Origin of the sequence: Microcystis sp. BLCC-F210 (genome assembly GCF_042134685.1) — a bacterium.
GTDB classification, from domain to species: domain Bacteria; phylum Cyanobacteriota; class Cyanobacteriia; order Cyanobacteriales; family Microcystaceae; genus Microcystis; species Microcystis aeruginosa_D.
On record NZ_CP169647.1, the window covers coordinates 1,432,672 to 1,489,615 of the forward strand.

The following is a 56,944-nucleotide window of genomic DNA, read 5'->3' on the forward strand; positions in this document are numbered from 1 at the left end:
CTTTACACTGGTCGTTTTATCCTCCTGAATGCCTATCAATATTTTCCCCAAGGCACTATTCATCTGGCAGTTATAGATCCGGGAGTGGGAAGCAAAAGACGCGGGGTAGGGATTCGTTTTGCTGGTGGTTATTTAGTTGGACCAGATAATGGTTTATTTAGTGGCATTTTAAGCCAATCTCCTGCTATATCTGCCGTTAATCTCGATAATCCTTCCTATTGGCGCACCCCTAACCCTAGCACTACTTTTCACGGTCGTGATATTTTTGCTGCTGTGGCCGCTTATTTGGCCCGGGGAGTACCCCTAGAAATGTTAGGTGAGATTATTGATCCCGATAGCTTGCAACAATTAGCGATCGCTGTTCCGCAAGTCGAGGAAGATAAAATCAGGGGTCAAATCCAATATATCGACATTTTTGGCAATTTAATCAGTAATATTCCCGATTATCTCCTAGAGGGAAAAATTTGGTCAGTGCAGTTGGGTCGAAAAATTATCCCCGCGAAAAACACCTACAGTGATGTTCCTTGGGGGGAAATAGTCGCTTTTATCGGTAGTCACGGGGGGTTAGAAATTGCCGTCAATAGTGGTAGCGCCCAAAAGCAATTACACCTAAATATTGGCGATGCGATCGAGGTTAGAATAGATAGGAGTCAGTGATCAGTGATCAGTTATCAGATTTGAGTTTTAAGGGTTCTTAGTTACTTGATATAGTTTGATCGGGTGGCATAAATCCACTAAATCCTTATCTGGCAAGAGACTTAATTGATTAGTTCGTTCTAGATCAAAAACAATTGACAAAAATTGCCTAAGATGTTTCTCTATAAGGGTTTCATCCCTTATAACCCCCGTCTATTGCATAACACAAACCGAAGAACCGTTTTAAGTTCACTGATAACTGATAACTGATAACTGATAACTGATATGGCCTTTTAATCAATTCTCATACTAATATCTAACCAAGTAGAACGAGTAATCGGGGCGCTAGTAGAAATATAATCTACTCCTGTTTCGGCAACGTTGCGAATGCGATCGAGGGTAATATTTCCCGATGCTTCTATTTTGGTTTTACTATTAAAATTGCGGATCATCTCCACAGCAGTTTGCATCATCTCTAAATCCATATTATCTAACATAATGATCTCTACCTGCTGCTGCAGAGCTTGATTCACTTCTTCTAATTGACTGGTTTCCACCTCAATTGTGAGAGGATAGGGCATATTTTGCCGTACACGAAGCACTGCTTCCTCAATGCTGCCGGCTGCTTGAATATGATTATCTTTAATCATAATTGCATCATCTAACCCCAAACGATGGTTAATAGCGCCACCGATACCGGAGGCATATTTTTCTAAAATTCGCAATCCGGGGGTAGTTTTGCGAGTATCCACCAATCTTGTCGATAAATCGGCAATTTTCTCCACATACTGACGAGTGGCACTAGCGATTCCACTCAAGCGCATGGCAAGATTTAAAGCGACTCTTTCCCCGATTAACAGTGCATCGAAGGAACCTTCTATTTCGGCAATAACTTTAGACTTGGGGCAGAATTCCCCCTCGGCAACGGTGGGGGTAAAGTGAATAGTGGGGTTAAGTAGTTGAAAAACGCGTTCAGCTACGGGTAAACCAGCAATAACTCCCGCTTCTTTGGCAATCCAACTAGCCTGACCAATTTTAGCATGACCGAAGAAAATTGCTTGGGTGGTGCGATCGCCTCTACCGAGATCTTCTCGTAACCAGTTTTCTAACAAGGGATCAAGAACTAATAGGGGCGGTAACATAGAATTTATCGAAACAATCGGGACGTATTTATTTTAAGTCTAGGAATGTTTGACCGGTTTGTAAACTTTCTTTAATCGAAACTTATCCCTTCATAGATTAACTCGATCGCACAGTGAAAATCGAGACTAGATAGAATAATTTCTTCCCCTTGACTATAAGCGCAGTAAAACCAAATTTTATCTTCACCGCGACGATAAACCTCAACACTGATCGATTCAGGATCAACTAAAACGTATTCTTGTAAACTAGGAATCTGACGATAATATTGTAACTTTTTAGTGCGATCATAGTTTCCTGTGCTAGGGGAAAGCACTTCAATAATCACTTGTGGATGTTGAATAAAATTACGAGATTCTCTATCCCTAAAATCGCAACTAATCACCAAATCGGGATAAAAATAACGACTATTACTAGCTTGTACTTTCGCATCAGATACATTGACTCGACAGCCTCGCGGACGGAGATGAGAATATAAAGTTCTGTAAAAATTTAAGGTAATATCATTATGGGCCAGACTACCCCCAGTCATGGCGATAATTTCCCCATCAATATATTCATGGCGACATTCCTGAGTAGCTTCCCATTCTAGATACTCTTCCGGGGTCATTCTTTCTGGGTATTGAGGTTGAGCGATCATTTTTCTTTCTCCTTGTCAACTAACTAAATTAATATCCCATTTCCTTTTTATGTTATACCATTTTCTCAGCCGAAGATTGAAGAATAGTCATAATTAAGCGGCGACTGATTACCCTAATGATAAGATAGAGAGAGAAAGCATTATTATCGCGAGTCCCTAAGATGACGAAAACAGTTGCCGATATCATGACTCCCAATCCGATCACCGTCACCGCTAACACTTCTCTGTCGGAAGCAGTGAAGATTTTGGCGGAAAAGCGGTTTAGTGGTTTACCCGTGGTGGATGACAATATACGACTGATTGGCGTTATCTCCGAAACTGACCTTATGTGGCAAGAAACGGGAGTAGAAGCTCCTCCTTACATTATGCTCCTCGATAGCGTCATTTATCTACAAAATCCTAGCCGTCACGAGAAATTACTCCATAAAGCTCTCGGTCAAACCGTGGGGGAAGTAATGACCGATAAACCTATTAGTATCACAGGCGATCGCCCTTTGAAAGAAGCGGCCTCGTTAATGTATGGTCGTCATGTGCGACGTTTACCGGTGATTGAGGAAGAAACCCACAAAGTAATCGGTATTATCACTCGCGGCGATATCATTCGCGACATGGCAAAATCGGAAGCATAATGGCTTTTTTAGGGCAAGAATTAACTAAAAGGTCTTGAACAAATTAATCAATCTCAGGAAACGGTTACTTGTTCCCTAGAAACTATCTTGACGCGGATTGAGGGAAAAATCGATTCGTTACAAAAAGATGTGATGGATTTAAAGGTAGGACAAGCGGTGTTAACAGGAAAAGTTGAGGGAATAGAAAATCGACTAAACTTATTAGAAGGAACCCAAAAATATCAGGTTTGGGCATTAATTGTCTTCTTAGCTGGGGCAATTGTGAAAACTTTTTTTCCCTCGATCCCCCCTTAATCCCCCCTTAATAAGGGGGTATCCTGACAATTTTTAACACCTATCCACTTAATCCCTAAAATTTTATTTCCCTTGCAATTTCTCTAAAAACTATCAGAATGAAGCGCCGTCAATTTTTCATTAATTCCGCTCTAACTGCTGTTAGTTTTTCCCTAATTCCCAGAAAAGTTGTTAGCAATAATTTTCCTCTAATTAAACCACCACATCTACAACCAGGGGACGGAGTGGGTATTATTAGTCCGGCGGGGGCAACTTTTAAAGAAGATGATTTAAATATAGTTATCGAAGCAGTTAAAGCTTTAAAATTAGTCCCAAAAGTTGGTGAATACGCTTTAAATCGTTATGGTTATCTAGCTGGTAAAGATAGGGAGCGAGCGTCGGATATAAATCAATTTTTTGCTGATGATAATATTGCCCTAATTTTACCAATTCGCGGCGGTTGGGGAAGCGCTCGTTTATTACCTTATCTCGACTACGATTTAATTCGTCGTCATCCGAAAATTATCTGTGGTTTTAGTGATATAACTTCTTTATTATTGGCTATTTATGCCAAAACTGGTTTAGTTACTTTCCATGCTCCCAATGGCTTTTCTAGTTGGCGCACTGCTCAAACTGAAAGCTTTCGACAGGTTTTATTTTCTGGGGAAAAGTTAACTTTTAGAAATCTTCCCGATCCCGATGATGCTAATCGTTTAATGCAGGTAAAAAACCGCATTCAAACTATTACTAATGGTCAAGCCAAAGGTAAATTAATCGGCGGTAATTTAACCACTTTAGCCTCGATCGCTGGTTCTCCCTATTTACCTAATTTCAACGGAGCTATCCTATTTTTAGAAGACATTGGTGAAGATGTTTATGAAATTGATCGCCTGTTAAATCAATTAAAATTAGCGGGAATTTTCGATAATTTAGCTGGATTTATCTTCGGTCAGTGCAGCAATTGTAGTGCCGATAGTGACTATGGTTCCTTGACTTTAGAAGAAGTGATCCGAGAATATATTCAACCCTTAAAAATTCCCGCTTGTTTAGGTTTAATGATCGGACATTTAGAGATTATCGAGACTATTCCTATTGGTATTGCAGTAGAATTTGATGCTAATCGGGGAACGATTACTATGTTAGAATCGGCGGTAAGTAAGTAAGTGTTAAAAACTGTTACTCGATTCTACCACTCCAAAGTTTGTACTTTTTAGTTACTTACTTGGCTAGAACTTAACCTGACTAGCCAACCAATTAGTAATTAATTTGGGGCTATTTTTCTTCACCCAATAGAGAGCATAAATTCTGAATATAGGCTTAGAAAAACGAGCTATCGATTTCATGATAAAATTTAAGTGACGATGATGAAACTTTTTATTAATTAAATTTAACGAACCCACATCATAAAGACAGTCGATGATAATCCTAAAAGTGGTTTCCTCTCTTTGGAATAAACTATCTATTAACAATAGCACCTCCTGAATCCGTTGCTGTTTAAGCTGTTCTTCTTCGGAAACAGCTGAGAGAATTTGCTGCTGCTTAGATAATTTACTGTCAGATGAGGTTAACATGATGTGGTCGCCGAAAAATTAACTTGTTTTGATTTTATCCCTATTTGCCAATTTTGCAAGACCAAACTTCCCATCGGGACAGTGATAAGTTTTCCATACCTATTATTGATGGTCATTAACCTGCATCCGTCCACTAGGGTTCAGCAAGAAATTTTTGCAAAAGCAGAGTAGGCTTGTTTCTGGCTAAAATCATGGGGGCATGATCTGGAAGGGTGAGGCGAACCACTTGTTCGGTAGGATAGCCATGGGAGGGTAAAGTCACACGATGTGCAACTAATACCAAATCCGTTGAGTAACGCACAGAAAACGGGTTTCTCCGAGAAACCCGTTTTCTACTCATGCAGAGCTTAAGGGATTAAAGGTAGCAAAAAAAAAGAATTAGATTCGGAGAATGAATCAACCCTATCCTTAATAAGGGGAGTATAGATAGTTCAGTTAATCTCCTCGCAAACCATGATCGAAAAACCATTGACTTTATAGCTATCGGCAATTACTGCACCTTGATCCACAGACCAACAATTATAATTGGTTTCTGCCCATGCTGCCGTCTCAATAATTCTTACCCAACGATGATTATTGGGTGACTGGGGAAGGCGAAAATTCACCGGCAGATGATACATATTAATTAACACCAAAAAATCGTGATCACCGACGGCACTACCATCAATTAAAAACCAAATACAGCGATCATGGGCAGTTAAATCGCTAATACCATCGGGTTTTTTAAATAAGTAGGTGACACTATTGCCTGCATCGAGAACCATATCACCGTAGCGGCGCTGTTTAAGGGCGATATGATTCTGTCTTAAGTGAGCAATATAAGCGGCAAAAATAAATAAAGGATTGCGTTCTTCTTGATTAGTTCCCGTGCCAAAATTATTATGATAAGCTTCCCGATAACCAGTGGGCAGTAGATGGGGTGAACGGGTGGCAATCATATCATAATTATTCCAAGTGGCGACACTATCAATATTGTAGGGATTATTATTACCATTTTGGGTGCGGCCAAATTCATCACCCCAGACAGTCATGGGAACACCGCGAGATAAAAACTGAATCGTCCAAAAGTTGCGTAATCTTTGGCGACGTAAGGCTGGATTACCGCCAGAATCCCAAGAATCGTTATTATTATTGCCGCCATCGGAAGGACCAAAAGGCCAGGGATTGAGGTTATTTTTATTGTTATAACTGACTACATCCATCAGGGTAAAACCATCGTGGGCAACAATAAAACTGATCGATTTGTGTGGTCCGCCTTGGTCATTAAAATTGTGATAATCTCCGTTCACCTGTTCGATGAATTTAAAAGTATTACCATTTCCCTTGCAAAAACGCCGGATTGCATCGCGATAACGGCCATTCCACTCGCCCCAACCTGCTGGGAAATTTCCCACTTCGTAACCCCAGATATCCCAAGCTTCGGCGATCATTTCAGCATCGTATTTCTTGCCTAATTGCTCGATCTTTTCTAACAAAGGATGTTTAGGAAAGAATTGTTTTTGTTTGCCCCAATCTTCTCGTTCATGACTAGAAGGGATTCGACCGAGGACGGGGGCCAGATCAAAACGAAAACCATCAACTCCCATTTCTTCTAACCAATAGGTGAGGGAATCAAGAACCAGATTACAGGTGACAATATGGGAAAAGTTTAATTGATTTCCGCAGCCTGTGGCCCCATCGACTAGATAATGTTCGTCGGTGAGTTGATAGTATTCCACCACATCAAAACCACCAAAACTAACAAATCCGGTGACATCGTTGCTGCCCCAATTGCCCCCTTCTCCGGTGTGGTTATAGACCACATCGAGATAAACTTCCATACCTTGGTCGTGGAAAGCTTTGACCATGGCCTTAAATTCTCTGGTCGGTCCCCCGGGGGAGCGATCATAAGCATAACGGCGATCGGGGGCGAAATAACCAAAGGTCATATAACCCCAATAGTTACCACCAGGGCGATCGTCGGGGTTATTATCGTTAGCGGTTTCTTGGACCGGTAAGAGTTCGATCGTGGTAAATCCTAGCGCTTTCAGGTATTTGGCCATATAGCCGGCTCCCGCATAAGTTCCTCTGTACTGGTCGGGAACGTTAGCCACTTCCTCAAAACCTGTAATTCCCTTGAGAATATCTTCTAAACGACTAGCGGAGGGGTGATTGCTGAAACCGCGCACATGGGCCTCGTAAATAATCGCTTTTTCGGCCCCCAGACGGGGACGAGTACCGGTAGAAGTCCCATCCGGCGCGATCACAATGCCTTTGGGCGACCATTTGCCCGTATCGTATTGCCGCCGGATTACTCCTTTGTAGTCCCCCTCTCCCGTGGCATACATTCCAGCATTTTCTTCGGCCGCAATCATGGCCGGGTTTTCAAGGTCGTGGGAAAGTTCTCGCGCGTAGGGATCGAAGAGGACTTTATTCGGGTTAAAACGATGGCCAAAATCGTCCACATCTGCCTGAAAACCGGCGTTACTGTGGCCTCTTTGCCATTTTTGATCAAATTGCCAATTGGAACCCCAACAGCGAAAAGCGTAGTAGCTGCCCTGGGCAATACCGGCGATTTTTGCCCGCCATATATCATCATTTGGGTTTTTTGTCAACCAGTAATCATACTTAGCGTTTTCTCCCGTCGGGCGATCGTAGATTTCCAGAAGAATCTGACGGGCATTTTTAGAATAGACGGCAAAGGTGACATTATCGCCTTGATAATGCGCCCCGAGGGGATAAGAAGCATCAGCCCAAAGATGGCTATCTAGGGGGGCATAATTACCAGATTGAGGATGATTTTGACCGATCGCTGGTAACATAAATTGGCGGGGTAATATCGCCTTTGATGATAGACATTTTTCCCTCAAAGAAATAAGAAAAAAATCTAAAGCTTGATTCCCGATTAAAAACAAGCTCTGCAATTCCTAGTAACTCCTTTGGGTGTGCTGAAAATTACTGGAAGCCTTACTGGAAAACGGTTTTGAGATTTTTTTAGCTCAAAAAGTGCAAGAGGCAAACGTTGAAAAATCGCTCCGAGGGACTCAAAACCCTTGCCCTTTCTGACGGCGAACGCAAATGGACATCGGTTGATATAAGTACCTAAGCAAAATTAATTACACACATCTAACCACCTCTTGCCTCTTGCCTTTCTTCACTAGGAAATTAATTTTGCATGACTACTTATACTAAATCCGTTGAGTACAGGCTAGTTATGAGGAGAGGCAAAAGGCAAGAGGCAAAAGGCAAAGGGGAATAAATAATCAGTTTTTAATAACCAGATTTAGTATTACATCAATTTAGAATGCCTACTAACCACGGTCCTGAATATACCGTAACTTATAATTTATTTGGTTCTTGGGTTTCTGTTATGCAATGGACAGGGGTTATAAGGGATGGAACCCTTATATAGAAAGGCATTTAGTGATTTTTGTCAATTATTTTTGATCTAGAGCGAACTAATCAATTAAGTCTCTTGCCAGATAAGGATTTAGTCGATTTATGCTCCCATATCGAACCATACCAAGTCCCGAAGAGCCATTTATTTTTAGGCTAGTCAGTGCTTTATCTCCACAAAAAAATAACAGGAAATTGCTCAGGATAAGCCAGACGTAACAATTGATAAATAATTCCAGAAATCCCTTGAAAGAAACTAGGATGATAAGCCATCGATGAAACATTTCCAAAAAGTTGGTATCCTTCTATTTTTGCGCCCTTAATAACTCATCTAGGAAAACCAGTTCTTGCTAAAATAACTCCAATTTTAAGCGCAATCATCCCCCCAAAAACACTGCCGAGCCAATAAATTAAACCGAAAGTTAAGTTTCCCTGCTCTAAAAACTTGTTAGACTCCAAACTATAGGTGGAAAAAGTTGTATAGGAACCACAAAAACCCGTGGCAAGCATCAATCCTAATTCTGGAGCAATTATGCGAATATTTTCCCTAACCATAGTAAAGATATAGGCAATAATTAAACAGCCAGAAACATTGACAAAAAATGTCCCAAAAAATCCCCATTCTTTACCGAAGATGCTGTCAATCAATTCCGCAACATAAAAACGACTTAAAGCTCCAAAAATAGCCCCAATTGCTACGAATAAACCATAACGACCCCTGAAAAAATTCATGCTGTCTGTCCTGCCCTTCAATAGTCAATAAATTGGAGAATTAACCTAGAAAAACTTGAGCAATAGCTGCCCCAATTTTAACGGCAATTAATCCGAAAATGATACTAGCAACGGCAAAAAAAAGACTGAGAAAATTTTGCTGATTGCGCCAGAGGATCAAGATATCTAAACTATAGGTAGAAAAGGTGGTATAAGCTCCTAAAAATCCCGTTCTAACCATTAAATCTAGTGAGTGGGAATAAAAGGTAAAGCTGGGTAAAATAGCCCCAAAAAAGCCGATAGCTAGACAGCCAGTTAAATTAATAATAAAGGTTCCATAGGGAAAGCGCAAGCCGAATTTCGCTTTTGTCCATTCGGTAATATGATAACGAGATAACGCCCCCGGAACTGCTCCTGCTACAATTGCGAAAACATCGTTCAAATCTGACATTGTTTCTGATTTTTTTGCTATCTTTGCCTAGACTCTATGATAATTGATGCGTTTATCGATCGCATGATCGATATTTTCAGGGGTGTTATTGTCGAGGACAACCCTCTGATTTTAAAATAGAGGTATGAAAATTCAACCGCGTAAACGTTTTGGACAACATTGGTTAAAAGATGAATCGATACTCGATCGCATCATCGGCGCTGCTGATTTACAATCCGAGGATCGGGTATTAGAAATCGGCCCTGGTACAGGCATTTTAACCCGTCGTCTTCTCGATGGCGCTCAATTGGTTGTCGCTGTGGAAATCGATCGAGATCTATGGACAATTTTAAATAAAAAATTTGGCCAACAAGATAACTTTCATCTCATCCCAGGGGACTTTCTTACCCTTAAACCGGAGCAACTGCCGCCGGTTAATAAAGTAGTGGCCAATATTCCCTATAATATCACCGGTCCGATTCTCGAAAAGCTGCTCGGTTCGATCGCCCATCCCTTCACCCCCCCTTACCAGAGTATTACCCTCTTGCTCCAGAAAGAAGTCGCCGAAAGATTAGTCGCTGTCCCCTCCACCAAAGCTTACAGCGCTCTCAGCGTCCGCATTCAATACCTTGCCGATTGTCGATGGATTTGTGATGTACCCCGGCGGGCCTTTTCCCCACCTCCCCGGGTGGATTCGGCGGTAATTCAGCTTTTACCCCGTGTTTTCCCGAAAAATGTCAGCAATACCGCTTTTTTGTCCACTTTAATTAGCTGGGGTTTTGCCAACCGGCGCAAAATGTTACGCAATAATCTAAAAAATTGTCTAGATAGCGATCGATTAAGCCAAATCCTGACACAATTAGAGATTAATCCCCTCGCTCGCGCCGAAGATCTCAGTTTATCGCAATGGATTGACTTGGCGGAAAAATTAGATCAATTGCCAAAATTTTAGAATTTTTTTCTTGACAAATGCACAGTTATACCCTTCTAGCCCCCGCTAAAATTAATTTATATCTAGAAATCGTTGGCGATCGCCCTGATGGTTTCCACGAGTTAGTCATGGTGATGCAGACGGTGGCATTATGCGATCGCATCACTCTCCGGCCGAACGGATTACAGGAATTCCGTCTCTTTTGCTCTCATCCCCTCGTCCCCCAAGATAGCAGTAATCTCGCCCATCGCGCCGCCACTTTGATGGCGAAGGAATTCCCCCGCCTCTTTGCCAATTACGGCGGCATCGATATCACCATCGAGAAATATATTCCCGTGGCTGCCGGTTTAGCGGGGGGATCCACCAACGCGGCGGCGGTGTTAGTCGGCATCGATTTAATCTGGGAATTAGGCTTAACCCGTCCGGAATTAGAAACTTTAGCGGCAAAATTGGGATCGGATACTTCCTTTTGTGTGACAGGAGGAACGGTTATCTGTACGGGAAGGGGAGAAATTCTCGATCCTATCGCTCCTCTGACTGGATTATGGGTGATTTTAGCCAAATACGATCATTTATCCGTTTCTACACCCTGGGCCTACCAAAGCTATCGGCAAAAATTTCAGGATACCTATCTGTCTTCTCCAGAGGAATTTCATCACCGTCGTCAGCAGGTAAGTTCTGGGGCTTTGGTACAAGCGATCGCCCAGAAAAAACCAGCCGCTATCGGCAAATTTATCCATAATGACCTCGAAAAGGTGGTTTTACCCGAATTTCCTCTCGTAGCCGAGTTAAAACAGGTTCTAGGGGATTTAGGCGGTTTGGGAACGATGATGTCAGGCTCCGGCCCGACGGTTTTTACTCTCTGTTCATCTCAGGAAGTGGCGGAAACTATCGTTAAAGAGGCCCGGGAAATTCTCGTCGCTCCCGATCTACAATTTTGGATAGCTCCAATCACCGATACAGGCATTCAAGTGACTTGAGAAAATGACAATTAACCCCCTTTACCAAGACAACCAAACTCGCGGAATAATTGCCTCTCGATCGCTCATTTCTCGCCTTAAAATTTGCCAAACCTGCTGAAACCATTGTCGCACTTCACCGCTAGAATTGCCCCGATAACGACATAAAAGACCATCTCCTAAAGTGCTAGTAACTCCCATCTCTCCTTCTAGGGAAAAATCTCTCACTTTTTCGATTAAATCTCTGCCCACCGGTTGACCGATATAAACTAAAGTACCGATCAGGGTGCTATTATTTAAACCAGAAAATCCCTCGATCATTTTACCACCCAACAGGAAGGCTCGATCCAGCCATAAAGGTTGTCCCGATCGCCAAATTTCCCAATTAGAATGCCATTCTCCCGCTAAAAATTTCTCGCCTCGCGCACTGCGACCAAAACGGGTAATTTCCCATCCCAACCAACTGCTATTTTCCCCTAAATCCACTCGTAAATGTTGGCGAAATACCGCACCATTAAAGATAATTGTTTCTTGGGGTAGCCATTCTAAACCGGCATTGTCATCGATTTTAATCTCGATTAATTGTTGAGCCATCTGACCGTTACTCTGGTAAACTTTCCCAGCAGAAGCAGTGGTAATCAGAGCATTAGTAGCGGCTTGGAGATGAATTTTTTGTTGAAGAACATCACCGCCAACTATTCCCCCTGCCGTGTGTAAAATCACCGTATGACAAAGGTTTTTTCCTTCGGGATAAAAGGGTCTTTGTACTTTTAAAGGAGCGGTAGCATAGACGTGATTAATTTGGGTTGCGAGATTTTTTTGCGTGTAAATTAGTTCTAGGTTTCCCTGCCACATTATTTATTGATCCTCAGTCATGGTTTCTAGAAATTGCCGATAATTTTTAGGACTGAGATTAATTTTAACTTCTATTTGCTGTTCTTTATCCCTAAACAGTAAAATATATTCACTTTCCGCTTTTTTGCCAACTAGGAGAGGATTTTTTAGCTCGAATTTTTGATAAACCAGATGGGGTTTCGTCACCCGAATAACTAAACTAGGTTGAGATTGGGGATAAATATATAACTGCTCCCGTTCCCGATCTAAAATTAATTGTTTGGGTGTCATGCTTCTTTCGTCAGCAAAAGTAGATTTATGCCAATAGAGGGTAATCCCGCGAATTTGGGGCATTTGGATGCTAAACTTTTCATCAAAACCTTGCCGCTCCCAATTAATATCTTCCCGAGAGCCAGTATCGGGAATTAAACGCTGTTGCCAGAAGACTTCCTTAAGATTTAAATCTTGCCACCATTGGCTAATAATTTGGAAATTTTCCAGATTATCGGGGTTGGGATTGGCAGTTTGCCAGAGGAGAGGATTAAGCATTTTGGGGGAATTTTTGTGCTGGGAAAATCAGGATAATAGTCTTCGCTAGAGTTAAGGGATCATTAATCTCAATCATCATCGATTCTTGAGCTGCCGATAGGTCCATGATATTAACTCTCGATCGCATTTTTATTTTATCCTAAATTATCGGGGGAAAAACTGCTAAAAGTGGTCTTCACTGGTGATCGCCAGCCACCAGCCTAGAAAACTGAGGGAAGATCAGATAGATTGGGATATAATTAACTAATAAAGCTCTGTATGATCCCAAAAACTAGAATTGTTTTAATATGAACCAGCCTAGACTATTATCTTTTACCCTCGATGGTTGGGGTGTGCTAGGTGGTCCAGTTTCCCTATCCCTAGTTAACCAAGTTGGGGTATTAGTGGGGAGAAACGGTGCGGGGAAATCCGCTATCCTAGAAGGATTTGAAGCCATCTCATCCTGTGCTATGGGTAGATCGATCGTATCTCGGATGATTGACAGTGATAGCATTCCCTCAATTTTGCAGGTTGAAATTCTAACACCGACTAACCGGCGCTTAGGATACAGGTATGAGCTAATCATCCCCTTTTCTATGGACGATCTAGATACAGACATAGACGATACCACTAACGATAATTCCTTGGAAAATTCCTTTTCTTGGAATGATTCTTGTCATTATATTGATGGAGATCAAGAACTTCTCTGGAAAACCGAATTTGGACTAACAAGCTTTAATAATAATGGTGAGCCAATATTTGCTATTCTTGGCAATACTACCTCGCTGCGACAGTCAAATGTACCTGGAAATTCATCGCTAAATTTACCTCCAGAAATGAAGTGGGTTTATGCTATTTTAAAAGGGATTCGTCTTCTTGGCAAAGCTCCTATCCGTCGCACATCAAGGCGACAGCCTTCCTTACTAAAGGTGGCAAGTAAGAAGGTTTCTACCAGTCGATTTGATCTAGCAGATACTCTAGCTCGGAGAATATTTTCTTGGGTAGGTACGGATTATTTTGATGAACTAGAAAATGTTTGTCAACGAATAGGACTTGCCAAGAAAATCACTGTGCAGAAGTTTGTTTTGAGTGAGCATTCTGGACAGACAGACCAAGGTAAAGACGAAGAGTACATTGCTTCAGTATTATTAGATGGAGTCAATATTGGATTACTCTCCGATGGCACCTTGCGAGTTTTATCAATTCTTATCGAAATAATTGCTCACTCTCCTAATGCAACAACCATAATTGAGGAGCCAGAAACACAAATACATCCCGCAATGTTAGCAAAATTATTAAATGAAATTAAATCCTATACTTGGGATGAAAATTTAATTATATCAACTCATTCACCACAAGTAGTAGCTTGGACAAAGCCAGAAAATATTAGCTTAGTTTATCGTAACCAGGGACGGACAAGTGTTAGGAAACTAGAAGAAGGAGAGATTGAAAAAGTTGTCGAGTACCTCTGTGAAGAAGGAGATTTAGGAGACTGGATTTACAGTGGTATTCTCGATGAGTAGTAACTTGATCGCCATAATTGCCGAAGATGAGACGGACTGCGATGTGTTTCGTCAAATTATCCATCGCGTGCTGGGGACAAATACTAGGACAAAATCTTGGGCATCTAAATCCTCTAGTACATTAAAGAGAAAACTGTCAGCAAAACTTAAAGTGATGACAAGGGAAGGATGTGATGCTTTTATCATTGTTCATGATTTAGATCGTAATCCCAAGAATAACTCTCTTAACGATGAAAAACAATTGCGAGATCACTTAGAATTAAGCTGTTCTAATATTAATGGTATCAGGAAATATATCTGCATCCCAATAGAAGAATTAGAGGCTTGGTTTTGGTCTGATCCAGAGGTGGTTAAATATGTGGGACGAGGCAAGGGAAAAGATCACCCAAACCCTCACCTAATTATCAAACCGAAAGAAAAATTGATCCAATTGTCAATCGGTGAAAATAGAAAACCCCGTTATAGTACCAACATGAATGTTGAACTGGCCGAAAAGCTAAATTTAGAACTTTGTGCCACTCGTTGTCCTTCTTTTAAAGATCTTCTCGACTTTCTGCAATCTCTGTCAAGAGGATAGCAAACCATTAACCCCCCCATCCCAGCCAAGAAACCTGCGAGCGCCGCCTCAAACCCCAAAAAAGAGGGATTTTATGGTAAAATAGTCCTACAAATGGGCATATTCTGCACATCAAAAGGGTAAAAACCCGATTTTTAGCGAATTTAATCACAAAAACGCTTTTTTTGCCTTGTTATTGGAGTTAACCCCCCTATGACCGCCGCCCAGGATCATGTCGTCCCCACAGACTTAAGCAATGAAATGTCCCGTTCCTATCTAGAATACGCCATGAGCGTCATCGTTGGGCGCGCCTTGCCCGACGCTAGGGACGGACTGAAACCCGTACACCGGCGCATTCTTTACGCAATGTACGAACTAGGATTAACCCCCGATCGCCCCTTCCGGAAATGCGCTAGAGTCGTCGGGGAAGTATTAGGAAAATACCACCCCCACGGGGATACTGCTGTTTACGATGCTCTTGTCCGCATGGCCCAGGATTTCTCCATGCGCGATCCCCTGATTAACGGTCATGGTAACTTCGGATCGATCGATAACGATCCCCCGGCAGCCATGCGTTATACCGAGTGTCGTCTGCACACCTTGGCCACCAACGCCCTACTACAGGATATCGAGTCAGAAACCGTCGATTTCGCCGATAACTTCGATGGTTCCCAACAGGAACCCGTGGTTTTACCCTCTAGAGTCCCGCAACTGCTAATTAATGGCTCATCGGGGATCGCCGTCGGTATGGCCACCAATATCCCCCCCCACAACCTGGCCGAGATTATCGATGGAACCGTTGCCCTCATCCATAACCCCGATCTCACCGATACCGAATTACAGCGTTATATCCCGGGTCCGGACTTTCCCACCGGGGGGCATATCCTTGGTAGAGACGGTATTCAGGAAGCTTACACCACCGGCCGCGGTTCCATTACCCTGCGGGGAGTCGCCTCCTTTGAAACCATCGAACAAAGGGGAAGACCCGATCGAGATGCTATTATTATCACCGAACTGCCCTATCAAACCAATAAAGCGGCATTAATCGAAAGAATCGCCGATTTGGTCAACGATCGCAAAATAGACGGTATTTCCGATGTGCGGGACGAAAGCGATCGCGACGGCATCCGAGTGGTGATCGAACTGAAACGAGATGCCTATCCTCGCGTCGTCCTCAACAATCTTTATAAACAAACGCCCCTCCAGTCGAATTTTGGGGCGAATATGTTGGCATTAGTCGATAATGAACCGAGATTACTGACCTTAAGGGAGTTTCTCCGCGTTTTCCTCGATTTTCGGGTAGAAGTGATCACCCGTCGTACCCGTTATGAACTCCGCAAGGCCGAGGAAAGGGATCATATCCTTCAGGGTTTACTAATTGCCCTCGCTAGTCTCGATGCAGTCATTGCCCTGATTCGCAGTGCTGCCGACACAGCTAGTGCAAAAGAGGGATTAGTGCAGAATTTTGGTCTTTCAGAGGTGCAAGCGGACGCAATCCTACAAATGCAGCTGCGACGATTAACCGCCCTAGAATCGGAGAAAATTCAGCAAGAACACGGGGAATTACTGACAAAAATCGGCGATCTTCAGGATATTTTAGCCAAAAAAGAACGGATCGACAGCATTATCGAGGAAGAACTGCAACAGATCAAAACGATTCACGCTACCCCCCGTCGCAGTCATATTGAACAACGGGAAGGAGAAATCGCCGAAACTGACTTGATTGCCAACGAACAGGCCTTAATTCTTGTCACCGAACAGGGTTACATCAAAAGAATGCCTGTTAATACCTTTGAGTCCCAAAATCGGGCGACAAGGGGCAAAGCTGGCGCGAAAATGAAAGAAGACGACGGCATCGATCACTTTATCACCTGCCGCGATCACGATAGCGTCCTCTTTTTCACCGATCGCGGGGTTGTCTATAGTCTCAACGCCTATCATATCCCCACCGGTTCCCGTACCGCTCGCGGGGTTCCGATCGTGCAACTGTTAGAGATTCCCAAAGGGGAGAAAATCACCTCGGTGGTGGCAGTCAGCGAGTTCAGCGAGGATAATTACCTGATTATGCTCACACAAAAGGGATTTATCAAGAAAACCGCCCTCGCTGCCTTTAGTAATATTCGATCAAACGGTTTAATCGCCATTTCTCTCGAAGACGGTGATCAACTACGTTGGGTTCGCTTGGCTAAAGAGGAAGATAGCGTCATTATCGGTTCTCGTCAGGGGATGGCAATTCATTTTAAGGCCGATGGTCAACAATTGCGCTCCCTGGGCAGGGCAACTAAGGGCGTAAAATCGATGAAATTGCGCTCAGGTGACGAATTAATCAGTATGGACATCCTGCCTAGCCAAATTGTCGCCCAAATCGCTGAATCTAACCAAGAAGAAACCGAGGACGAAAGCGAAGAAATTAACCCCGAAGTGGCTAATAATGGCCCCTGGGTGTTAGCAATTACCATGGCAGGACTAGGAAAACGGGTTCCCGTTACCCTCCTCCGGCTACAAAATCGGGCGGGATTAGGAGTCAGAGTGATTAAATTCCGCAAAAAGAACGATAAATTAGCGGCTCTGCACGTTGTTAACCCCAACGAGGAATTTATGATTATTACCGAACGGGGTATTATTATCCGTCAATCCGTCGATGCTATCACTCCCCAATCGCGATCGGCCGGAGGCATCCGGGTACAAAAACTCGATGAGGACGATGCGATCGCTGCTGTTGCCCTAGTTCCCCCTAGTGATGCGGAGGAATCTGAAGACAGTTAGATTTGCCCGGAAGTGGGGTGTCGGGTGATTAGGTGTGGGGAGAAGGGAGATAAGTTGATAAATAGGGCTTGCTGAATAAATCTAAAAACCTTGTTGGATAAGGTTTTTAGACTTTTTTTCCCTCAAAAAGTGCCGACCATTGGAGTGATTGGGGGGAAAATTCAGGAACTTTTTCCCTGAAAATTGGCTAATTGGCCACCTAAAAATCGACAAAACCCCACAACCCTACACCCCACGAAAAACTTTTTGCCGCAAACCCTAAATATTGCTGACTGTACCTGCTCTTGACTTAGCCTGGGAGTTTTATGAATAGTCTTTTGATTACGGCTACGGATACCGATGCGGGTAAAACCGTTGTCACCACTGCTTTGGTGGCTTATTGGCAAAAATACTATCCATCGAAGGCCTTGGGTCTGATGAAATTAATGCAAACCGGTCAAGGCGATCGAGAATGGTATGAGGGTTTATTTCAGGATCAATTAGAAATGATCACACCGCTGCAATATCAAGCACCCTTAGCGCCTCCTGTGGCTGCCGATTTGGAAGGTCGAGATATTCCTTTAGAGACGGTGTGGCAAGCTCTGCTAAACCTACAAAAAAGCCAAGATTTGGTTTTAATTGAGGGTTTAGGGGGTTTAGGTTGTCCTGTCACCCACGAGCTAACTGTGGCGGATTTAGCCGCTCAATGGCGGTTAAAAACCCTTTTAGTCGTGCCGGTGAAATTGGGAGCGATTTCCCAAACGGTGGCTAATATTGCCCTAGCAGAGCAGAAAAAGGTCAATTTAGGTGGAATTATCCTTAATTGTCTTGAACCGCGCACGGAGACGGAAATCGAGCAGTTAACACCGATCGATTTAATTCAATCCTTGACTAATTGTCCGGTTTTAGGTGTTTTTCCCTTTATCGAAGATCGTCGGGATTTGGATAAATTGGCCTCGGTGGTAGCTAGTTGGCCGGAAATTATCTAAAGTCAAATTCCTATGGTTTTTTACTGCTGCAATGCTTTTAAGAAGCGTCCCATAGTGGCAAATAAACCCGACTTTTTGGCTTTGTTAGCAGGATTAGAACCATCATTAGGATTATTACTAGAAGCTTTCAGAATCAGATTTTCTAAAGCTTCGCCCATGGGTTTAGTGGATTGTTCAGAAATTAACTCATAACCGTCTTCTTTTTCTAGCCAAACTTGCCACAAGGAGGGATAGGAACGATAAACGATCGCTGATTCCAAGGGACGAAAATAATAACAACTTTCTAGGGTACTTAAAAATCTTTCTCGCAATTGTCGGGCTGCGTAACCGATACCCACTACCGATACATCTTCTAATTGGGGAATGAGAAGAACCACGGGGCGATCTTCAGCTAAGTTACAAAGTTTTTCTACGGAATTAATCTCGACTGAGGAGGGACAAACAACTAAAAAAGCTTCATCTTCTGGCTTAATTTTGTTTTCGACGGGAATAAAACGACTACCTAAATCTCCCAGTTGAAAAACTGTTTCTCCCCAATCTCGTCGGGCTAACATGGCGGCCCCGGTATCGGGAAAAATTACCCTTAAATCAGAACCATAACTGTCAAAAATAGAGGTAAAATTAAGGGCTAAAGCTTGCGCCTGTAGAGCAATTTCTGGGATAACTAATTCCACTTGTATGCGTCTAGCTCCCGATTCTAGAGCCAGTTGGGTGGCAGCTTTCGCTTGCAGGATTGTTTCTTCTAGGGAATTGGGTAGGGTCATTTCAGTTATCAGTTAAGTAGGGTTTGCGGCAAAAAGTTTTTCCTGGGGGCAGGCTTCGGCCGTGAGCTCAGCCGAACGGGTGTGGGGTGTGGGAATTATGAATTATGAATTCGGGTGTGGGGTTTTGTCGATTTTTAGGTGGCCAATTACCTAATTTTCAGGGAAAAAGTGCCTAAATTTTCCCCCCGATCACTCCAATAGTTGACACTTTTTGAGAAAAAAAAGTCTAAAAGTCTTACCCAACAAGGTTTTTAGATTTATTCAGCCAGTCCTAAGTAGGGCTGGCTGAATAAAGGTGAAATGTAGGCAAGGTAAGGGTTTTGTGGCTTTTCTTGTGAAACAGGTGCCAGATTTTCAGAGAATCGTGCTTCAAAACCTTGCGTCTTCATCAGCCCGCGTCCTGTAGGGGCGAAGCATTCGGATAGAAAATCTCCGGTTTCACCGATAGGTTATTGCCCGAATGCTTCGCCCGTACTTTTTCAGCAAACCCTAAGTAGGTAGGCGTTAAAAATTATCAGATGTGAGGGTAAAAAGGGAAAAAAGAGAAAAAGGGTTACAAAGTCCCCCCAGCACCGCACACCACCCGAAAACCGCCGTCGAAGGCGATGAGGTCGTTGAAGTTGAAGTCGCGGGGGAAGTAGAAGCGGTAAGCGGAACGGCAGATATCTGGATTGTCGAACCAAGAACAGCCCCGCAGTACTTTGGTAGTAGATTTGTTCTTGCTAATCCAAGCACTCCCATCCGTGGGTGCGCCTTGATAATTAGGGTGATAATCGTCCTCGCACCATTCCCAAACGTTTCCGTGCATATCGTACAGACCAAAGGCATTAGCTACCTTAAAATAGCCTACTGGTGTCGTCTGTTTTCGATAAATGCCTTTTGGTCCCCTTCCATAATTCCCTGGATAAACTTTTTGGTCTTTTTCCCAATCAGTTCCTCTGTAATTAGCCAAATCTGTGGTAATCGTCTCCCCAAAATGAAAAGCGGTTGTTGTCCCCGCTCTACAGGCATATTCCCATTCTGCCTCACTCGGTAGCCGATACTCCCGTTTTGTTTCCCTTGATAGTCGTTTACAGAATTCTGTTGCTTGCTCCCAGTTTACTTGTTCTACGGGTCTTGTCCATCTATCCTGCTCTTGATATGGCTCTTTGAAGTAGGAAGGCTCTAGTTCTAGATCGATGTCTATTTTAGCAGTTGCGGCGATCGCTCGCCACTGTGCTTGGGTGATGGGATAGCGTCCCATGAAAAAAGCTGAAATATTAACGGTGTGTTGAGGACTTTCTCTTTGGAAATAGTCTAGATCGTATTCTTTACAGAGTCTTTCTATTTCTTGATCTGGGGTTCCCATCTGAAAGGAACCGCTAGGGATAAGCATCATGTCGAGATTAATCCCTTCCCCTAAATTCTCGCTGTAATATTGTGCTTCTCGTTGCTGTAGTCGAGTGATTAATTTAGTCATTTTTTAACAAGGATTGGGGCAGGTAATGCTCACCTATACAAATGTTTGGCTCTCTTAGGTTTGGTGGGTAAAATGTATTCTAAGATATAGTCTTGCTGGCGAGGGAGTGGAAGGAACCACAAAGACACAGAGGACACAAAGATCGATCATAATGTAAGTTAAACTTATTACACAAAGAATAAGAGAGCCACTATATTTCCAGAAAATTATCGGCTGCATCACCTATATGTGACTTTCCCTCACCTATAGGTGAGCAGCAGAAGTTATTCAAAGAGGGCGAATGCAATTCGCCCCTACAATAATATTATTGCGCCAGTGGTAGGGGCGCACCGTGGTCAGTGAGTTGATCGAATTGCGTGCGCCCAAATAACCCAAAAACCGCCCCCAAAAAACCCAAATAACCCGAAAACCCGTCGGGGCGCATCGCGTGCGCCCAAATAACCCAAAAACCGCCCCCAAAAAACCCAAATCCCCCAAAACCGCCCCCAAACCCGTAGGGGCGCATCGCGTGCGCTCAAATAACCCAAAAATCGTCCCAAATCCCCAAAAAACGGGCGGGCGAATTATTGCCGGTGGGCCGATTATTGCCGGTGGGCGAACGCAGTTCGATAAACTCACTGACCACAGTTCGCCCCTACAAAATCGACCGGCCTTTGGGCGGGAAAAAAAGAGAAAAAGGGTTACAGAGTCCTCCCAGCACCGCACACCACCCGAAAACCGAGGTAGTAGAGGTTGACGCGGCGGTGGCGGTAGTTGCGGTAAGCAGAACGGCAGTAATAGGGATTGAAGTACCAAGAACCGCCCCGCAATGGAGAACGATTATCATCCCCATTTTTTGTCCAAGCACTGCCATCCGTCGGTGCGCCATAATAGTTATTGTGCCAGGTATCGGCACACCATTCCCAGACATTGCCGTGCATATCGTACAACCCAAAGGCGTTAGCTACCTGAAAATAGCCCACTGGGGTTGTTTTACGTCGATATCTTCCTGTGGGTTCATCGGCATAGGTTTCAGTAGCTCGATAGTTAGCTAAATCTGCCGTTATCGTTTCCCCAAAGTGAAAGGCGGTTGTTGTCCCCGCTCTACAGGCATATTCCCATTCTGCCTCACTCGGTAGCCGATACTCCCGTTTTGTTTCCCTTGATAGTCGTTTACAGAATTCCTTTGCTTGATACCAGTTGACTCTTTCTACGGGTAGCTCATCCCCTTTAAAGTGAGAAGGGTTTGTCTCTAGGTCGATGTCTATTTTAGCGGTTGCGGCGATAGCTTGCCACTGAGCTTGGGTGATAGGATAACGCCCCATGTAGAAAGAGGAAACGGTTACTCGGTGTGGGGGTTTTTCTCGTCTAAATCCATCCCAACCAAATTTTTTCACCAGTCTTTCGATTTCCTCGTCTTCAGTTCCCATCATAAATGTGCCGCCGGGGATTTCCATCAATTCCAATTCGACTCCCTCGGCTAGTTTTTCGACAATGCCTTCTGTTCGCCTTTTTTCCTTTTTAATTACCCGTTTTTCTCCTTTAAAAGGATTTTGATACTGACGTTCTATGGTTGCCAGGGTAAATTCAAAGGTACGGGTTTCTAGAATTTCGATGGTGGCAACATCAAAGATATAGGTTTTTAAGGGAGGTTGCGAGGATTGAGGGATTGGAGGGGGATTGGAGATATTAACGGCGATTTCTTCGGCAAATTCTGCGTATTCTCCCCCCAGATTGCGTAAGACTTCGATGCTGACTTGAGCGAAGGGAAGAATTTTTTCTCTTTGTTCTGGGGGATAGGTGGGTAGTAGGGTTAATAAAGCGGCAAAACTGCGGATAGGACTTTTAATTTCCCCAGCAATATATTGGGAAATAGCATCGAGTACCTTGATAGTTTGTCGCCTACCGATAGCATCATTTAATACTTGACGTACCCCGGGTAAAAAGTCATAGACTCGATACTGTCCTTCTTCATTTTCTACAATCGGTTTTAATAAACCTCCCATATAAAATTCTGCCACATGAACGGGACGCACTTCGTTTAAAAGAGTTTTACGAATAAGATTGACCACCTGCATACTTACCGGGGCAGCTGCCATCATTTTTGCTAGTTTTTTGGCTGGTTCTGACGCGGTGGCAAAAAATCGCTCGACCATTGCCTCGGCCTTATTTTTAATGCTGTTTTTATCTTCGCTGTCTTGCTTATTTTCCTCTCTGGATATAGGGGGAATTTCGATAATTTGTTGTTTAATAAATTCTAAATCAAATAAAAAGGCAGAAATCTGAGCATTACCTGACCCGGCGACAACTTTTGCCCATTGTTTGAGGACTTCTGTTTCCAAAGTGATTACGGGAATAAGAAGGGTATTTTGCCAGTTAATCGGTAGCCATTGGGGATAATTTTTTAAGATTAATTTCGGATTGGGAACACCAGCAGTTAAAGCAGTGGTGAAGAGTTTACGTCCTCGTCCTAGTTGGGTACTATTCCATAATCTTTCGGGGAAAAGTTGCAGAATAGCGGTGGGTTGTTTTTCTGACCAATCTTTTAACCAAGGATGAATTAAGGCTTTTTGCCAGAGAGGAGAGACACAATCACTTACTAGCAAAACTAATCCCCGTCCCCTGGGATGAATAAGTTCTTTATGGGGGTGATAACGTTGTCCGGGTTTACCTTTTTTTCTGCGTCTTACTAACTGTAATTCTTGATTATTTGAGGTTGATAGTTGCCAAACTCTGACGGTTTTAAATGCTCCTTGATTTTCTAAGAGATTTTGTAACTCATTAATTAATTCTCGCCAAATGAAAGAGGATCTAGATTCTTCTACTACTAATTCGAGGGTTAACCAGCGTTCCGGTTGGGGTTTAGTCACGGGTAGCCAAATATCCCTTTCTGCAATAAAAGAAGCGGTTGCTTCTTCATCTAAAATCATTTTAGTTGCTGAGGGAACTTTTCCCATGAAAGGACGCAAAGCGCGACTAATAAAGAGTGCTGTCTGTAGTGCAGCGGCAGCAGGAATTTGAAAAGGAAAGCCTTGGATTGGGGTAGTTTTTTCTATTTCTTTGGGGAGAGATTCTTCGGTAATAACATCGACAATTGGCTGAGATTTTGATAGGGTATCTTCTGGAATATCATCTAAGTTTTCCTCTATTTGATTAGAAGTTGATGAATCTATTGGCTGTTTATTTTCTGGATTTTTTGGGGGTGGTTGGAAGTCTTCAACTCCCATTTGTAGGGCCAACCAGATACTATCAGCTACATCTTCATCACTGAGTTGTAACTGTTCAAGTAATCCTGTTTGCTCTAGATAATCTAATAGTTTTTTAACTGATGAATTGGATGGGGATTCACTCATCTTCTACCCTCCCCAAATCTTTCAAAAGTTGATTAATCAGGTCATCTTCAGTTGATATAGCTCCTTTTTTGACCATAAAAATAGCATTAAGTAATTGATCCGTGGCTAGGGTTTGTGAATTGCGCTTTTGAATGAAGTTATCAATAAGTTTATCGATGTCTGGATTATTAGCAATTGTTTCTTCTAAATGGGCCTCAATTATTTTAATTAAGTCGGGTTTTTCCGGTTCTTTCATAGTTAAACGGAGACAACGACGCAAAAAAGGTGCAGGAAAGTCTCGTTCTCCATTGCTAGTTAAAATCACAAAAGGAAAAGCCTTACAGATAACTAAACCATCTTTTATAGTTGTTTTTATATCTTTCTGGGTAACGTCGGTTGTATCGGTATAAGCAGTTCGTACTTCAACCCTTGGGACTTCTTCTTTTAGCCTAACTAATTCGGGAATTTCAAAGCGTCCTTCTTCAAATAAGGTGAGTAAATCATTGGGTAAATCGATATCACTCTTATCAATTTCATCAATTAACAGTACTCTTGGTTTTTCCGACTCTAATAGTGCGGTTCCCAAGGGTCCAAGGGTAATATATTTTTCAATCTGTTTTAATTGGTCTTTTCGTTCTTCTGGGGTTAATTCTTTTTGCTCTCGTTCCAGTAATTTAACCTCCTGTAACCGACCGATGGCATCATAGTTATAAAGTCCATCTTTTAGGGTAGTATGGGTGGTAATCGGCCAGTATAATACTTCTCCTAATTTTAATTCCTGGGCGACTTTATAGGCAAGGGATGACTTTCCTGTCCCTGGTTTGCCGGTTACTAATAAAGGTCGCCGTAAATACAAGGCTGCATTGACCATTTTAATTTCTTCTTCGCGCACTAGAAAGGTTTCTCCCCGATGCTTACGACGACTTTCTCCCGGTTGCTTTTCTTCGCCAAAAGGTCGCCAGCTGGGGGGTTTTGGTAATTTCCAATCGTCTGTGGGTTTTTGATTTCCTGTAAATTTTTTCCAGTCTGTCATAGTTCAATTTATGGCATCAAAAGTGGATAGTTGGGGGGAACAAGCTGGTAGTCATCCCAAAGTAATGATAGATGATTCCCAATATGATTATCTTCTAACCAAGCGGCGGAACGTCTATTTTTAATTATTTCTGGTAATTTTTCTAGTGGACATTGACAGATAGGGTCTAATTTTTCCTGACAGTTAAGTTCTGGGTTAGCATCGGGTCGTATCCACAGAGATAAAGGTATTCCAGTTTCGTATAAAATGGCTAGAATATTTTTTAACTCTAAGGAGTTTTCTTGACTGAGATTAGTTAACCTTGAACCGATAACATTGTTAAATTTATGATATTTGAGTATTTTATTCGGATGGTCATTATTTGCCAGAGGTTTTTTAAAAATAACTATTTGCTGATTGTTTGATTCGATCAGTTTTTGGATTTCTTCTTCACACTTTAAGATTTGGGTGAGATTTTGCTGCTGTATATTCCGAAAAAGTTGGCATTTTTTCATCCATAAATAGCTTTGTTGATTGTTGATATTTTCGGCTGTTATTCGTTCTGAAAATCTCATGATTATCTCATGATCGACTCCCCAATGATGAGGATCGCAGCCTGTAGCTGTTGCCACTTCATCAATTGAAAATAAATCAATCGGTTTAATCTCTTTTTCAATAAATCTATAGGGAAGAAAAAATTGAACTTTTTCTAGGGAAGATTGACAGATATGTTCTGATTCTCGTTTAAATTTTTTTAGGTGATTAATCAATTCATTTTCTTGGAGATGATTACCCAGACTTATTCCTTCATTGGGGGTTAAAGATTGATATTCTCCACGTTTTTGAGGTTCTTTTTCTGTGGGATGATAATTGTTGATATCTTTAACAATCCAAGCTCTCAGCATTAAAGATTTGTTTTCTTCTGTAAGGGTAACAAATAAGCAGGGATTTTTGTCTGTTGATTTTTGAGCAGTATTTAGTGATCGATGCTTAAGATTATTTTCTAAAGTATTGATTAAAACTTCCCATTTTGTTTGATATTTTTTTAGCCATTCTGTAAAGTTATCTTTTAATAAATTCGCCAGAGCATCTCTTGAGTTTAACTGAATGACTAAATAGCCAATAAATATTTCTAACCAAGAAAATTTTAATTGAGAAGTATAGATCAAATGTTTTTCATCTAATTGATAGATTATTTCTATAAAATCAGACCAAAAGGAAGGAATTACTCTAGGTAAATACACTAAATGATCCCTCACTTCAATTCTTAAATTTTCATAAGCTGTATTAAGTTGATCTTGATAACTCTTGTTTTCAAATATACATCTAATCAAGGAGATGATTCTAGGGATTCTTCCTTCTACTTGTGCTATATATAGCAACTTATCCCAAGCTTTTAAAAGAACATTAGTAGGAATAAAAAATGCAGATTTGGCAACCAATTTTTCCTTATCAGCACTTACTGCCATCCCCACTACTCCCCCCAATTGCTCATCCCAGATAGCCGTCCCACTAAACCCACCTTCTACAGCATATCCTGTGCTTTTATTATCTTCTATCTGAATTTTGTTGTTAGCAATATGACCTATTATCTTACCATCAGACCAGACACCTCCATCTCTGGAAAAACCATAAGCTTTATAATTATGATCAGATAAATCCCCTATTTTAGAGGTAATTAAAGAAACTGGTTGAGCTTGTGAAGGAACTGAATCTTTTAATTTTAAAATAGCAATATCTTGAGGATCGTTGCTGTTAAATTTAACCGGATGCCAAACTTCTACGGTTGCTTCTAAAGATGTACCCGATGCAATGATAGGAAAATCACACTTAATAATGTCAGTGGGTTTCTCAGCAGATGTTAATACTAATCCTAAAGATTCATTGACAACATGAGCGCAGGTAATCAAGTATTCTGATGATATTAGAAATCCTGCCCCAACAATTTCTATTTTATCATCTTTATTTTGTCGTTGCTTATAAATTCTGACCACAGAAGATTCCAGAGATGCAACCATTATTTTTATCTAAGTCCTTATTGAGTAGATGATTGCTTATTTTTTTCCTTGTTATCCCATTTTAGGGTAATTTCATAATTAACATCGGCGCTGCCAGATGCAATAATAGCCCCTAATCCAACAGTCATTTTTATCCCGAATTTTACCTCTACCTGATCGGCTGGTTCATTCAAACTTTTGACCTTATTAATTATGGCATTGGCCACGGGTTTTATGCCATTTAATGCGTCTTCAAAAGACTGAGCGGCTTTAACAGCTATTTGATCTGTTCGGCTAATAAGTTCATCTTCTGGTTTCGGTTTGGGTAAGGGTAACTTTTCATCCACCTCGATGTAAATAGTCCCCTCCTCTGAGGTAAATTTCACTAAACGAGTCATAAAAATTCTCCTGTTTATTTTATTGCGGTTGCCCAGACTTAATCAATCACAACTCCATCTTTTTAGCCTCCTGCCTAATTATATCTCTTTACCAAGTGTTCGGTTGAAAGTCAGCATCATTAATAATTGCCACCGTATCCCCAGAGGGTTTAATCACAAATAAACCTTTTTTATAAGCATAGCGATCTACACCTTCGTTGATTTCAATTCCCGCTACTGCACCGTAAGCTCGATAGTTTTGATAATGGGGAAAAGCGATTTTAAAACGGGTCAATTTTTCAATAAATTCATCCACATCATCTTGAGATAATCTCGATTTACATTCCACCACCACAAGATCGGTATCATCCACCCCTAGGATATCAATTTCCATGGCGATACCTTGACGCTTGACTCTAGCGCGGGGGTAAATTTCCTTAATATCAATGCCTTTCTCCTGAAAAAGCCGTAAAACCGCCGGTTCTACCAATTCCTCCACAAATCGACCCCAGCGAGTGGTGAGACTATCTACCGCTTTGCTGGTTCGTTCTACGGTGCGTTTCAGTTCTGCCATCGAGCGCTCGGCTTCGGCAGCCTGGCGCTCGTTTTCTAATTTCGCTTCGGCAGCTTGGCGCTCAAGTTCGGCAGCCCGGCGCTCGTTTTCTAATTTCGCTTCGGCAGCCCGGCGCTCGTTTTCTAATTTCGCTTCGGCAAAGATACGTTCCATTTCCGCTCGACGAAGATCGCTTTCCCTTAAACGGCGATCAAACTCCTCGGCGGAAGCGCGGAATAGCTGGTAAATATCCTCAAGGGTAACGGGTTCACTCATGGACTAACAGGGGGGTCGATAGACGGGGGGATTTAACACCTACCTAATAATGCCTAATTATATCTCTTTACCAAGTGTTCGGTTGAAAGTTAGCATCATTAATAATAGCCACCGTATCCCCAGATGGTTTAATCACAAATAAACCTTTTTTATAAGCATAGCGATCTACACCTTCGTTGATTTCAATTCCTGCCACTGCACCGTAAGCTCGATAGTTTTGATAATGGGGAAAAGCAATTTTAAAACGAGTCAATTTTTCGATAAATTCATCCACATCATCTTGAGATAATCTCGATTTACATTCCACCACCACAAGATCGGTATCATCCACCCCTAGGATATCAATTTCCATGGCGATACCTTGACGCTTGACTCTAGCGCGGGGGTAAATTTCCTTAATATCAATGCCTTTCTCCTGAAAAAGCCGTAAAACCGCCGGTTCTACCAATTCTTCCACAAATCGACCCCAGCGAGTGGTGAGACTATCTACCGCTTTGCTGGTTCGTTCTACGGTGCGTTTCAGTTCTGCCATCGAGCGCTCGGCTTCAGCAGAACGGCGATCGCTTTCTAATTTCGCTTCGGCAAAGATACGTTCCATTTCCGCTCGACGAAGATCGCTTTCCCTTAAACGGCGATCAAATTCCTCGGCCGAAGCGCGGAATAGCTGGTAAATATCCTCAAGGGTAACGGGTTCACTCATGGACTGACATCAAAAACAAAAACCTCTAATTATTTTAGCGATTCGATCGAGAAAACCGAGGAGAGCAAAAACGAGATGAATATTAAGAATTATATAAAAAGCTTGACAAATATGTACAAATATCTTAAGAGTTTTTTGTTTTTTATAAAACTTCAAGCCCTTCTCTTCAAGGTGAAGTATAACCTAATGAGGTATTCTATGAAGGTAGATCAGACAGCGATGCAATTCAGACTTGAATTGGCTACTGTTTACTGCTCAGTGATTAAGAAAAATAGGACAGAATAAAATTATGAAAGCCAAAATAAGGACTGAATCATGAATGCTCCCTTAACCACAAGTTTACTTTAGCAGTACGGGAATTTACCACTGAAGCAATCTCTAAAATCCCTATATTGTGGCAAAAAATCAAAACCCAATAATATAATAAACTCAACCCTCATCACCCCGATTTTATCTATGGAACCGATAACAGTGGCGACAATTGTTGCTTTGGTATTTCAGACTACTGTAGAAAAATTTACCGAAGCTGCTCTAGAAAAAATTAATACTTTGCGGCAAATCATCTGGAATAAACTTAAAGCTAATCCTAAGGCTGAAAAAGCTTTACAAGCTGCTGAAAAAGGGTCAAAAACTGATCTAGAAAAAGTAGCAGATTATTTAAAGGTTGCCATGAATGATGAAGCAGATTTCGCCGAAAAAGTCAAGGGTTTAGCAACAGAAATTCAATCCTTGAAAATTCAGGATAATAGTAGTATGAACCAGACTAATTATGGAGGGACAAATTTCCAGAATAAGGTTGAGGGTGGTGAAGTTTATCAAGCAGCAACTATAAGCATTAATAAAACCTGACTGCAGCCGCCTGTTCAGGAACAGGTTAAACAACATCCTCACAATTTATCTAATAGTAATATCCCTAAATTTGTTGGTAGGGATCAGGAATTAATTGACTTAAAAAAGCACTTACAACAATCCCAAAAGCTTGCTATATCTACCTTAACGGGAATGGGAGGCATAGGTAAAACCGAACTAGCCAGATGGTTTGGCTGGCAAGAATGGCGAGAAAAAGCCTATCCCGGGGGTATATGTTGGTTAAATGTGGCAGAAAGTGACGGCGGTTTTATCGGTACTTCCATTTTAGATTTTGCGCGGGTACATCTCAAATTAACTTTACCGGATGAGGGAGAATTAGACGTAAAAATTCGTTATTGTTGGCAAAACTGGTTAGCGGGAAATGTCCTAATTATTTTTGATGATGTGCGGGATTATCAGCAAATTAAGGATTATTTACCACCGCAAGAAGACAAACGTTTTCAGGTTTTAATTACCACTCGCAAGGAATATTTATCAGCGACAATTGCGACTTTTCGGGTAGAAGTATTAAAAGAAAAAGATGCACTTGATTTATTGCGTTCCTACCTTGAAGACAACAGAATTGACACACAAATCGAGGCAGCTAAATTATTATGTCAGGATTTAGGTTATTTACCCTTGGCGTTAGAATTGGTGGCAAGGTTGCTAAAACGGCGACAGGATTGGAAAATTAGCAAAATACGGCAGAAATTAGCCGAAAACGGCTTAGATGAGCCAAGTTTAGACAAAAATCCCAAGTTTCATGGGGAAATGACTGCGGAAAGAGGGTTAAAAGCTGCCTTTAATCTCAGTTGGGAGGAGTTGCATAGCGAACCAGAAGCGCAAATTTTGGCACTTTACCTCAGTTTATTCGCTCTTGCGCCCTTTCCCAAGGGAATGATTCTGGATTTATTTCCCGATGAAGATGGGGATACAGTGGAGGAATGGTTAACCGATAGTTTAGTTCACCTGAGTTTAGTTCAGGATAATCGTGATGGTTGGTATGAAATTCATCCCCTGTTGCGTCGCTACTTTCGGGATAAGTTAGAAGCATCACCCCACGCAGAACCCGCAAAACGCCGTTATTGTGGGATTATGGCCAAAAAATCGGCAGAAATGCCATATAATCCCACTGTAGAAATCGTTAAAGAATTTAAACCTTTCCTTCTCCATCTACAAGCATCTGTCGGGGAATATCCCCAATATATCGCTGATGAGGATTTATTTTGGTCCTATACGGGTTTAGCTCGTTATTATCAAGGACAAGGATTGTATGCTATTGCTGAACCCTACTATCAAGATTGTTTAACCGCAACTCGAACCCACTTAGGAGACAATCATCCCCATGTGGCACTTTCCCTCAGCGGTTTAGCACTATTGTACGAATCCCAAGGCAGGTACACAGAAGCAGAACCTCTCCTTGTAGAAGCATTAGATTTGAGAAAACGACTCTTAGGAGACAATCATCCCCATGTGGCAACTTCCCTCAACAATTTAGCAGCATTGTACTATTCCCAAGACAGGTACAAAGAAGCGGAACCTCTCCTTGTAGAAGCATTAGATTTGAGAAAACGACTCTTAGGAGACAATCATCCCCATGTGGCAACTTCCCTCAACAATTTAGCAGCATTGTACCGCTCCCAAGGCAGGTACAAAGAAGCGGAACCTCTCTATCTAGAAGCATTAGATTTGTGTAAACGACTCTTAGGAGACAATCATCCCCATGTGGCAACTTCCCTCAACAATTTAGCACTATTGTACTGTTCCCAAGGCAGGTACAAAGAAGCGGAACCTCTCCATCTAGAAGCATTAGATTTGAGAAAACGACTCTTAGGAGACAATCATCCCGATGTGGCAGCTTCCCTCAACAACTTAGCAGGATTGTACCATTTCCAAGGCAGGTACACAGAAGCGGAACCTCTCTATCGAGAAGGGATTAATATTGCTATCCAAGCATTAGGGGAAAATCATCCCCATACCCAAACCGTTTATCAGAATTATCTGAGGATGTTATCCCAATTACCCGAAGCAGAATTAAGACAACGGTTTCCCGATGAGGTGGTGGAGATGTTGAAACCAAAACCCCCTCATCCCTGAAAACAGTCTTAACTGTGATTTATGGGATTATGGGATAGACTATAATTGATCATTGATAAAGACTTGCCAAATACAACACAATCATAGTATTCACTCAATCATTCAAATCACAACTGAGAAAAACGTAGGGTGCGTTAGACGGCCAAAATTTCTGCTTTAACTTCAAGCTAACAATCCGTCGTAACGCACCACCACCATTGACTGTGATTGGAATGATTGAATGATGAACTATAATTGAATTAATCACTGATAACTGATAACTGATAACTGATAACTGATAAAGCTATGACACTAAAAGAACAACTAATTAAAGAAATCGAGCAGACACCTGACACCCTTTTGACTCAATTACTTGACTTTTTGCTCTTTATCAAAGAACGACATACTGAAATAGAAATTACAGAAGAAGAGCAAGCTAACATAATCGCTTCTGAATCAGCTTATCAAGCAGGAGACTATCTAACCCTCGAAGAATATGAGGCAACCCAAGGGTGAACTACAGAGTTATTATTCCGAAACCAGTTCAAAAACAACTAAACAACTTACCCAAACAACAACGCGAACGCTTAATTACTGCCATTAGACTACTTACCGATACACCTCGTCCTAGCGGAGTCAAGAAACTCAAAGGATATGATGACACCTACCGAATTAGAATCGGGGATTATCGCATCATTTATAGAATTCAAGATAAGGAAATGCTTATTATCATATTGAGTAGTATTCATCGAAAAGATGCTTATTGAACCTCTCAGTAGATGGGTGTAATTAAATATAAGATGAACGTAGCCCGTATAGTATAATTATGGAAGGACTATAATTGAATTAATCACTAATAACTGATAAATCTATGACACTCAAAGAACAACTTATTAAAGAAATTGAAACAACTCCCATTTCTCTGCTGCCGGAAATCCTGCATTTTGTCCAATCTATAAAAACAAAACATCCAGACATTGACTTTATGGAATTTGCTGGTATGGCAGCAGATATGGAAAATACTATGCAAGAGATTGTCGAAGAAGCAGAAGCTAATCGTCAACTCGATTTAAAACGGATAAATGACTTATGAAACAAGCATTACTTGATACCAATATCCTCTCTTGTTTTTTACGAGGCAATCCCACAGTAATTGAACAATTCCGCATCTATCGACAACAATATACTTATATATCGTTTTCAATTTATCGGAATTATAGGGGGATGCTGTCTTAACTATGATTGGAATGATTGAATGATGAACTATGATTAGGAACCTAGTTAAGAGTGGATTAGAGATGAAGATTGATTGAATGAACCAATCATAGTTAAGACCATTTGAAAAGAGGGTCTGTAGGCGCACGGATTTTGCATTATGAATACAATATCATGTCAACTCGCCTTTGTCAAGAGAAAATTTAACAACATCCAGATAATGTAGGGTGCGTTAGACGGCCAAAATTTCCGCTTTAACTTCAAGCTAACAATCCGTCGTAACCCACCACCAATCATCGACTATGATTGGGATGATTGAATGATGAACTATGATTAGGGAGCTAGTTAAGAGTGGATTAGAGATGATGATGGGGAACGCACCATCTTTAAGTTAACCGAGCAGTATTGACCCCCCTGCTATCACCCCAGCAATTTGTCGGTCCAACTGTTCTAAATTTTCCGCCGGTTCAAGGCAGCATAACCCTTGACAAATTAACCCAAATGTGCTAGGCGGCAAACTGGCATCGACTCGATACACCGCAGTGGGCAAATAGCGACCTAACAGCGGCTCGATCGAGCTTTCCGTGGCGCGCAGACAGAAACCGTGACGATATTGATCGAGAGCGACAAATAAACTGGGGCAAGCGGTGGGGGACTGTTCTAGGATGGTACTAAAAGATTGCAAGGCCTTTTCGGCTCGATCGAGATATTCTAGATTTTCCGTCAATCGCGACAGACGAACTAAATTAGCGATCGCAATTCCATTAGCCGAAGGGGTGGCATTATCCGTATAACCTCGCTCTCGCACGATCAGATCGAGACTATGATCGGACGCAGTATTAAAATATCCCCCCTCATCCTCGGCCCAAAACCAGCGATCGAATTCCCCCTGTAGATCGATAGCCGCCTCTAACCAGCGAGTTTCTTGGGGTTTAGCGGTTTGCAAGTCCAGCAAAGCCTTAATAAAATAGGCAAAATCCTCCGATTGGGCTAAAACCGAGGCCTGACCCTGATAATTCAAGCGCTGAAAACGGCCATCTAACCACTGATGCTTGAGAATAAACTCGGCCGCGACCGTAGCCATTGTCCAGTACAAAGGTTCGCCAAAGACGGCAAAAGCCCGGGCCAAACCAGAAATCATCAAACTATTCCAAGCGACGATCATTTTCGTATCCGTTACCGCCGGAATCCGTCCCGGCCAAGAGACGGTTTTCGCCTCCTGATTGTCTCTGGCCGGGGGAAAAAGAGCTAATTGGGCTTGAGAACTGCCATAACGCCGAATAAATAACTTGTCGAGGATATTTTCTATCTCCTTCCCTAATTCTCCCCCTTGCCGACGTTGCAGCACATTACGACCCTCAAAATTCCCCTCGGCAGTAACGGTAAAATTAGCCTGCAGCAGCCCCAATTCCTCAGTCGAGAGATAATCCCTTAACTCCAAATCCGACCAGACATAAAAGGCCCCTTCCTCCGGTTCCCTATCCGTGGCCTTCTCAAAACTATCGGCATCTTGGGCCGCATAAAAATAACCTTCTGGGGCGGTCATTTCCCGTTTTAGCCAGTTAACCGTGCCTTTAATCCCTCTCTCAAAGGCCGCCTCTCGATCACCCGCACTCCACAAATTGGCTAAATATTCGACAATTTGCCCGTTATCGTAGAGCATTTTTTCAAAATGGGGAACTGTCCACGTCGAATCCACCGTATAACGATGGAATCCTCCCCCTACATGGTCATAGATTCCCCCCAGGGCCAGATCTTCCCCCCGTTGATAGGCCGCTTGCTGGAGGGAATCGTCAAAATCTTCACCAAAGCGACTACCCTGCAAAGCCAGATGAGAATATGGAATCATCGGAAAACTAGGCCGACCGTAGTTATTGGGATTAACCCGAATCACCGCCGTATTTGTCTCGATTCCTGTGGCTAAAAGGGAAGGAGCGGCTAAATTGGTCTCTGCTGGCGGTAAAATAGCCGATTGACGCAGTGCGCCCAGCATTTCGGTCGTGAATTTGCTTAATTTCTCCTTTTCTTCGTCATAATAGCGACGTACCGATTGCAACACTTGCAGAAAACCGGGCCGATTAAAGCGCGGTTGCACGGGAAAATAGGTGCCACCATAGAAGGGAATTAAACTATCCGGTGTTAGGAAGACATTCAGCGGCCAACCCCCTTGACCGACCATCATCTGCAATGCTTGCATATAGATGCTATCGATGTCCGGTCTTTCCTCGCGATCAACTTTGATCGGCAAAAAATACTGATTGAGATAATCGGCAATGGCCTGATCGGAAAAAGCTTCTCCTTCCATAACCGTACACCAATGACAGCTAGAATAACCGATCGAGAGAAAGATCGGTTTATCTTCTCTCCTGGCAATTTCTAGAGCGCTGTCACACCAATACCACCAATCGATCGGGTTTTCGGCGTGTTTTCGCAGGTAAAGACTTTCAGATGCAGCCAGATGATTAGTCATGGGAAAAGGGGTATTTTTGCTCTTGCTGCTTATTAGTTTAAGCTAATTAGAGACTAACCGGAATCAAGCCTCTGCTCATGCTGAAAACTTCGATCGCCCTAGGATTTTTTCTCACTCAATCTTTGCCCCTTAATCCGCAAGTGCAGGGGGTGGCTAATCATTTAATTGGGGTCATGGATACGACGCAACAAGCGCAGACTAACCCCCGCATTGCTAAGGTGCAAATGACTACCTGTGCGGTGGATTTTTCCCCCAAACAGGATAATATTTATCTTTATCAGGAACAGGCAATTATCGATCGCTTAAATCAACCCTATCGTCAAAGAATTTTAGTCATTCAACCTAGCGCTGATAATTCCACTGTGGAATCAAAAGCTTATAAGTTAAATAATGCCGCTAACTTTATTAATTTTTGTAACAAAGACTTGACAGAAAGAAGATTAAATGTATCAGATTTGGCCGAGTCGGTCTGTACTGTATTTTTAAAAGCGATAGTGGGGGGATATCGGGGAGAAACTCCCCCCCAGGGTTGTCCTACGAATGCCAGAGGTGCGGTAAAAATAACTAATACAATTATTCTACATTCCCAGGGCATGGATACCAGCGATCGAGGTTATGATAGTCTTGGGCAGCAGGTATGGGGAGCGCAGGATAATTTCTATCAATTTCGCTGGCAAAAACCCTAAAATCGGCTTTCTTGTTTCATTAATGCCACATCGGCAGCAAAATAGGTCAAAATCAAATCGGCCCCCGCTCGTTTCATACTGATTAAAGTTTCCAAAATCAGGCTTTTTTCGTCAATCCAGCCCTGTTTTGCCGCCGCTTTAATCATTGCGTATTCACCACTGACGTTGTAAGCGGCGACGGGAAGATGACTACTATCGCGCAGACGACGGATAATATCGAGGTAGGCGAGAGCGGGCTTAACCATAATAATATCTGCCCCTTCTGTTATGTCTAAACTGGCTTCCCGTAACGCTTCCCGACTATTAGCCCCATCCATTTGATAGGTTTTCTTATCACCAAATTTTGGCGCTGATTCTAAGGCATCTCGGAACGGACCATAATAAGCAGAGGCATATTTAGCCGTATAAGCGAGAATTCCCACATCCAAATAGCCAGCCGCATCTAAAGCTCGACGGATCGCCCCAACCCTACCATCCATCATATCGGAAGGAGCGACGAAATTAGCCCCGGCTGCCGCTTGTGAGAGCGACATTTTCACTAAAACTTCTAGGGTTTCATCATTGAGAATTTTACCGTCCTCCACAATACCATCATGACCATAAATTGAAAAAGGATCGAGGGCAACATCGGTAATAATAATTATTTCAGGAACTTCTTTTTTGATCGCTTTCACTGCCCTTGGCACTAAACCATCAGGATTATAACTTTCTCTGCCGAAATTATCTTTTTTATCTTCGGCAATCAAGGGGAAAAGAGCGATGGCATTAATGCCTAAATTATAAGCATTAACCACTTCTTTGAGCAATAAATCGAGGGAATAACGATAACAATCGGGCATAGAAGGAATAGTTACCTTTTGATTTTCTCCCTCCATGATAAAGAGGGGATAAATCAAGTCATTAACGGTTAATTCAGTTTCACGAACAAGACGGCGAATCTCTGGAGTATAACGAAGACGACGGGGACGAATCAGCATGATAACAGCGAGTTAAAAATAAAAAGTAAACAGTAAATAGCTGGTTTTGCTCTAGTTTTTTACCTAGGAAAAAACTGGGGATAGGACGCTCAAATAATCCCGATCCCCCTGAGTAATTAGTGAAAATCGGGACTATGACGAATCAAACTCATAAACTCTTGACGAGTCTTAGCAGAATCGGCAAAAATACCGCGCACGGCACTCGTAGAAGTCCAAGAACCGGATTTTTCAACCCCGCGCATTACCATACACATATGAGTCGCTTCAATCACCACAGCTACCCCTTGAGGTTGTAATAATCCTTGCAAAGCATCGGCAATTTGTGCGGTTAAACGTTCCTGTACTTGCAGTCGTCTGGCGTACATTTCACAGATGCGGGCAATCTTCGATAAACCGATCACTTTTCCGTTAGGAATATAGGCAACATGAGCGCGGCCGATAATCGGTAAAATATGGTGTTCACAGGAGCTAAAAATATCGATGTCTCGGATTAAAACCATCTCGTTAGCATTCTCGTGAAAAACTGCCCCATTCAGCAATTCATCCAGGGATTGCTGATAACCAGAAGTGAGAAATTTTAGGGCTTTTACTACTCGTTTAGGAGTGTCTCGTAAACCTTCGCGATCGGGATCTTCTCCTAATCCTAACAGCAGTGTTCGTACCGCTTGCATCATCTCAGCTTCCGATACTGGCGATTTAGGTTCGGTAATCACTTCAGGAAAGTGATTGTAGTCATCATTGTCGAAAATTGCTTTGGACTTAGCTAAGGTCATAGATATTTTTATGGACTCCAATAGTTAATTGATCGGCCAAGTTTTCTAATTTTACCAATGTCAATAAATACCCTTTGCTAGAGTATTTATTTTTCTGGGCATCTAGACGATAACTAATGAAAGCTATCGGGTTATTCCCTCGTCTTTGGGTTTATCTCCGGTGCGGAAATCTGGAAAAATTGATTTTCCTAGTCACCGAAAAAGTCTTGAGTATCTCCCTTGTTAATTTAGGGTAGAGTTTCAACACGCAATTAGTTTATTTTGTCAAGTAGTTCATTTGTTTGCAACTTTGCCTCCTCTGGAATGATAATCGTTATCATTTTAACAAAAAATTAGATTTACCAACAAAAACTTTATCGCCAGATAAATATCTGAACTTTTCCCGTACATATCTACTACAAAAGCCGAAAACTCTTATCCATCAATGGATATACCCGTTAACCCTTCTTGATATACCCATGTATTTTGTAATATTTTTTAATAAACAAGAATTCTCTCCATTTGCTAAAATGATAGCCATGTATATATAGTGCGCCTGAATAATATGTAAACTAGAATGCCGACAACAATCCCGAAATATTTTAGAATAAAAGGAGGATAAATATAAGTGTTTGCAGAATCAAATGGAAGCAGAACTTCAAATTCTCGAAGAGTTCATCAAAACTAATCCCGACTACCGAGAACTGAAAAGATACTTAGCAGTTAAGCTGGCTTTGTCGGGATACGGTTATAGAGCAATTCAAGAAATTATTGGAGTGACCCCCGGATTAATTGCTAAACGGAAAAAGGAATTTATTTCAACAGAAATTGAGAGGATTATCTTGAAGTATAAAGGTTCAAAACTCTATCTAAATGCCATGGATTATCAACCAGAGTCACTGGGATATTTGGAAGATAAAAACTTATGTACTATAGGCTTATGAGATTCTGTTTAAATCGAGGTATAGCTACTACCAATTGCTAAAAAAAGTGAGAATTAGCTGGTAAAAAGTGGAACAAATAACCCCAAAAAAAGAGCTAGAAGAGGTCAAAAAAAAGAATAAAGAAATCAGTAAACTGTTAGAGGTTTTCGCTAAATTTCAATTCTTTAATTTTCCTAAACTTAAAAAAATACGAGGCCTTTTCACAATTTATTTTAGGAGTACTATATCTACAATGCTGGATTTTATCAAGGTAAACAATTGTAATTTGTTTTCTCAGAAAAAATCAATTATTTAAAATAGTTCTTAATAGTAGTTTCTACAATGACAGGTTTTCGTAAAAACATCTTGGGGAATGTAAAAATATATAAACATATATGAAAATGTGCGGAATGTCGGTTATAATATAACTCGACTGACCCAACTGCAACAACAGGCGTGAGATTTATTGAGAGTTTCCCTGATTTGTACCCAGTAACAGGGTGCTGGAAATTCTCTTAATCCCTTCTACGGCACAGGTTATGGCTTTTTGTCAACGGGGAAGTTCAGTTCTTAGGCTATGATGTAATTAGTCGTAAAGCTAGTTAGGTCAAGACATTCTCGATCGAGAGTTTTCTAGGGGAATTGTGAAGGGAGTGGATAGTAGCAAGTTTTTAGTGGTTTCAGAAAACCCCTTTCGACTTGACTGACCTTATAGTTTAATAAAATTTCTACGACTACAATAAATATCAGGTGCGTCAGAAGTGTATAGAATAGTAATTAGGATGGGTTAAGGTTATGCGTTTTTATTTAGAGTATATCAATCACTTAGGTCGTTTGCAGAAAAAATCCGCTCAGTTGGTTCGACAAGCTCACCAACCATTTCGACAAGCTCACCAACCGGTTCGACAAGCGGGTTTCACGATTACAGAAGTTTTACTAGCAGGTTTAATGATGCTGATTGTCGTCGTGGTGGCGGGAAATGGCGTAATTAACCTGCTCAGAAGCAATTATCGAGCTAATGCTGATAGTGAAATCCGAAATAATCTTAATCGTACTCTAGAGTTTGTTTCAGATGACCTGAGACGGGCAAGAATTATCGTTAAGACTGCAGCTGCGATCACGAGTGATAACGTACCCCCGGGAGCGCAAGCAGTTCTTGCCTTCCAAATTCCTAATCCCAACAGTCCCAGTCAGGCTCCGCTTGGTGAACAGATCGTTTACTATACCCAAGTCCCTGAAGATAAAGATAGCTTGACCGGTCCGCGAGTCTTGTGGCGCTATGGTCCAAGCTTGGACGAAAATGGCAACTATGATATTAATACTTGGCAAAATTCCCCCGTCACCGATATGTTAGCAGAGACTGCTAATAACACCAATTGTCCTGCGGGTTTTAACCTCATCGCCGCTGATCCTGGTTTTTCTGCCTGCGTTCACAACGATGGTAAACAAGTGATTTTGAATGCCAATGCTCAGGTAAAGATGACTACCAATGAGGAAGTTAACTACTCTGTCAGCACCAGAGTTTTTCCGAGAGCTACAGGATACGACGGATGTGGAGAATATTTTTGCATCGTTAGCGCGACTCCTCCCACTTCGACTCCCACTTCGACTCCCACTTCGACTCCCACCTCGACTCCCACCTCGACTCCCACTTCGACTCCCACTTCGACTCCCACTTCGACTCCCACCTCGACTCCCACCCCGACTCCCACTTCGACTCCCACTTCGACTCCCACTTCGACTCCCACTTCGACTCCCACCTCGACTCCCACCTCGACTCCCACCTCGACTCCCACTTCGACTCCCACCTCGACTCCCACTTCGACTCCCACCTCGACTCCTCCTTATGATCTGCCGGTTGTGGGTGGGTCTGTGGACGGAACTATACCCATCCTTACCGTGGCAGCAAATGTTAAGGCTGAAGTTATTCAAGGAGTCAATTGTTCCTCCTGTTTAGTTGCTACAGGTTCCCTAGATAATGTTCTTGATTGGGGTATGCCAGGACAAGGACAAGCTATCCCTTCAACTGTTCAGGCAAATGCTGGAGATAGCATTAAGATTGAGGTGAATGATATGTCTAATTTCTTATGGGATTCGGTCAACATGAATCAAACCGTAAGGGCATATACCTCTAATAGCACCAATTTACCTCCAAACATCAACAGTCTTAATAACAACCAAGTTTTATTGGTATTGACAAGTCCGCCAAACTCCTATCAGGTTTTAGTAACTATTACCCCGCGCTAAACCTATGGCAATAAGCTGGAACCTTGATGTTATCCTGGTTAGGGTTTGCTGAATAAATCTAAAATCCTGGCGTTGCCTTCTCATCTTTTTATCTGACAACGCCCTGGATTTTTTGATGCGTTTAGCATTGACAGATTTGTTCTGTGCCAAATGGACTGATGAAATTCATGATGAGTGGATTCGCAATCTTTTGAAGAATACACCTGATCTCACGGAGGAGCGTCTTCACCGCACAAAAGCTCTGATGAACAGTAATGTACGTGACTGTCTCGTTCAGGGTTATAAGTATCTAAGCAAAATTAATTACACATATCTAACACCCCCCTTTACTTAACCGTGTTATGCCGAATTATTATAGGCACTCTCATGTTTTGAAAATCCCATAGGGTCGCCGATACAAAATTAAGTTATACTTCATGAGAAACGATGCCATACCGGGAGCGAATTGGGGAGATTGACTACCATATTTAACTTCATTTGTCAAGAAATTCGCTCATTTTTAGGTGCGCCATCGCACTTAAACCCACAGCTGCAATTAATCTGCATGGTGCGTTCCCCAAAATCGATCGCTGGAGCAGTAGGAACCACTTTAGGGAACGCACCCTACAAGAGCAGCGATCGCACTGCAATCAATCTGCATGGTGCGTTCCCTAAAATCGATCGCTGGAGCAGTAGGAGCCACATTAGGGAACGCACCCTACAAGAGCAGCGATCGCACTGCAATCAATCTGCATGGTGCGTTCCCCAAAATCGATCGCTGGAGCAGTAGGAGCCACATTAGGGAACGCACCCTACAAGAGCAGCGATCTTTAGGGAACGCACCCTACAAGAGCAGCGATCGCACTGCAATCAATCTGCATGGTGCGTTCCCCAAAATCGATCGCTGGAGCAGTAGGAGCCACATTAGGGAACGCACCCTACAGCTGGTGAGCAAGTTGTGACAAAAACATACTTTTCGTTTGTTGCGTTTGTTGCATTTATTTCGTATGTGGGCTACACTAGGCCGTAGTAACTCTGGACAAGAGTTCAATCAACAGTATGAGCGGGACAAGACAATGGCTACTGGAATCGCTGATTTTCAAGAGACAATTGCACCGACTGCGGCAGATACAGAGCTTGCGCGTGAGTCAAGCCGTCAGCTTTCAAGATTTCTAGGCAAACGCCCTGTTGGAAACCACTTGCCTGACTTCAGACTGCGTGTGCAGGCGGATAATGAGCCAGAAGAAGTGGTTGTTATTCCGATGTCTGCATTTCGCCTTTTAACTGATATTCTGACGCAAATGGCTCGTGGCAATGCAGTTACTTTGATGCCTGTATATGCTGAGTTAACGACACAACAAGCAGCAGACCTCTTGAATGTATCACGTCCATTCCTGATCAGTCTGATTGATGATGGCAAGATTCCATACCGAAAAGTGGGAACTCATCGCCGGATTCGATTTGACGACCTCATGACCTATAAGCATGACATAGACCAGAAAAGACTACAAACTCTTGAAGAACTTACGCGCGAAGCACAAGAGTTGGACATGGGCTATTGATTGTGACCAACTTCACTGCATTATTCGACGCGTGTGTTTTATATGCAGCTCCTCTACGGGATTTTTTGATGCGTTTAGCATTGACAGATTTGTTCCGTGCCAAATGGACTGATGAAATTCATGATGAGTGGATTCGCAATCTTTTGAAGAATAGACCTGATCTCACGGAGGAGCGTCTTCACCGCACAAAAGCTCTGATGAACAGTAATGTACGTGACTGTCTCGTTCAGGGTTATAAAGATCTAATTCCATCGCTAAACTTACCAGATGCCAATGACCGTCATGTACTAGCAGCTGCCATTTGTGCAGGAGCCGATGTGATTGTTACATACAATCTGTCAGATTTTCCGGCTACAACTCTTGATCAATATGGTATCGAGGCTCAGCATCCCGATGAGTTTATTATTCATCTGATTGATTTAGCTCCTTCAGTGATCTGTGAAGCTGCTAAGCAACAGCGAATGAGTTTAAAAAATCCACCGCAAAGTGTTGATGAGTTACTTGCAGCTTATGAAAGGCAAGGTCTAGCCCAGACTGTAGCAGAACTCAGGCTGTACGATGGACTACTTTGAAATTCTCAAAACTTTGTCTATCCAACGTGCCTGGTCAGCGGTTGCCGAGATTTTTGTATCCAACCCAAGCGGCTTCGGTCAATCCGCTGCACCAGGGTTGTTAGACAGGAACAAGTTCAGCAATGTACAGGAATTTATTCGTACTTATGAATCATCCAAGTTAACGGTTCAGGAGATGATTTAAATCCATGGCGTTCGTACCATTCTTGACGATTGAATCCATCGGAAGCAACTGTATCTCCTGGTCTTTCTAAAACAATGTCTATTTGTTTAATCATCCAAAGAGCCTGACAAGTTGCTTCTAATAGTTGAGACCCGTATCCTTTTCTTTCAAATTCAGGGAAAATAAAAATATTATCTAAGTACCAAGCTTGCCCATTGTACTTATTAGAAATGCAAATACTTTTACCTAAGTGGGTACCATCATCTCTAAAAAGACCATATACTAAGGTGGTCTGTGTAGACTCACTAACAATCTCCTCAAAGGTAAGGTTTTCAGAACCAAGTTTTATCGTTTGCATAGAAATCTAATTAGATCACGTTTTATGAGAGTTTGATGCAACCTTAGTCACTCAATTAATCTCCCCCGTTATCAGAAATACCAAATTGAAACTTCTGAACGCCAACAGCTAAGACTAGCTCCATAAATGTTTTAAAGGTACTTATCTCGCGCCCACTTATATGACTGGGGGAATCTCTTTTATGTAAAGTAAAGCCTGCACTAGAATGAGTAACAAGATAGTGCTCATCTTGAAATGAAAAGTAGGCGGTATCAGCTTTTCTGGAGATAATTCTATATCCTGCACCTTCTAGCAAAATAAACTCTAACTGCTTAACAATTTCTCCTAAAGTCAGCCATTTAACAGGAGAAAGTTTACCATGGCTCTCCTTAAACTCTATTCCAAATTGGAAAGCCAACTCAATAGGATTATCATGATACTTATAGTTTTCTTCTGTAGGTTCACCAAAGGAGCAACCTTCAGGTAAAACGAATTGATTTTTACTGAAAATAGCAAAATCACATTCTCGTTTTGTGATTTTTTCAGAAATTTTGTCATCCTCTAAGTAAAATTCGCGGCATTCTTCAATGACTTTATTTGGATTTTCATTGGTTTTGCGATAATAAGACTTTTTTATTATTTTGTTTTCTACCACTTCAAAGTCTTTATAAACAAACCCTTTCCTAATTTCCTTCAATTGATCAAACTGTTGTTGAAGCACTATTATTTTCTCCAAAATCCAAAACTGGTCTGTCTAACTACATAATATACGGAAACTTTCCGTATATCACTCCTATGAGCGTGTTAGAGAGATTGCCGTACTAAAAACAACCTCCTTTGAACAGAACCTCCAGCGCCGACAAGCGCCGTTTTTTGGAATGTAGCGCCGATTTCCCGGACTGACACAACTCTGTAACAAAACTTTACCACCCCCAAGCTAACGCCGCTCCTCAAAAGCCGAAATCACCCCTTCTCCCTAAACCATAGCCAAACCGTCGCCCTGCTAGAACTCGAAGATGGCTCGTCCTCATCTTCTCTATCTTAAGTCCAAATGGTTCGGTAGCAGTTTACACAAAATATTTTCTTATTAACTATTTCCAAAATCTTTGAATTAAGTAAGCATCCATGGGGGTGTCCTGACTAATGAGAGTGAGGGAGTAGTTGATTGCCTGAGCAATGAGTAGGCGATCGAATGGGTCGCGGTGATGTAGCGGCAGGGAGAGGTAAATTTCCAGGTCTGCAAAGGCGATTGGCAATTGAGTAATACCTAAAGCGATCAGGTTAGCTTCAATAGCATTGAACGGAACGGAAAGGGTAAGTTTAGCAATGTTTGTTTTGATAGCAATTTCCCAGAGAGACACGATGCTGACGAAGATCGTGGGTGTAGTCTCGATCTGGTTACGGGTGGTTTGAGGTAACTGGGGATCATTTTCCAAGAACCAAATCAGGGCGTGGGTATCGAGGAGGTAAGTCATGGTTACATATAGTCTTTGAAGTCTTCTAAGGGAGCGTCAAAGTCTTCTGCCATTTTGAACATCCCTTTCATGGTTCCAGCTTGGCGATATATTTTGGGCGGCGCTTCGGGTTGAGGAAGGGCGGCGTATTTAGCAGCCAGGTATTCAGCGTAGTTGAGAATTTCGGCTTGGAGGGGGGACGGGAGTTTGTCGAGGGTGGCAATCAGTTGGGGAGAAATCATCTGGTTTACCTCTAAAAAGAGTGGGTAGTATAGCAGTTAGATCAAAGCCTCAACATACAGATCCTCCTAGTTTTAAAGTGAATGGGATTTTTAAGGATTTCTTGGCTCTCCAGGAATGAGGCTGGTAGTTAGGGAGCTAATTGGCCAGAACCTTTACTGGATCAGCTTTTCTGAGTTAACGTCAAATCGTAATTGTATAACAGGATACAGTCTTCGGCGTAATCCCCAGAGAGCCGATTTCTTCAGTCTAACTATATATTATGCGGAAATTTTCCGTACATTACGCCAAATACACATTTTAAAAAAAATCTTTCCGTATATTACTCTCCTATAGAGCGATCGCAAGAACTTTTCCTATAAAATTACAAGTAAGCGTGTTATTTTGAAAATCCCACAGGGTGGCCGATACAAAATTAGGTTATACTTCATCTTTATGAGAAAGGATGCCATACCGGGAGCGAATTGGGGGGATTGATTACCATATTTAACTTCATTTGTCAAGAAATTCGCTCATTTTTAGGTGCGATCGCTTTTTACACGATTATTCCGGTTCCGATTGCTTGGCCTGATTTTGGCAGAATTGCCCGATGGATTCCCTTAGTCGGCTTATTTTTGGGTCTAATTCTAGTTTTGCTCGATATAACTCTAGCTGGCCTGGGAATGCCACCCCTGACTCGTGCAGTTGTCCTTGTGGGGGTTTGGGTTTATCTAACGGGAGGACTACACCTTGATGGAGTTAGTGACACGGCCGATGGTTTAGCTGTCACTGACCCCCAGCGCCGTTTAGCGGTCATGGCCGATAGTGTAACCGGGGCCTTTGGAGTCATGGCCGTGACTATGGCTTTGCTGCTAAAAATCGCCGCTTTGACTGATTTAAGCGATAATCGAGCTTTAGCCCTAATTTTAGCACCAATTTGGGGACGTTGGGGGCAAGTAATGGCGATCGCTCTTTATCCCTACCTCAAACCCACCGGTAAGGGAGCCTTTCATAAAGTGGCTTTTTGTCTGCCTTGGGACTGTGGGGGAGTAATTTGGGGGTTAATTGCCCTATTTGGTGGTCTAAGCTGGGGAATAATCGCCATTAGTGCCGGAATCGCCCTCGCTCTGCTTACTGGTTACTGGTTATATCGTCGTCTTCGCGGTCACACCGGCGATACCTACGGTGCGGTGGTAGAGTGGACAGAGGCTCTATTCTTGGTTTTTTTGACAATAATTAGCTAATTTTTGCCCTCCACGGCCCGTAAACGGGTTAATTTCAGGGTAAATTTTCCCCCACCGGTTTCTCCGAAAGCTCTCACCCGAATAATATATTTACCCGACTCGGTAATGCGTGCAAAGAGGAGAGCATTAGTGCCACCATCGGGACCATCATCATTTTCCGCTACAGTGGAACCATCGTCGGCCAGGAGAATTAAAACTCCATCAAAGTTTTCCGATTTGAGATCGATGGCCACCTGATCGTCCTTGTCCAAATCTACGGTATAATCCCTAGCAAACCCCCCCTCCCCCGTGGGAATATCCTTGTCGGTGAGAGTATCGTTAATTTCTTTGTTGAGGATGAGGGGGACGGGATTATAGATTTTTTCCGCTCGCACCGGTAAAGATTGACCGCTTAACCAGAATAAAGTGAGCAAGACGCATAAACCAGAATAGCGACCAGTAAAAGGAAATCTTGTCATAGGGGCAGATGTTCGTTTTCTCAATCTCCCTATTCTACAAAAAACTGATAACTATCAGCAGTTCAATAAAATTAAATTCACACCCCGGAAAGGGGGAACGCTGGAACTGCGGAACTGCGGAAAGGAAAAATAGGTGTAATTAATTTTGCTTAGGTACTTATTTCTTGTTGGCAAAACAAGTAAAAAAATCCCCCTTGGATAGTTAGTGGGACTCGGCTAATCCATCTTATACTATACTGAAAGTCCCTAAGGTTTTCTTGAGTATAAAAAGCTGCGTCTATTACATATACCTCTGGTTCTTCTCCTTGCCATTCCTCTTCAAACTCTCTCATCATCTCTGGAAAAGCATTTTGGTCTAGCTCATTCCCATCTCCCAATTTCGGAGATTCTCCTAGCAGTTGAAACAGAAGTTCGGGAAAGACTTGAAATAAGGTATAAAATATTTTATCAGTTTTCATTATTTGAGCAAAGACAATTAAACCAATCTGTACTACTTTTTCGGTTCCAAATCAATAGTTTTTTAGTGAATTTTTGTTAAGTTTAGATTAGCTTAAATTTCTAGAAGAAAACCCCCATCCGATGCTACTGGCGAGCAGGCAAGAATGATACCCTTATATGGATGCGATAACTGGCTCTCCTCGACTTTGTGTGATAAGTTTAACTTACATAATGATCGATCTTTGTGTCCTCTGTGTCTGGAGTGGTTCCTTCCACTCCCTCGCCCGCAAGACTGTATCTTAGAATACATTTTACCCACCAAAGCTGGGAGAGCCGATAACTTTTTTAATCAACATCAAATATAGCATCTAAATCTCTAGGGCGTATCTTTACCTAAAGCAATAATCCAGACCGTAAGAATAGTAACTGATTTATGGTTCTTCCGAACCTGTCGTGTAAAACTATCGGCAACGTACCCTTGTAAGACTTGTACAATAAAGCTTTGAGTTTTTGTTAGATTGATATTTATCAGCTTTATAGCATTGCTAACCCCAGAGGAAGCTTGAGGAATTTTCTACAGTGCAGGTTCGGAAGAACCTGATTTATTTTTAGGAGTATTTATTGATGGTCAAGTTCGTCGTTCCTTTGTGATCTGGAAAGAAACCGAAGAACGCGACAAAACACCTGTTAAGGGTAAATTTTTAAAAATGACTTCTAATCAGCGCAGACGGAATTGTTGAGACTATTTTTTTCCTTCTTATCTTCGCTCAAAAGGATTATATATATGGGCGCACGGATTCCAATCGTACAACAAGCATAAAGCAAGTCTCGCCTTTTGTCAAGGGTTTTAAGCAATAATCTTCAGGTTGCCTTTTAGCCAAACTCAGAACTAGGATAGGAAAGAATAAGGTATTATTGCAGCCAGAGAGGTTTAGACTGTGACCAATGTAGCGATCGATGTCCGATTAACCGAGACTTCTCTGTGGCAATGGCAAACATGGCAAGGATTGCCCTATCTTACCTGTAATCTCTTGGAAGATTGGTCCCACGGCTTTTTTACCCGTCATTATTACCCCCAAACCCCGGAAGCTTTTACAGCTGCTCTAGGGGCAAATATACCAGTTTATCGGGTCAAACAGGTACATGGCGATCGCTTATTAAATCCCCAAGGGATTACTAACCCAGAAATTGTCGAAGCGGATGGGATTATCACCGATGCTTCTGGTCAAGGGATTTGGGTAGCCAGTGCCGACTGTACGCCTGTACTAATTGGCGATCGCTCTAGCGGTGTTGGGGTGGCGATTCATTCTGGATGGAGAGGGACAGCTAAGGGGATAGTTCCTAAAGCAGTTAAGCAGTTATTAAACTCCGGTAGTTGTTTAGATAACTTGCTGCTGGCCCTGGGGCCCGCAATTGCTGGGGAAGTGTATCAAGTCGATGGAGAAGTTGCCGCAGAAGTGGGTTTAAGTTTATTCCCTCAAGAAACCAATCCCGACCAAATTCTGGCGAATTTATTTAACCTGTCCCCTTCCCCCTTATTTGCTGACGAGGAAAAAGGAAAAGTGCGCTTAGACGTGCGACGGGTGATTTATCATCAACTACAACAGTTAGGAATTAGGGATGAACAAATCGCGATCGCTCCTTTTTGTACCTATCAACAAGAGGAGCATTTTTTCTCCTATCGTCGGGAAAAAGCTAAAAAAATTCAATGGTCTGGTATAGTTAGCCGTTAATAACTCAGTGGACATTCTCACTCAAGAATTCGCCCTTTCTTCTCACTGATTACTGAAAAATTCCCCCTCTCCCATGCGTATTGTTTTTTTCGGAACCCCGACTTTTGCGGTTCCCACCCTCAAAAAATTATTAGCCAATCCCGATATAGAAGTAATTGCCGTAGTTACCCAACCGGACAAGCGCCGGGGAAGGGGTAATCAATTAATCCCCTCACCGGTGAAACAAATAGCCATAGAACAGCAAATACCAGTTTTGCAGCCCAAAAGTGTGAAAAAAAATGCTAAAACCTTAGATTTTCTCAGAAAATCGCGAGCGGATGCTTTTGTAGTGGTTGCCTACGGACAAATCCTCTCCCCAGAAATTCTAGAGATGCCGAGATTAGGCTGTATTAACGTTCATGGCTCAATTTTACCGAAATATCGGGGAGCAGCCCCCGTGCAGTGGTGCATCGCTAGGGGAGAAAAAGAAACCGGCATTACCACCATGTTAATGGATGCGGGCATGGACACCGGACCGATGTTACTGAAAGCCTACAGCCCGATCGCTCTTTTTGACAATGCCGAACAGGTGGGAGCAACCCTAGGACAAATGGGGGCGGATTTGCTCCTAGAAACCCTCTCTAAGCTCGATCGAGCAGAAATTACCCCAATTCCTCAAAATAATGACGATGCCACCTATGCCCCTTTAATTCAGAAATCTGACTACCTAATCCACTGGCAAGATTCGGGCCAGACAATTCACGATCGAGTCCGGGGTTTTTATCCTAATGCGCTGACCACTTTCCGGGGACAACCCCTAAAAGTGATGGCCACTATTCCCCTAGACGATCCTAGTCAACTGCCTCGAGAATTACAGACAAAAGACCTTTCTCATCTAAGCGGAGAAGTGGGATCGATCGTGACTCTCTGGAAAAATTTCGGGCCGGTGGTGCAGACGGGAGCGGGTTTATTATTATTAAAAGAAGTGCAATTATCGGGAAAACCACCGCGTTCTGGTGGGGATTTGGTCAATGGTTCCCGTTTAACTATCGGTGAGATTTTCGGTCAATAGTTTTCGGGGTATGGCTTTCTTTTGCTCCTCTATGCTTCACCGGTGAAGATTTTTTTCAACTTGCGAAAGCGATCGGAATAACTTCTTAATACTTCGATCGCAAACATGGGGGTTTCCTGTACGGCAAATAAAAACTGCGGTTGATTGAGACAGGCTAATTTACAATCAGTTTTGGCAATAGCTGTGGATTCTCGCAGTTTATCCCCATGCAGGAGCGCTCCCACTCCGAATACATCCCCTTTTTCTAGAGTTTCTATCAATTGTTCCTTAACATACATCTCCACTTCTCCGCTAAGAATACCGTACATTAACTCGCCCTCCGTGCCATCGACAAAAATAACTTCACCAGCTTGAAAAATGCGATCGGGATGATTTTCGAGAATTCTAATCGTATCTACGGGACTTAACATGATTTAACAAGAATTTTTCGGGTTATCTCTCCCATTTTCCAATAGATTGAACTCGCCGATCATCGTTTTTGTATGTAAGAATACATCTCCCCACACCCCATATCCTTGAAAAAACACTGGGGTTAAAACTGTTCGATCGCTGCTTGGGTGATTTCTGCGATCGCTGTTAAACTGGGACTAACTGGGCCAGTATCGGTGGATAACCAGAGAAGATACTCGACATTACCCGCAGGTCCGGTAATGGGGGACGAAGTTAAACCCCGATAGAACCATCCTAAGACTTCTGCGGCCTGTAAAACCTGAAAAATTGCCGATGCTTGGTCTTGGTGGTCGCGAACTACCCCTTTTTTCCCGACTTTTTCTCGTCCCACCTCGAATTGGGGTTTGACCAATAAAATCGCCTCTCGCGGTGGATTTAATAGCGTCCACAGGGTCGGCAAAACTTTGGTCAGGGAAATAAAAGACAGATCCATAACTGCTAAATCGGCGGGTTTTTCCTGTTTGTATAACTTTTCTGAGGTTAAATAGCGAAAATTAGTTCTTTCTAGTAAAATAACTCGTTGATCCTGCCGTAAACTCCAGGCTACTTGTCCATAACCCACATCAATCCCATAAACCCGTTTTGCTCCTTTTTGCAAGAGACAATCGGTAAATCCCCCTGTGGAAATGCCTCCATCTAAACAAATTCGATCGCTGACATCGATGGCAAACAATTCTAAGGCCTTGGCTAATTTTTCGCCCCCCCTTGACAAATAGGGCAGTTTCTGCTTAATCTCGATCGCCGCTTCTGGATCGATTTCTGTGGCCGGTTTATCGATGATTTGATGATTGACTTTCACCTCTCCAGCGCGAATTAATCGCTGTGCCTGTTGACGGGAATCACAGAGATTTTTGGCTACTAATAATATATCTAATCTTTGTTTCGGCAAGGAAGGCCTCCCAATAATCACCGGCTAATTCTAAAAAATACCTTATTTTTCCCCAAGCAATCCCAGAAGGAAGATTATAAGTAAAGATAGGGACAAGCGGAACCCATCAGCTAAATTTTCGCTGCCATTCCGATATTTTATGGATAAAGACACTCGATTCGCTGTTTTGGTCATTGGCATCCCCTTTCTAGGACTAGCTTACTGTGGCTTAATTTTTGTCGTGATGATCTATTGGGTGTGGGCCCGGGAACATCCCGTAACCATGGCCACTTTTTTCGTCCTTGCTCCTTCTTTGATTTCCGGCTCTATTTGGCTGTTAGCTTCCTATAAAGCCCGTCAAAAGCAGCGTTTGGGGTTATAGTTGACGTTACTAAGCTAGGACGCATTTAAACCGCTTATTCTTGGATTAGTCGAACCTTCCCCAATCCCTTTACTGTTGTCCTTCTTTTTTGTACTAATTTTTGCACTAAAGTTGTTCGAGGTGCTAAAACAATATGATCGGGATTGACAAATTCACTGATAAGCTCTGCAACCCCTAGTAAAGTCAAAAAAAGATTGCAGTTGTACCAAACTGGGGACTTTCCGATAGATAGAAGCGATCGATCCCCGGAATCCTACACTGGTAAATTCTACCCCATCCCCCACTTCATAGATCTGTTCTTGTCAAACTCCGGAATCCTTGCGACGGTGACATTCAATTTTGGCTCTTCGGTTTTTGTTATGCCATGGACGGGGTTTATAAGGGATGCAACCCTTATATAGAAAGGCATTTAGCGATTTTTGTTAATTATTTTTGCTCTAGAGCGAACTAATCAATTAAGTCTGTTGCCAGATAAGGATTTAGTCGATTTATGCCCCCCATCGAACCATAACAAGTAACGAAGAGCCTCAATTTTCATCTGGTTTTGATGAATAAGAATATATTCTTTTAAGGTGGGACAGGTTTGATAATCGCTAAATTTATCACCCCTATCAAAGGATTCCGTCGATTGCGATAATACTTCAATAATCAGAACGGGATAGAGAATAAAATCATCGGTATTGTTAATCTCTCTCTCGTCACAAACCGCGGCAATATCGGGATAATAATAACAATTTGCTTCCTCTAACCGAACTTTGATATCGGAAGTGAGAACAAGACAGGGACTATCATCGAGATGGATACTCAATAAGGTAGCTAGATTTGTATTTAAGACAATATGCGGCTTTTTATCCCCTACCATCGCATAAATCCGTCCTTTTCGGTACTCGTGCTTAATCGGACTGACTCTTTCCCTTTCTAGATACACTTCTGGAGAGACATAAAAAAAATTAGGATTCGTCACCATGCTCCTCATGCTCCCTATTCTCGAATAACTAAATTATCGCCTGTGGGAATCATCGCTCTTGGACTCAATCTCGCTAGACTTATAGATCAATGATTGTCACTTGTAACATTTGTATTACAGTTATGTGACAGGATAGAGATAACGACTCTCAAAGGGACGTTATTTAGGAATGAATGCCGAAAACGATTGATATCCATAGGTTTGCCAGAATGTCCAACGCTAAAAGTTACAAAGATACCGTTAATTTGCCTCAAACTGACTTTGATATGCGAGCAAATGCCAGCAAACGTGAGCCAGAAATGCAGAAATTCTGGCAAGATGAGCAAATATACGAGAAATTAGCGCAAAATAACCCCAAAGAATTATTTATTCTCCACGATGGTCCTCCCTACGCTAACGGATCTCTGCATATCGGTCATGCTTTAAATAAAATTCTCAAAGACATTATCAATAAATATAAACTGCTGCAAGGCTACAAAGTGCGCTATGTGCCGGGTTGGGATTGTCACGGGTTGCCGATTGAACTGAAGGTTTTACAAAGTCTCAAAAGCTCGGAAAAAGAGGGTCTAACCCCTTTGAAATTACGTCAGAAAGCCCACGATTTTGCCCTTCAAACGCAAAAAGAACAGTGTGAAGGTTTCAAAAGGTATGGAGTCTGGGGAGACTGGGAAAATCCCTATTTAACCCTAAAACCCGAATACGAGGCCGCTCAAATTGCCGTATTCGGAAAAATGGCCCTAAAAGGTTATATTTATCGGGGACTAAAACCGGTTCACTGGAGTCCTAGTTCTCAAACCGCTTTAGCTGAGGCCGAATTAGAATATCCCGAAGGTCACACTTCCCGCAGTGTCTATGTTGCTTTTCCAATTACGTCAGTTTCAACCCCGGTTTTAACGCCATTTTTGCCTAATTTATCCGTCGCTATCTGGACGACTACCCCCTGGACTTTACCCGGGAATTTGGCCGTCGCATTGAACCCAGAATTAAACTATTCAGTGGTGGAAACTAGCGAGTCTAATTATCTAATCGTAGCGACGGATTTAGTCGAAAAATTGGCCGACACTTTTAACACAACTTTGACGATTAAAGCAACGGTTAAAGGTCTGGAATTAGAACATACTAAATATCGTCATCCTTTGTTTGACAGAGAAAGTGCTATTCTCATCGGTGGGGATTATGTCACCACTGATTCCGGTACCGGATTAGTTCATACGGCCCCCGGCCATGGTCAGGAGGATTATATCGTCGGCCAACGTTACGGTTTACCGATACTTTCTCCCGTGGATGATAAGGGAAATTTCACCGCAGAAGCGGGACAATTTGCGGGTTTAAATGTCTTGAAAGATGCTAATGAAGCAATAATTTTAGCACTGACAGAAAAGGGGGCCTTACTCAAAGAAGAAGCATATCAGCATAAATATCCCTACGATTGGAGAACCAAAAAACCGACAATTTTCCGCGCAACAGAACAATGGTTTGCTTCCGTGGAAGGATTCCGGGAATTAGCTTTAGAAGCAATTGATTCGGTGCGTTGGATTCCTGCAACGGGTAAGAATCGCATCACTTCTATGGTGAGTGAAAGAAGCGATTGGTGTATCTCTCGTCAGCGCAGTTGGGGGGTTCCTATTCCTGTTTTTTATGACGAAGAAACGAATGAACCGCTGTTAACGGAGGAGACGATTAATCACGTTCAAGCTATCTTCGCAGTCAAGGGTTCTAATGCTTGGTGGGAGTTATCGGTAGAGGAATTGTTACCTCCCAGTTATCGCGATAATGGTCGCAGTTATCGCAAGGGAATGGATACTATGGATGTGTGGTTTGATTCTGGTTCTAGTTGGAATGCGGTGGCTAATGCTCGACCAGAATTAAGTTATCCTGCGGATATGTATCTAGAAGGATCGGATCAGCATCGGGGATGGTTTCAATCGAGTTTATTAACCAGTGTCGCTGCTAATGGTATTGCTCCCTATAAAACGGTGTTAACTCACGGTTTTGTTTTGGATGAACAGGGACGAAAAATGAGTAAATCTCTGGGTAATGTCATCGATCCTAATGTGATCATTAATGGTGGTAAAGACCAGAAAAAAGAACCCGCTTATGGGGTGGATGTGATTCGGTTATGGGTGTCCTCAGTGGACTATACCAATGATGTGAATATCGGCCAAAATATTCTTAAACAGTTGGTAGATATCCGTAATAAAATCCGTAACACTGCCAGGTTTTTACTGGGGAGTTTAAATGATTTTGATCCCGTTAAAGATGCGGTAGCTTATGAAGATCTACCGGAGATCGATCGCTATATGTTACATCGTATCTCGGAGGTGTTTACGGAAGTTACGGCAGCTTTTGAAAGTTTCCAATTTTTCCGATTTTTCCAGACGGTACAGAATTTTTGTGTTGTCGATTTATCTAACTTTTATATTGACATCGCTAAGGATCGTTTATACATTTCTGACCCTAATTCTTTCCGTCGTCGCAGTTGTCAAACAGTCTATGCTATTGCTTTAGAAAATCTTGCTAAAGCGATCGCTCCTGTCCTGTCTCATCTAGCGGAAGATATCTGGCAATTTCTCCCCTACAAAACTCCTTATTTATCAGTATTTGAGTCAGGATGGCTAAACATCGATCATGCTTGGAATAATCGCGAATTGGCCGATAAATGGGCGAAATTCCGGCAGCTACGCACCGAAGTTAATAAGGTGATGGAAACTGCCAGAAATGATAAAGCGATCGGTGCTTCTTTAGAGGCAAAAGTTTTACTTTATGTTCCCGATGAAACCTTACAACAGGAGTTAGAATTATTCAACAATTGTGATAGTTTAACTGGGAATAAAGTCGATGAATTGCGTTATCTATTTCTCTCTTCTCAAGTGGAATTAGTTAGTGATATTAGCGCGATTCAAACCGCAGAATATAAGGGAGAATCGGACTTTGTTTCGGTGGGAATTGTCAAAGCAGACGGCGAAAAATGCGATCGCTGTTGGAATTATTCCACTCAAGTGGGAAAATTTGCCGATGATCCCACTATTTGCGAGCGCTGTAATGCCGCTTTAAAAGGAGAGTTCTAAGCTAAACTAAAAGGGTGCTTTATTGTCTAATAAAGTACCCTTAGTTGCTTCTACAAACTTAAACTTATGGAAATTAAAGACCAAGAAAAATATGAATGTTAGCGATCTTAAGAAAACTGCCTTGATATATTGGCCAGTTGAATTAGCAGAAAAAGAAAAACTATCTAGTATAATTCCCTTACTAATACGAACTCAAGAAAGTTTTATCAGTATATTACGAATAGCATCTAAAGATCCCTTCTCATGGATAACAGCCTTAGATTTATGTGATGAACTTTATCCTAATCTATTTTTAAAACATCTCTGTGTTCTATCTGATATTGGTGGAGAAAATTTAAAAAGATTCTCTTCAGAACTTTCTAGGGATTTTTATTCTAAAGATTTTGAGTTTATATTTCGAGACAAAATTTATCAATACCAGTTTGTTTCTTTGAAAAATAGAGCTACATGGAATAATAAAAATTTGGGATTAGACGGGGAGGGAATATTAAAACCTTGTTCTCTTAGCCAAGAAATCCGAGATGTTATTATGCTAATAATGTTCGGTGGTTTGGCAACCTCTATAAATGTTCCTGATGAAATAGAAGAAAAATGTATTATTGGTGCTATGATAGGTAACATTAGACTTCTGGAAGAATATATTAAGCATCGTTACATCTGGGTTAGTAAAATTACTGGGGGAGCAAAATCGAATAAAATGGGTCAGCTTGCTCAAGAATACATTAGAGAAAAATTGAAAGTATATTTACCTGAGTGGGATTTTTCTAGAAAATCTATACCAGGAATAAGTCAAAATGAGGGTAGAACACTAACCAAATTTGATATAGTGGGAATACCACCTCATGATCGACCACCTTACTGGGGTATTGAAGTATCATTTCAATT

The 56,944-nt window shown here is 42.2% G+C and carries 59 protein-coding genes and 1 pseudogene (2 of these 60 running past the window's edge); 28 read left to right on the forward strand and 32 right to left on the reverse strand.

Annotated elements, in window-relative coordinates; translation table 11 throughout:
* Positions 1–657 carry the 3' portion of an S-adenosyl-l-methionine hydroxide adenosyltransferase family protein gene (locus ACE3JL_RS06805; protein ID WP_375329133.1) on the forward strand. Its footprint begins 141 nt before the window's first position, so 657 of the gene's 798 nt are visible here — the last part of the coding sequence; its start codon lies off the left edge, out of view; the stop codon is at positions 655–657.
* 272 nt (positions 658–929) lie between these two features.
* Here ACE3JL_RS06805 and nadC read toward each other — a convergent pair whose 3' ends face one another.
* On the reverse strand, positions 930–1,778 hold the full coding sequence (gene nadC, locus ACE3JL_RS06810) for a carboxylating nicotinate-nucleotide diphosphorylase (protein ID WP_271987978.1): 849 nt from the start codon (positions 1,776–1,778) through the stop codon (positions 930–932).
* Positions 1,779–1,849: 71 nt separating this feature from the next.
* The gene (locus ACE3JL_RS06815) at positions 1,850–2,416 is read right to left on the reverse strand and encodes a Uma2 family endonuclease (RefSeq protein ID WP_271987976.1); all 567 of its coding nucleotides are present in this window, start codon (positions 2,414–2,416) and stop codon (positions 1,850–1,852) included.
* Positions 2,417–2,577: 161 nt separating this feature from the next.
* On the opposite strand from ACE3JL_RS06815, the gene ACE3JL_RS06820 reads away from it, so the two are divergent.
* The 3 genes from ACE3JL_RS06820 to ACE3JL_RS06830 all read left to right on the forward strand — a co-directional run bounded on the left by ACE3JL_RS06820 (position 2,578) and on the right by ACE3JL_RS06830 (position 4,481).
* Positions 2,578–3,045: a CBS domain-containing protein gene (locus ACE3JL_RS06820; protein WP_271987974.1), complete on the forward strand. Its 468-nt coding sequence runs from the start codon at positions 2,578–2,580 to the stop codon at positions 3,043–3,045.
* Between the two features lie 42 nt (positions 3,046–3,087).
* Positions 3,088–3,339, forward strand: a complete 252-nt coding sequence (locus ACE3JL_RS06825; protein WP_271987987.1) for a polyhydroxyalkanoate biosynthesis repressor PhaR — start codon at positions 3,088–3,090, stop codon at positions 3,337–3,339.
* Between the two features lie 98 nt (positions 3,340–3,437).
* Positions 3,438–4,481 carry an LD-carboxypeptidase gene (locus ACE3JL_RS06830; RefSeq protein ID WP_375329134.1) on the forward strand — a complete coding sequence of 348 codons (1,044 nt, stop codon included), beginning with the start codon at positions 3,438–3,440 and terminating at the stop codon, positions 4,479–4,481.
* Positions 4,482–4,544: 63 nt separating this feature from the next.
* On the opposite strand, the gene ACE3JL_RS06835 is transcribed toward ACE3JL_RS06830, so the two are convergent.
* The 6 genes from ACE3JL_RS06835 to crcB (ACE3JL_RS06860) form a co-directional block, all read right to left on the reverse strand.
* Complete coding sequence (locus ACE3JL_RS06835) at positions 4,545–4,889, reverse strand: hypothetical protein (RefSeq protein WP_271987970.1); 345 nt, start codon at positions 4,887–4,889, stop codon at positions 4,545–4,547.
* A gap of 133 nt (positions 4,890–5,022) precedes the next feature.
* Entirely contained in the window at positions 5,023–5,190 is a 168-nt protein-coding gene (locus ACE3JL_RS06840) for a hypothetical protein (RefSeq protein ID WP_272077367.1), read from the reverse strand.
* A 130-nt stretch (positions 5,191–5,320) separates the two neighbouring features.
* The gene (locus ACE3JL_RS06845) at positions 5,321–7,690 is read right to left on the reverse strand and encodes a glycogen debranching protein (protein WP_375329135.1); all 2,370 of its coding nucleotides are present in this window, start codon (positions 7,688–7,690) and stop codon (positions 5,321–5,323) included.
* Between the two features lie 742 nt (positions 7,691–8,432).
* Positions 8,433–8,537 carry a lanthionine synthetase LanC family protein gene (locus ACE3JL_RS06850; RefSeq protein WP_375329136.1) on the reverse strand — a complete coding sequence of 35 codons (105 nt, stop codon included), beginning with the start codon at positions 8,535–8,537 and terminating at the stop codon, positions 8,433–8,435.
* A 54-nt stretch (positions 8,538–8,591) separates the two neighbouring features.
* A complete protein-coding gene (gene crcB, locus ACE3JL_RS06855) occupies positions 8,592–8,996 on the reverse strand; it encodes a fluoride efflux transporter CrcB (protein ID WP_271987851.1) in 405 nt (134 codons plus the stop codon).
* Between the two features lie 40 nt (positions 8,997–9,036).
* Positions 9,037–9,426: a fluoride efflux transporter CrcB gene (gene crcB / locus ACE3JL_RS06860; protein ID WP_271987853.1), complete on the reverse strand. Its 390-nt coding sequence runs from the start codon at positions 9,424–9,426 to the stop codon at positions 9,037–9,039.
* Positions 9,427–9,550: 124 nt separating this feature from the next.
* Between crcB (ACE3JL_RS06860) and rsmA the strand changes: the two genes are divergently transcribed.
* Together rsmA and ispE are read left to right on the forward strand one after the other, a co-directional pair.
* A complete protein-coding gene (gene rsmA / locus ACE3JL_RS06865) occupies positions 9,551–10,357 on the forward strand; it encodes a 16S rRNA (adenine(1518)-N(6)/adenine(1519)-N(6))-dimethyltransferase RsmA (RefSeq protein ID WP_375329137.1) in 807 nt (268 codons plus the stop codon).
* A gap of 17 nt (positions 10,358–10,374) precedes the next feature.
* Positions 10,375–11,316 (forward strand): 4-(cytidine 5'-diphospho)-2-C-methyl-D-erythritol kinase, encoded by a 942-nt coding sequence (gene ispE / locus ACE3JL_RS06870; RefSeq protein ID WP_271987859.1) that lies wholly within the window; start codon positions 10,375–10,377, stop codon positions 11,314–11,316.
* A gap of 21 nt (positions 11,317–11,337) precedes the next feature.
* Here the strand turns inward: ispE and ACE3JL_RS06875 are convergent, their stop codons facing one another.
* Genes ACE3JL_RS06875 through ACE3JL_RS06885 form a run of 3 tightly spaced genes read right to left on the reverse strand, consistent with a single transcriptional unit; the run spans position 11,338 to position 12,805 of the window.
* Positions 11,338–12,150, reverse strand: a complete 813-nt coding sequence (locus ACE3JL_RS06875; protein WP_271987862.1) for an urease accessory protein UreD — start codon at positions 12,148–12,150, stop codon at positions 11,338–11,340.
* A gap of 3 nt (positions 12,151–12,153) precedes the next feature.
* Positions 12,154–12,678, reverse strand: coding sequence for a hypothetical protein (locus ACE3JL_RS06880; RefSeq protein WP_375329138.1), 525 nt, complete (start codon positions 12,676–12,678; stop codon positions 12,154–12,156).
* Positions 12,671–12,805: a hypothetical protein gene (locus ACE3JL_RS06885; protein WP_375329139.1), complete on the reverse strand. Its 135-nt coding sequence runs from the start codon at positions 12,803–12,805 to the stop codon at positions 12,671–12,673. The genes ACE3JL_RS06880 and ACE3JL_RS06885 overlap by 8 nt, the downstream gene beginning before the upstream one ends.
* Positions 12,806–12,965: 160 nt before the next feature.
* Between ACE3JL_RS06885 and ACE3JL_RS06890 the strand changes: the two genes are divergently transcribed.
* The 4 genes from ACE3JL_RS06890 (at position 12,966) to bioD (ending at position 18,470) form a co-directional block, all read left to right on the forward strand.
* A complete protein-coding gene (locus ACE3JL_RS06890; RefSeq protein WP_052275848.1) occupies positions 12,966–14,180 on the forward strand; it encodes an AAA family ATPase in 1,215 nt (404 codons plus the stop codon).
* A complete protein-coding gene (locus ACE3JL_RS06895; RefSeq protein ID WP_052275849.1) occupies positions 14,173–14,757 on the forward strand; it encodes a DUF4276 family protein in 585 nt (194 codons plus the stop codon). Before ACE3JL_RS06890 ends, ACE3JL_RS06895 begins: the two co-directional genes overlap by 8 nt.
* A 192-nt stretch (positions 14,758–14,949) precedes the next feature.
* A complete protein-coding gene (gene gyrA, locus ACE3JL_RS06900) occupies positions 14,950–17,502 on the forward strand; it encodes a DNA gyrase subunit A (RefSeq protein ID WP_375329140.1) in 2,553 nt (850 codons plus the stop codon).
* Between the two features lie 305 nt (positions 17,503–17,807).
* The gene (gene bioD / locus ACE3JL_RS06905) at positions 17,808–18,470 is read left to right on the forward strand and encodes a dethiobiotin synthase (protein WP_271987868.1); all 663 of its coding nucleotides are present in this window, start codon (positions 17,808–17,810) and stop codon (positions 18,468–18,470) included.
* A gap of 20 nt (positions 18,471–18,490) precedes the next feature.
* Here the strand turns inward: bioD and ACE3JL_RS06910 are convergent, their stop codons facing one another.
* From ACE3JL_RS06910 to ACE3JL_RS06950, 9 genes are all read right to left on the reverse strand, one after another.
* Complete coding sequence (locus ACE3JL_RS06910; protein ID WP_375329141.1) at positions 18,491–19,234, reverse strand: DUF1995 family protein; 744 nt, start codon at positions 19,232–19,234, stop codon at positions 18,491–18,493.
* A 257-nt stretch (positions 19,235–19,491) separates the two neighbouring features.
* Positions 19,492–19,623, reverse strand: a complete 132-nt coding sequence (locus tag ACE3JL_RS06915; protein WP_375329142.1) for a hypothetical protein — start codon at positions 19,621–19,623, stop codon at positions 19,492–19,494.
* A 164-nt stretch (positions 19,624–19,787) separates the two neighbouring features.
* On the reverse strand, positions 19,788–20,693 hold the full coding sequence (locus tag ACE3JL_RS06920) for a formylglycine-generating enzyme family protein (protein WP_375329143.1): 906 nt from the start codon (positions 20,691–20,693) through the stop codon (positions 19,788–19,790).
* Positions 20,694–21,373: 680 nt separating this feature from the next.
* On the reverse strand, positions 21,374–24,025 hold the full coding sequence (locus ACE3JL_RS06925) for an SAV_2336 N-terminal domain-related protein (RefSeq protein ID WP_375329144.1): 2,652 nt from the start codon (positions 24,023–24,025) through the stop codon (positions 21,374–21,376).
* A complete protein-coding gene (locus ACE3JL_RS06930) occupies positions 24,018–25,037 on the reverse strand; it encodes an AAA family ATPase (protein WP_375329145.1) in 1,020 nt (339 codons plus the stop codon). The genes ACE3JL_RS06925 and ACE3JL_RS06930 overlap by 8 nt, the downstream gene beginning before the upstream one ends.
* An 8-nt stretch (positions 25,038–25,045) precedes the next feature.
* The gene (locus ACE3JL_RS06935; RefSeq protein WP_375329146.1) at positions 25,046–27,034 is read right to left on the reverse strand and encodes a trypsin-like peptidase domain-containing protein; all 1,989 of its coding nucleotides are present in this window, start codon (positions 27,032–27,034) and stop codon (positions 25,046–25,048) included.
* Positions 27,035–27,051: 17 nt separating this feature from the next.
* Positions 27,052–27,411, reverse strand: a complete 360-nt coding sequence (locus tag ACE3JL_RS06940; protein WP_375329147.1) for a CU044_2847 family protein — start codon at positions 27,409–27,411, stop codon at positions 27,052–27,054.
* 88 nt (positions 27,412–27,499) lie between these two features.
* Positions 27,500–28,219 (reverse strand): DUF3782 domain-containing protein, encoded by a 720-nt coding sequence (locus tag ACE3JL_RS06945; RefSeq protein ID WP_375329148.1) that lies wholly within the window; start codon positions 28,217–28,219, stop codon positions 27,500–27,502.
* Between the two features lie 67 nt (positions 28,220–28,286).
* Positions 28,287–28,919: a DUF3782 domain-containing protein gene (locus ACE3JL_RS06950; RefSeq protein ID WP_375329149.1), complete on the reverse strand. Its 633-nt coding sequence runs from the start codon at positions 28,917–28,919 to the stop codon at positions 28,287–28,289.
* A 456-nt stretch (positions 28,920–29,375) separates the two neighbouring features.
* Here ACE3JL_RS06950 and ACE3JL_RS06955 point away from each other — a divergent pair, with 456 nt between their 5' ends.
* From ACE3JL_RS06955 to ACE3JL_RS06975, 5 genes are all read left to right on the forward strand, one after another.
* Complete coding sequence (locus ACE3JL_RS06955) at positions 29,376–29,768, forward strand: hypothetical protein (RefSeq protein ID WP_375329150.1); 393 nt, start codon at positions 29,376–29,378, stop codon at positions 29,766–29,768.
* 135 nt (positions 29,769–29,903) lie between these two features.
* Positions 29,904–31,865, forward strand: a complete 1,962-nt coding sequence (locus ACE3JL_RS06960) for a tetratricopeptide repeat protein (RefSeq protein ID WP_375329590.1) — start codon at positions 29,904–29,906, stop codon at positions 31,863–31,865.
* 285 nt (positions 31,866–32,150) lie between these two features.
* Positions 32,151–32,360 carry a hypothetical protein gene (locus ACE3JL_RS06965; RefSeq protein WP_002748710.1) on the forward strand — a complete coding sequence of 70 codons (210 nt, stop codon included), beginning with the start codon at positions 32,151–32,153 and terminating at the stop codon, positions 32,358–32,360.
* Positions 32,357–32,611, forward strand: a complete 255-nt coding sequence (locus ACE3JL_RS06970) for a type II toxin-antitoxin system RelE/ParE family toxin (protein ID WP_002748711.1) — start codon at positions 32,357–32,359, stop codon at positions 32,609–32,611. The genes ACE3JL_RS06965 and ACE3JL_RS06970 overlap by 4 nt, the downstream gene beginning before the upstream one ends.
* A gap of 104 nt (positions 32,612–32,715) precedes the next feature.
* Complete coding sequence (locus tag ACE3JL_RS06975; RefSeq protein ID WP_375329151.1) at positions 32,716–32,937, forward strand: hypothetical protein; 222 nt, start codon at positions 32,716–32,718, stop codon at positions 32,935–32,937.
* Between the two features lie 513 nt (positions 32,938–33,450).
* On the opposite strand, the gene ACE3JL_RS06980 is transcribed toward ACE3JL_RS06975, so the two are convergent.
* Complete coding sequence (locus ACE3JL_RS06980) at positions 33,451–35,529, reverse strand: thioredoxin domain-containing protein (protein WP_375329152.1); 2,079 nt, start codon at positions 35,527–35,529, stop codon at positions 33,451–33,453.
* Between the two features lie 77 nt (positions 35,530–35,606).
* Here ACE3JL_RS06980 and ACE3JL_RS06985 point away from each other — a divergent pair, with 77 nt between their 5' ends.
* Complete coding sequence (locus ACE3JL_RS06985; protein WP_375329153.1) at positions 35,607–36,215, forward strand: chromophore lyase CpcT/CpeT; 609 nt, start codon at positions 35,607–35,609, stop codon at positions 36,213–36,215.
* On the opposite strand, the gene hemB is transcribed toward ACE3JL_RS06985, so the two are convergent.
* Together hemB and folE are read right to left on the reverse strand one after the other, a co-directional pair.
* Positions 36,212–37,192, reverse strand: a complete 981-nt coding sequence (hemB, locus tag ACE3JL_RS06990) for a porphobilinogen synthase (protein ID WP_271987844.1) — start codon at positions 37,190–37,192, stop codon at positions 36,212–36,214. The two genes, ACE3JL_RS06985 and hemB, sit on opposite strands and share 4 nt — an antisense overlap.
* A gap of 116 nt (positions 37,193–37,308) precedes the next feature.
* Positions 37,309–37,965: a GTP cyclohydrolase I FolE gene (gene folE / locus ACE3JL_RS06995; RefSeq protein WP_125732644.1), complete on the reverse strand. Its 657-nt coding sequence runs from the start codon at positions 37,963–37,965 to the stop codon at positions 37,309–37,311.
* Between the two features lie 623 nt (positions 37,966–38,588).
* On the opposite strand from folE, the gene ACE3JL_RS07000 reads away from it, so the two are divergent.
* The 5 genes from ACE3JL_RS07000 (at position 38,589) to ACE3JL_RS07020 (ending at position 43,227) form a co-directional block, all read left to right on the forward strand.
* A complete protein-coding gene (locus tag ACE3JL_RS07000; protein WP_375329154.1) occupies positions 38,589–38,888 on the forward strand; it encodes a hypothetical protein in 300 nt (99 codons plus the stop codon).
* Positions 38,889–39,662: 774 nt separating this feature from the next.
* Complete coding sequence (locus ACE3JL_RS07005) at positions 39,663–41,114, forward strand: type II secretion system protein J (RefSeq protein ID WP_375329155.1); 1,452 nt, start codon at positions 39,663–39,665, stop codon at positions 41,112–41,114.
* 454 nt (positions 41,115–41,568) lie between these two features.
* On the forward strand, positions 41,569–41,883 hold the full coding sequence (locus ACE3JL_RS07010; RefSeq protein ID WP_375329665.1) for a hypothetical protein: 315 nt from the start codon (positions 41,569–41,571) through the stop codon (positions 41,881–41,883).
* A gap of 286 nt (positions 41,884–42,169) precedes the next feature.
* Complete coding sequence (locus ACE3JL_RS07015) at positions 42,170–42,655, forward strand: helix-turn-helix domain-containing protein (RefSeq protein WP_375329156.1); 486 nt, start codon at positions 42,170–42,172, stop codon at positions 42,653–42,655.
* Positions 42,652–43,227: a PIN domain-containing protein gene (locus ACE3JL_RS07020; RefSeq protein ID WP_375329157.1), complete on the forward strand. Its 576-nt coding sequence runs from the start codon at positions 42,652–42,654 to the stop codon at positions 43,225–43,227. The genes ACE3JL_RS07015 and ACE3JL_RS07020 overlap by 4 nt, the downstream gene beginning before the upstream one ends.
* A gap of 134 nt (positions 43,228–43,361) precedes the next feature.
* On the opposite strand, the gene ACE3JL_RS07025 is transcribed toward ACE3JL_RS07020, so the two are convergent.
* The 4 genes from ACE3JL_RS07025 to ACE3JL_RS07040 form a co-directional block, all read right to left on the reverse strand.
* On the reverse strand, positions 43,362–43,748 hold the full coding sequence (locus ACE3JL_RS07025; protein WP_375329158.1) for a GNAT family N-acetyltransferase: 387 nt from the start codon (positions 43,746–43,748) through the stop codon (positions 43,362–43,364).
* A gap of 55 nt (positions 43,749–43,803) precedes the next feature.
* Positions 43,804–44,448 (reverse strand): hypothetical protein, encoded by a 645-nt coding sequence (locus ACE3JL_RS07030; RefSeq protein ID WP_375329159.1) that lies wholly within the window; start codon positions 44,446–44,448, stop codon positions 43,804–43,806.
* A gap of 370 nt (positions 44,449–44,818) precedes the next feature.
* On the reverse strand, positions 44,819–45,202 hold the full coding sequence (locus ACE3JL_RS07035; protein WP_002786019.1) for a type II toxin-antitoxin system VapC family toxin: 384 nt from the start codon (positions 45,200–45,202) through the stop codon (positions 44,819–44,821).
* Between the two features lie 2 nt (positions 45,203–45,204).
* Entirely contained in the window at positions 45,205–45,423 is a 219-nt protein-coding gene (locus ACE3JL_RS07040; RefSeq protein ID WP_002736385.1) for a DUF2281 domain-containing protein, read from the reverse strand.
* 462 nt (positions 45,424–45,885) lie between these two features.
* Between ACE3JL_RS07040 and cobS the strand changes: the two genes are divergently transcribed.
* A complete protein-coding gene (gene cobS / locus ACE3JL_RS07045) occupies positions 45,886–46,644 on the forward strand; it encodes an adenosylcobinamide-GDP ribazoletransferase (RefSeq protein ID WP_375329160.1) in 759 nt (252 codons plus the stop codon).
* Here the strand turns inward: cobS and ACE3JL_RS07050 are convergent.
* Positions 46,641–47,102: a PPC domain-containing protein gene (locus ACE3JL_RS07050; RefSeq protein WP_271989610.1), complete on the reverse strand. Its 462-nt coding sequence runs from the start codon at positions 47,100–47,102 to the stop codon at positions 46,641–46,643. The two genes, cobS and ACE3JL_RS07050, sit on opposite strands and share 4 nt — an antisense overlap.
* A 149-nt stretch (positions 47,103–47,251) precedes the next feature.
* On the reverse strand, positions 47,252–47,560 hold the full coding sequence (locus ACE3JL_RS07055; RefSeq protein WP_271989609.1) for a DUF2887 domain-containing protein: 309 nt from the start codon (positions 47,558–47,560) through the stop codon (positions 47,252–47,254).
* 564 nt (positions 47,561–48,124) lie between these two features.
* Between ACE3JL_RS07055 and ACE3JL_RS07060 the strand changes: the two are divergent.
* From ACE3JL_RS07060 to fmt, 3 genes and pseudogenes are all read left to right on the forward strand, one after another.
* Positions 48,125–48,241, forward strand: a pseudogene (locus tag ACE3JL_RS07060) (Uma2 family endonuclease); the annotation flags it as partial.
* A gap of 237 nt (positions 48,242–48,478) precedes the next feature.
* On the forward strand, positions 48,479–49,273 hold the full coding sequence (gene pgeF / locus ACE3JL_RS07065) for a peptidoglycan editing factor PgeF (protein ID WP_375329161.1): 795 nt from the start codon (positions 48,479–48,481) through the stop codon (positions 49,271–49,273).
* 73 nt (positions 49,274–49,346) lie between these two features.
* Positions 49,347–50,324: a methionyl-tRNA formyltransferase gene (gene fmt, locus ACE3JL_RS07070; protein ID WP_271989606.1), complete on the forward strand. Its 978-nt coding sequence runs from the start codon at positions 49,347–49,349 to the stop codon at positions 50,322–50,324.
* Positions 50,325–50,353: 29 nt separating this feature from the next.
* Here fmt and ACE3JL_RS07075 read toward each other — a convergent pair whose 3' ends face one another.
* Together ACE3JL_RS07075 and ACE3JL_RS07080 are read right to left on the reverse strand one after the other, a co-directional pair.
* Positions 50,354–50,734 (reverse strand): cyclic nucleotide-binding domain-containing protein, encoded by a 381-nt coding sequence (locus ACE3JL_RS07075; RefSeq protein ID WP_271989604.1) that lies wholly within the window; start codon positions 50,732–50,734, stop codon positions 50,354–50,356.
* Positions 50,735–50,856: 122 nt separating this feature from the next.
* A complete protein-coding gene (locus tag ACE3JL_RS07080) occupies positions 50,857–51,663 on the reverse strand; it encodes a TlyA family RNA methyltransferase (protein WP_271989603.1) in 807 nt (268 codons plus the stop codon).
* A gap of 139 nt (positions 51,664–51,802) precedes the next feature.
* Here ACE3JL_RS07080 and ACE3JL_RS07085 point away from each other — a divergent pair, with 139 nt between their 5' ends.
* The gene (locus tag ACE3JL_RS07085; RefSeq protein WP_150976335.1) at positions 51,803–52,024 is read left to right on the forward strand and encodes a hypothetical protein; all 222 of its coding nucleotides are present in this window, start codon (positions 51,803–51,805) and stop codon (positions 52,022–52,024) included.
* Positions 52,025–52,475: 451 nt separating this feature from the next.
* Here the strand turns inward: ACE3JL_RS07085 and ACE3JL_RS07090 are convergent, their stop codons facing one another.
* Positions 52,476–52,991: a Uma2 family endonuclease gene (locus ACE3JL_RS07090; protein WP_375329162.1), complete on the reverse strand. Its 516-nt coding sequence runs from the start codon at positions 52,989–52,991 to the stop codon at positions 52,476–52,478.
* Between the two features lie 209 nt (positions 52,992–53,200).
* Here ACE3JL_RS07090 and ileS point away from each other — a divergent pair, with 209 nt between their 5' ends.
* Both ileS and ACE3JL_RS07100 read left to right on the forward strand, forming a co-directional pair.
* Positions 53,201–56,059, forward strand: a complete 2,859-nt coding sequence (ileS, locus tag ACE3JL_RS07095) for an isoleucine--tRNA ligase (RefSeq protein ID WP_271989600.1) — start codon at positions 53,201–53,203, stop codon at positions 56,057–56,059.
* Positions 56,060–56,081: 22 nt separating this feature from the next.
* On the forward strand, positions 56,082–56,944 hold the 5' portion of the coding sequence (locus ACE3JL_RS07100; protein ID WP_375329163.1) for a restriction endonuclease. 238 nt of this gene lie beyond the right edge of the window; only the first 863 of its 1,101 coding nucleotides appear in the window; the start codon lies at positions 56,082–56,084; its stop codon lies beyond the right edge, outside the window.

Excerpts from the sequence above, each read along its gene's own strand:
- ACE3JL_RS06945 (WP_375329148.1), bottom strand. The coding sequence starts at position 28,219 with ATGAGTGAACCCGTTACCCTTGAGGATATTTACCAGCTATTCCGCGCT.
- crcB (WP_271987851.1), bottom strand. The coding sequence starts at position 8,996 with ATGAATTTTTTCAGGGGTCGTTATGGTTTATTCGTAGCAATTGGGGCT.
- ACE3JL_RS06950 (WP_375329149.1), bottom strand. The coding sequence starts at position 28,919 with ATGAGTGAACCCGTTACCCTTGAGGATATTTACCAGCTATTCCGCGCT.
- ACE3JL_RS07075 (WP_271989604.1), bottom strand. The coding sequence starts at position 50,734 with ATGTTAAGTCCCGTAGATACGATTAGAATTCTCGAAAATCATCCCGAT.
- ACE3JL_RS06925 (WP_375329144.1), bottom strand. The coding sequence starts at position 24,025 with ATGAGTGAATCCCCATCCAATTCATCAGTTAAAAAACTATTAGATTAT.
- ACE3JL_RS06895 (WP_052275849.1), top strand. The coding sequence starts at position 14,173 with ATGAGTAGTAACTTGATCGCCATAATTGCCGAAGATGAGACGGACTGC.
- ACE3JL_RS06915 (WP_375329142.1), bottom strand. The coding sequence starts at position 19,623 with ATGAAGACGCAAGGTTTTGAAGCACGATTCTCTGAAAATCTGGCACCT.
- ispE (WP_271987859.1), top strand. The coding sequence starts at position 10,375 with ATGCACAGTTATACCCTTCTAGCCCCCGCTAAAATTAATTTATATCTA.
- ACE3JL_RS06920 (WP_375329143.1), bottom strand. The coding sequence starts at position 20,693 with ATGACTAAATTAATCACTCGACTACAGCAACGAGAAGCACAATATTAC.
- ACE3JL_RS07000 (WP_375329154.1), top strand. The coding sequence starts at position 38,589 with ATGGAAGCAGAACTTCAAATTCTCGAAGAGTTCATCAAAACTAATCCC.
- ACE3JL_RS06820 (WP_271987974.1), top strand. The coding sequence starts at position 2,578 with ATGACGAAAACAGTTGCCGATATCATGACTCCCAATCCGATCACCGTC.
- ACE3JL_RS06930 (WP_375329145.1), bottom strand. The coding sequence starts at position 25,037 with ATGACAGACTGGAAAAAATTTACAGGAAATCAAAAACCCACAGACGAT.
- ACE3JL_RS07015 (WP_375329156.1), top strand. The coding sequence starts at position 42,170 with ATGGCTACTGGAATCGCTGATTTTCAAGAGACAATTGCACCGACTGCG.
- ACE3JL_RS07090 (WP_375329162.1), bottom strand. The coding sequence starts at position 52,991 with ATGGTGACGAATCCTAATTTTTTTTATGTCTCTCCAGAAGTGTATCTA.
- ACE3JL_RS06985 (WP_375329153.1), top strand. The coding sequence starts at position 35,607 with ATGCTGAAAACTTCGATCGCCCTAGGATTTTTTCTCACTCAATCTTTG.
- ACE3JL_RS06935 (WP_375329146.1), bottom strand. The coding sequence starts at position 27,034 with ATGGTTGCATCTCTGGAATCTTCTGTGGTCAGAATTTATAAGCAACGA.
- crcB (WP_271987853.1), bottom strand. The coding sequence starts at position 9,426 with ATGTCAGATTTGAACGATGTTTTCGCAATTGTAGCAGGAGCAGTTCCG.
- folE (WP_125732644.1), bottom strand. The coding sequence starts at position 37,965 with ATGACCTTAGCTAAGTCCAAAGCAATTTTCGACAATGATGACTACAAT.
- bioD (WP_271987868.1), top strand. The coding sequence starts at position 17,808 with ATGAATAGTCTTTTGATTACGGCTACGGATACCGATGCGGGTAAAACC.
- ACE3JL_RS06910 (WP_375329141.1), bottom strand. The coding sequence starts at position 19,234 with ATGACCCTACCCAATTCCCTAGAAGAAACAATCCTGCAAGCGAAAGCT.
- gyrA (WP_375329140.1), top strand. The coding sequence starts at position 14,950 with ATGACCGCCGCCCAGGATCATGTCGTCCCCACAGACTTAAGCAATGAA.
- ACE3JL_RS06845 (WP_375329135.1), bottom strand. The coding sequence starts at position 7,690 with ATGTTACCAGCGATCGGTCAAAATCATCCTCAATCTGGTAATTATGCC.
- ACE3JL_RS06885 (WP_375329139.1), bottom strand. The coding sequence starts at position 12,805 with ATGCGATCGAGAGTTAATATCATGGACCTATCGGCAGCTCAAGAATCG.
- ACE3JL_RS07035 (WP_002786019.1), bottom strand. The coding sequence starts at position 45,202 with ATGACTTACCTCCTCGATACCCACGCCCTGATTTGGTTCTTGGAAAAT.
- ACE3JL_RS07055 (WP_271989609.1), bottom strand. The coding sequence starts at position 47,560 with ATGAAAACTGATAAAATATTTTATACCTTATTTCAAGTCTTTCCCGAA.
- ACE3JL_RS06940 (WP_375329147.1), bottom strand. The coding sequence starts at position 27,411 with ATGACTCGTTTAGTGAAATTTACCTCAGAGGAGGGGACTATTTACATC.
- ACE3JL_RS06875 (WP_271987862.1), bottom strand. The coding sequence starts at position 12,150 with ATGTGGCAGGGAAACCTAGAACTAATTTACACGCAAAAAAATCTCGCA.
- ACE3JL_RS06890 (WP_052275848.1), top strand. The coding sequence starts at position 12,966 with ATGAACCAGCCTAGACTATTATCTTTTACCCTCGATGGTTGGGGTGTG.
- ACE3JL_RS07085 (WP_150976335.1), top strand. The coding sequence starts at position 51,803 with ATGGATAAAGACACTCGATTCGCTGTTTTGGTCATTGGCATCCCCTTT.
- ACE3JL_RS06955 (WP_375329150.1), top strand. The coding sequence starts at position 29,376 with ATGGAACCGATAACAGTGGCGACAATTGTTGCTTTGGTATTTCAGACT.
- ACE3JL_RS06850 (WP_375329136.1), bottom strand. The coding sequence starts at position 8,537 with ATGGCTTATCATCCTAGTTTCTTTCAAGGGATTTCTGGAATTATTTAT.
- ACE3JL_RS06835 (WP_271987970.1), bottom strand. The coding sequence starts at position 4,889 with ATGTTAACCTCATCTGACAGTAAATTATCTAAGCAGCAGCAAATTCTC.
- ACE3JL_RS07025 (WP_375329158.1), bottom strand. The coding sequence starts at position 43,748 with ATGCAAACGATAAAACTTGGTTCTGAAAACCTTACCTTTGAGGAGATT.
- ACE3JL_RS07050 (WP_271989610.1), bottom strand. The coding sequence starts at position 47,102 with ATGACAAGATTTCCTTTTACTGGTCGCTATTCTGGTTTATGCGTCTTG.
- nadC (WP_271987978.1), bottom strand. The coding sequence starts at position 1,778 with ATGTTACCGCCCCTATTAGTTCTTGATCCCTTGTTAGAAAACTGGTTA.
- fmt (WP_271989606.1), top strand. The coding sequence starts at position 49,347 with ATGCGTATTGTTTTTTTCGGAACCCCGACTTTTGCGGTTCCCACCCTC.
- ACE3JL_RS06830 (WP_375329134.1), top strand. The coding sequence starts at position 3,438 with ATGAAGCGCCGTCAATTTTTCATTAATTCCGCTCTAACTGCTGTTAGT.
- ACE3JL_RS06975 (WP_375329151.1), top strand. The coding sequence starts at position 32,716 with ATGACACTCAAAGAACAACTTATTAAAGAAATTGAAACAACTCCCATT.
- ACE3JL_RS06815 (WP_271987976.1), bottom strand. The coding sequence starts at position 2,416 with ATGATCGCTCAACCTCAATACCCAGAAAGAATGACCCCGGAAGAGTAT.
- rsmA (WP_375329137.1), top strand. The coding sequence starts at position 9,551 with ATGAAAATTCAACCGCGTAAACGTTTTGGACAACATTGGTTAAAAGAT.
- ileS (WP_271989600.1), top strand. The coding sequence starts at position 53,201 with ATGTCCAACGCTAAAAGTTACAAAGATACCGTTAATTTGCCTCAAACT.
- ACE3JL_RS07040 (WP_002736385.1), bottom strand. The coding sequence starts at position 45,423 with ATGATTTCTCCCCAACTGATTGCCACCCTCGACAAACTCCCGTCCCCC.
- ACE3JL_RS06965 (WP_002748710.1), top strand. The coding sequence starts at position 32,151 with ATGACACTAAAAGAACAACTAATTAAAGAAATCGAGCAGACACCTGAC.
- hemB (WP_271987844.1), bottom strand. The coding sequence starts at position 37,192 with ATGCTGATTCGTCCCCGTCGTCTTCGTTATACTCCAGAGATTCGCCGT.
- ACE3JL_RS06980 (WP_375329152.1), bottom strand. The coding sequence starts at position 35,529 with ATGACTAATCATCTGGCTGCATCTGAAAGTCTTTACCTGCGAAAACAC.
- ACE3JL_RS07005 (WP_375329155.1), top strand. The coding sequence starts at position 39,663 with ATGCGTTTTTATTTAGAGTATATCAATCACTTAGGTCGTTTGCAGAAA.
- ACE3JL_RS06880 (WP_375329138.1), bottom strand. The coding sequence starts at position 12,678 with ATGCTTAATCCTCTCCTCTGGCAAACTGCCAATCCCAACCCCGATAAT.